The following is a 56,689-nucleotide window of genomic DNA, read 5'->3' as shown; positions in this document are numbered from 1 at the left end:
TCCTATCAGTGATGAATGAGGATAGAGGGCATATTTTTAATCTAGGGCACGGAATGATTCCTGATCTTCCTAGAGAGAATGCCATAGAGCTAGTCCAATTGGTGCGAGAAAAAACCAAACGCTAATGCAAAACATCATCTTTGGTCCAATCCACTCTAGGAGGTTTGGAATCTCTTTGGGGATTGATCTCTCTCCACTTCAAAAACAATGCAACTTTGATTGTCTATATTGTGAGCTAGGGGGTGCAAAGAGTGTAGAGCGTATGCAAGAGGTTTTGAGTGTGGAGCAGATTCTCTCTCCTCTTCTTGAAATCCTATCTACTCAGCCTAGCCTTGATGTCATCACGCTCAGTGCCAATGGAGAGCCTACACTCTATCCCCATCTCTATGAGCTTATCACTCAAATCAAGCACCACACAGAGGGCAGATATAAAACCCTTATTTTAAGTAATGGCTCTCTCTTTGGCAGAAGTGAAGTGCAAAAAGCTCTAAGAGAGTTTGATATCGTCAAGTTTTCATTTGATTGCTTCTCTCCTCAATGCTTCAAGAAACTTGATCGCCCCAATAAATCTCTAGATATAGAAGCAATCAGGCGTGGGATTCTTGAGTTTGCTTCAAGCTATCAAGGAGAATTAGTCGCAGAGGTGCTAGTGATAAAAAATCTCAATGATAGTTTAGAAGAAATGCAAAATATCGCAGGATTTTTGAGAGAAGTAGGAGTGGATAGAGTGGATTTAGGCACACTAGATCGCCCACCAGCTTATGCCATAGAAGGGGTAAGCCCTCAAAGACTTCAAGAGCTTTCTTTGGCATTTGAAGGGCAGTGTGTGAGTATCCCTATAAGGAAAGAAGCTCATATACAAAAGAGAGTAAAGCTAGATAGAGAAGATATTTTGGAGCTTCTCAAAAAGCGTCCTATCAGCACAGAGGAGTTTTCTACACTCTTTGAGGGGGTTGAGCTATGTGAGGAAATGCTAGAAAATGGGGAGATTATGATAAAAAAAGTGGCAAATATGCAATTTTTTGCTCCAAAGTCTTGACATTATCTATTTTTTCTCTTATAATCACGCTTTTATTATTCAGAGCTACTTATTCCGGATTAGCTCAGCGGTAGAGTAGGCGGCTGTTAACCGCTTGGTCGCAGGTTCGAATCCTGCATCCGGAGCCATTCATTTTATCTATCCCTTTTCTTATCATTTTTTTCTTATCACTTTTCTTTAGCTATGTTTTTTGATATTTTTACTTAATCATTGTGTGATTTTTGCTTTTTTTATATTTTTTCAATCCCTCTCAACCCCCTAAAATGCGTATCTCTACCCCCCCCCCCATAGTTACTTTTTGTTTGTTTTTGATTTGTTTTCCATTTATTTTGTGATAAAATCTTGAAAAATCTTTCGCAAACAAGGAGAAAAAATGAAACAAACAAAAGCGATAATCCTATCTAGGGGGGGGGGGAACTAAAATCCTCTCTCTCCAAAGCTAACTTCAAACCCCTCATCGCCACTTCTTTGGCTCTTGCTCTTGGCTTCAGTGTAGCAAGTGCAAACCCTTCTTTAAGCATATATAATCCACTTGGTATTGAGCAATCCATAGTTGCAATGGGAGGAGGAGGTGGGTTAAGCTGGAAAACAACAGATGGTTTTAAACAGCTAGTGGTAAATGGCATAGATAGCCCTTATTGGATTTTTTCTTTTGGAGACACAACAAATCAGGCGATGGATGGTTCTGGGGGTTATTATGCCACCAATAATGGAGTTTTGGCAAATGGTTCTGCACTTGATTCCACATTTGTTTTTACAAGCGATTCTGCAACAATGATTGGGAGTTCTGTGCAAGATAGAGGACGATTGAAGATACAGTTCCTTACTGGCAGTGTCCCCACTAATTGGAATGATGATGCTTCTAAAAAAAGAAAAGTATTAATAAATTTCAACAGCGTTACAAAATATGCAAATGGAGATAATGGAGTAAGAAATATATCCTTTGTTGGAGATTTGTCTATTGAAGCAGGAGTTGGAGAAAACAAAAATATAGTTGAGGGCAATTTTTCTGGAGATATGATTGGAGATGTTTATATTTTTGCCAATTTTTCTTTAGGCTATAATACTGCTGTCAATACAACTCTCAATTTCAAAAACAACGCATCATTGCAGGGAAATATTTATTCAGATTCAAATATAGCTAAAAATAGAGAGTTTGCTGGTGCGGGAAATAATACTTTTAACTTCCAAACTGGTGGAATCTATGGAGGACTCAATTCAGGAACTTGGTATCCTGAAGGAATGAAAACTGAAAATGTCATCAACTTTAACGCTGGTGAAACTTCTCCCGAAACTGAAGTTGTAAGTTTTATTGATGGAGATGTAGTTGCACAACCAGGGGGAGTAAATATCATCAATTTCAATCGAGATAATGATGCAAGGATAGGGAGACTAGTTAGCAATTCTGGGGAAAATGAAGATTATTATGATTATGGGAAAAATATTGTTAATTTTTCAGGAGATACTCTAACAATCAAGAGAGGAATTGCCGTAGAAGGTAGTGAAAACTCTAACTATGCTGGAAATCAAATCAATCTTAAAAAAGCAAATGCACGATTAGTTATTGACTCTGGAGGACTTATTGCAAGGCAAACAAGGAATCTAAGTAATCAAGATTATCCACAACTCAATGAAATTATATTTAAACAGGGTGGAAGTCTTATTTTAAAAGGAAGCAGTACAAATGCTAGTGATGGAAGTTTTAGTTTTGATGGGATGTTTGCTCGTGATAGAGAAACAAATAGAATCACATTTGAAGGCACTCAAAATGCTTCAATTCAGGCTGAAACAGAGATTAGGAGTGAAAGTTGTGGGAGCAATCTAATAACTTTTCAAGGAAATGGGATCAATACAATTGATAGCTTCATCAATGCAAGTGGTGGAAGCAATAGTGTTGTCATCTTGGGAGACAACTCTAAAACTTTTACCAAAAAAGATATTATCAAATCAAACAATGGAGCAAATAATTTTACCCTCTCAGGACTTAACTCTACCCTCACCCTTCAAGGCACTACAAACCAAATTTCCACTCTCACAGCTTATACTCCTAGCAAAGCAAGAACTTTGGGGGTTTCAACTCTAATTATCAATGGAATAACTCAAGCTAATAGCACAACGATTGATCAACTTGCTAATGGCGAGAATCTTATAGTGGGTTTTGTAGGAAACTATGTCTCTACTCTAAAAATCTTAAATAGCACTAGCAACAATACAACAATTGCCCTCAAATCAATTACTCTAGGAGATGGCTCTACAAACAATACCCTAGATCTTACAGCTCTTAGCAACGCTACGATTTCTGAAACTATCAATGTAGGAGCAGGACAAGGACTGAATATCAATCTTAAAAATACTACACTTGCTACAAATGGCTGGACTACAGCAAGTAGTGGAGCTTCGGTTATTAATGTAAATGGAGATACCACAGCAAACTCAACCCTCAAAGGTGGAGTAGTAGTATTGTCAGGATTAAACCTCAATGCCACTACAAGCACATCAATGGCTTTGCAAAACATCTCCACAACCATTGACACATTGACTTCAAATGCTAATGCAACAGGCATAAATGCCCTTACCCTAGACACAACAGCCAATGCAGTCAGTGCCACTATCAATAATCTCAATGCTTCAAATCTTGAGATTGCTCTTGGAGGCAGTGCGACAAACTCAGCCACACTCAATATCGGTAGTGGAAACAATTCCTTTGGAGTGCTTGATCTTACAAATGATTCCACAAACAATTTCCTCAATAATAGTGGCAACCTCACAATCTCGACACTTAGCCTAGAAGGAGATACTTCTTTGTCTATCAATGGAGGAAATACAACCATTGAAAACACGATTGGAGATAGCAATGCAATGTCAAATAGCACACTTGCTCTCACTCTCAATAATGGTTCTCTTTATGCCAAAGGGGGACTAGACAATGCCTCAGCTTCTAATACAATCAATCTCACTCTCAATAACGCTACCCTCTCTTTGGGGCAAACAAGCACAATCACTTCACTTAATGCAAGTGGAAATACTTTGGTAGATTTGGCAAGAGTGAATAACTCAGGAACTCCAATGCCTAAACTTGCTAGAAGTGTTAGTGATAACAATGTAAATGCTAGAACGACTCTGAGTGCAACTACTTTCACAGGAGAAGCTACATTTAAGCTCTATGTCAGCTCACAAGAAGCAGATAGGGTTGTGTTCAATAACGCTTCAGGAGCAGGAGAGGGAGTGGCTACTATTGCTCTTGTGGGAGGTAATGATGTTTATGATATTACCTATGATGCGAGTAGAACTGATAAGGGCAATGTAATGGTTGCTGATGTGAGCAATGCAAATGGACAAGTAAAAGTCGTGGCTGGAGAGAGTATGATTGGGGTTAATATGATTCAAGCCACAATCACAGAGGGTGAAACAGCAGGACAATACTTTGTAGGGCAAGTCAGAGATTTGGGACTCAACCAATCTTACCAAGAAGTGGCAAGTTCAGCTCTAGCTGTCAATTATGATCTCTACCTTGCCAACTTCAACTCTCTCAATAAAAGAATGGGAGAATTGCGAGAGAGTGAGCATAGTAATGGAGTATGGGCTAGAGTCTTTGGGGGAAATATGAGTAATGACTTTGGCTCTGGCAGTAAGACAGATTATGTTACAGCTCAAGCAGGATATGACTACTCACTTAGCATAGGAGAGAATGCAAGAAACTTTATGGGAATTGCCCTAGCTTATGGAACTTCAAATACAAAAGGCAATACCATTGGAGTGAATGCTATCAATGCTACAACCAATAGTATTTCACTTGATAAAGTCAATTCCAATATGATTGAAGTAGGGCTTTATAACTCCTATGTTGCTGATAGTGGTTGGTATAATGACACTATTTTTAAGTTTGATTACATTATGAGTGAATTCTCTTTTAGCACAGATCCTACTAGAATGAGTGAAACCAATAACTTTGCAATGGTGCTAAGTGATGAGTTTGGGTATCGCTATAAATTTGGTGAGAGTGAAAAAGGAAGTTGGTATATTGATCCTCAAGTAGAAGTCGCTTTTGGATACTTCAATCAAAGCGATTTCAATCGTGCAGTCTTTAATGGAAGCAATACTTTTGCAGATCTTCAAGCTAGACAAGATAGTATCCTCACTCTAAGAAGCAGAATCGGAGCAAGTCTAGGGAAGAAATTCACTACTGATAAAGGATTTGCAAGTATTTATGTAGGAGCTTCTTATGAGTATGACTATATTGAGGGAGGAAACTCTGAGGCTAGTGGAAGAGTAGGAGGGACAATCACTCAACTTGATAAAGTAGAGAGCAATGGAAGAGCAGTGCTAAATGTAGGAAGTAATATTGAGCTAACTAAGGGGGCTAGAATGTATATCGATGTGGAAAAGAGCTTTGGAGATAAGCAAAGAACCTTTATGCAGTTTAATCTTGGAGCAAGATATAGTTTCTAGGATATGAGGATAGAAAAGGGGGTGGGAGAAAAAAAGGGGTGGAAAATAAACCCTTATCAAAAGAGCTTATCATAGATAGCAGTAGGTTTGCTGATACCTCTACTCTTCAAGAGTTTTAGAGAGGGTTTCTTGGAGATAGAGGTATCACAGAGCCTACTCCTTTATTGAGATTTTGTCTTAAAAAGGCTCTGTTTTTTGTGGTTTTGACATATGGAGCAAGGATTCCTTGCTCCAAAGAAAGATTTGCTGATACTTCTTTAGCTTAAGCAAGGAAGTATCACAAAGTTTTTCCCCTAGCCTATTGCAAGAGGGTATAAAAGCCCTCTTTGAAATGGTGGAGGAGTATTACAGGGTTTAGCCACAAGAGAGAGTTTCTCTTGGATAAGATTTGATGATACCTCTATGAGAGATTAAAGAGGGTTCTCAAAGTAGAGGTATCACAGAGTTTTATGCTTTTTATGAGAAATCTCCTTTTAGTCATTATCATCTTCTCATAAAAGCTCTATTTCCAAGGAAACTTCTATCTTGTGTCAATTATATAGAGTTTCCTTATCTCTCTAAGGAGAGCAAGACTCTTTTTGGTATTTGGAAGTGAGGAGATTTCTTCCATATTTGCCAAGTGGGTGTATAATATTCTCATAATCCATTCTCCCAAGAGATTGGAATCTGGCTGGAGTGATTTATCACAAAGGTTTCCCCGTCTTATGTGCGGGGGTATTTATCTCACAATATATTCCTTATATTTTTCCTTGATATTTTTAAGTGTTTGAGTATCTACTGATGAGAAATAATCCGATCTCCTTCTTATATCAAACATTCTAGTTTGTGCCAATAATGCCACTTGGGTTTTTTGCTTAGAGTCCTCAAACTTATAAAACATAAATCCCGCCTTGTTTTTGGTTTGAGAAGAAAGTGGCACACCTAGAAATGTCCCATTGGGTAAAACATTTAGCACCAGCACAGGACGAACAAATTTACTCCCCTTGCCATAAACCTCTCTTCCCACATTGACTCCTACATTGCACCAATAGATTTTGCCAATGATAATCTTTTTATCACTCTTGCGTTGATCTACATCTTTTTTGACCTCATTCCACTCATCAAAATTCTTCTCTTGCATTTTTTGCTCCTATGGTTTAGATTTTATCAAAAAAGATGATTTTAATTTTTAAAAGATTAGGTTATCAAAACTAGACTTTTTCAAGGAGTAAGAGAAGAAAGCACTTATTTTTGAGAGGTGGTGGAGGGGTATTGCAGGGTTTGGCTACAAGAGAGAAGTTTTCTCTTGGAGGAGATTTACTAAAATTTTTGCTTGTTAAATCTCACTTTCATTGACACTGCATTTTGCGATTTTTTTCACTTCTCCCTCAAAGCTGATTTCTTGATTGTGTATCTCAAAGGTAAGACATTCTCCTGAAGGAGGGATAAGCTTGACTTGATGATTTTTGACCTCTCCTCTCTCATAGAGTGAAGCCACCACACTTGCCATCCCTGTGCCACAAGCTAGGGTAATATCTTCTACTCCTCGCTCAAAGGTTTTGACTTTGTATCCCTCTTGTGTGGGGAAAACAATATTAACATTACTATCATATTGCACTCTTAAATCCCTCATTGTGTGGATACAAAAATTCTCAAACTCCTCTTCTTCCTCAATAAATTTGACAAGATGAGGCACTCCTGTATCGAAAAAATCCCAGCCATCATTTTGGTTGAGTGCAAAGATTTTGTAAGCCCCTAAATTGCTTGAAACCCTATAAGGATAGCTCTCTGAAGTGATTGCCACCTCTATCACTCCTGCACCACTAAGAAATCGATGAGATTTTGGAGCAATGGAGTGAAGAAAGGCATACAATCCCACACAACGACTTGCATTCCCACACATTCTAGCCTTTGAGCCATCACTATTATAAAACTCCCATTCATACGCATATTGTGAGTGAGATTTGAGTAGGACTAACCCATCTGAACCGATTCCATTGTGTCTATCACAGAGCTTTAGAGCAAGTTCTTGGGGGTTGAGAGAGGAGGGGAGGGTGTGAGTGATGAGAAAATCATTGCCACTTGCTGAATATTTTTCTAGCTCAATCATTGTCCTTCTCCTAAATCTTTGATATAGAGATGAGAGTTTGATTTGGGGATAGTTTTGGTGCTTGGAAGCTCTAGGATTTGATAGCTTTTGGTGTGTGTGAGATAAACAAGTTTGATGATATCTCCCACCTTGACTTCTTTACTGCTTTTGACTGCCTTATCATTGACAAAGACTACACCACTCTCACACATATCTTGAGCTACGCTCCTGCGTTTGAGAATATTGGTACTATTGAGAAATTTATCAATCCTCATTATCTTCTCCTTTTTAGGGTTTTTGTATTGAGTTTGTAAATCTTTGAGGGCGTGTCCTCAAAAAATCCTCTGCTATCCTCGATGATAATCTCTGCCCTTTGCAATGCAAATTCAAGAGAAAACCCCTCTCCTGAAGGATTGGCACTTGAGGAATACAGAGCTTTAAAGTGGCGTAAAAACTCCAAATGCTTCTCATCTCTTACCACTCTTAGGGCTTTGGCATTGGGATAGATGAAAGTCGTTTTTTTGGCTCTTCGCACTAGGGTTTTGTGTCTTTGGGGGATTCTTACAAAGTTTTTGAGTGTATCTAGGCTATCTACCTCGATTAAAACCTCTTTTCCCTCTCTCCCCTTAGCGTGATTAATCTCTTGGGGAGTTTGGGAGAGGAATCCTGCTGTGGTATCACTCTGAGCCAAAAAAAGCATTCTAGCTTCTTAGAAAGTCTTGTAATGCTTTGGCTTGGTAAGGACTGCTTTTGGATAGCTCTCTAATAGCACTACAAGCCACTTTAGCTTCTTCAATGGTTGTAAAATATGGCACTTGAGATTTTAGCACTTGCTGTCGCAAAAGGCGTGTATCACTCTTATTGCTTCGCTCATCACTGCTATTGATAACCATTGCGATATGGTGATTGGCGATTTCATCTTGGATATTGGGGCGTCCCTCACTCACTTTTAGCACAAGCTCACACTCCACTCCTGCCTCTCTGATAGCTTGATATGTCCCACCTGTGGCACATACGCTAAAACCTAGAGAGATAAATTCTTTGGCTAGACTTGAAGCAAAGGGCTTATCTAAATCTTGCAATGAGATAAAAATCTTTCCACTTGTAGGAAGTGTGTTTTTACAAGCGATTTGACTCTTGGCAAAGCTGATACCAAAGCTTGAGCTAATCCCCATTACCTCTCCTGTGCTTTTCATCTCTGGCCCTAGCAAGACATCTGCACCATTAAGCTTATTGAATGGGAAAACTGATTCTTTGAGGGCAATGTGTTTGAGGGCTTTATGCTGATAAATCCCATCTTTGCACTCTAAGATATTGAAGCAATCATAGAATTTGAGTGCTTCGATTAAATTCCCTTGCACCATTACTCTTGTAGCGATTTTGGCTAGTGGCATACCTGTGGCTTTGCTGACAAATGGCACGGTTCGACTAGCTCTTGGATTGACTTCGATAAGATAGATTTCATCGTGGTGGATTGCGTATTGCACATTCATAAGTCCCACTACGCCAAGCTTTAGGGCAATGTCTGTTGTCATTCTTTGGATTTGAGAGATGAGAGTGGGGGAGAGGGAGAATGGGGGGAGAGAAGAAGCACTATCTCCTGAGTGAATCCCTGCTTCTTCAATGTGTTGCATAATCCCTCCAATATACACATCTTTTCCATCACTGATTGCATCGACATCTAGCTCTATGGCACGATCTAGGAATTTATCCACTAGCACAGGAGAGCTTTCACTTACTCTTACAGCCTCTTCCATATAGGCTTTGAGCTCTTCATCATTATGCACAATTCTCATTGCTCTTCCCCCTAGCACATAGCTAGGTCGCACAAGCACGGGAAAGCCGATTTTACTAGCGATACTATGAGCTTCTTCTTTGTTGAATGCGATTCCATTTTGGGGTTGTTTGAGGTTGTTGGCTTCGACAAACTCAGAAAATTTCTCTCTATCTTCAGCCACATCAATGACTTTGGCAGTCGTTCCGATAATTTTAGCTCCTATTCTTGTCAGCTCTTTGGCAAGTTTGAGAGGGGTTTGTCCTCCAAAATGCACGATGATTCCATCAGGATTTTCTCTCTCAATCACGCTTCTTACACGCTCAAAATCAATAGGCTCAAAGTAGAGCGTATCGCTTGTATCATAGTCTGTGCTTACGGTTTCAGGGTTGCAGTTATACATAATGCTCTCCATTCCCAAATCTTTGAGGGCAAAAGAAGCATGAACACAGCAATAATCAAACTCAATTCCCTGTCCGATACGATTGGGACCTCCACCGATAATCATCACTTTTTTCTTCTCGGTAGGTTTAATCGTATGGGCTTCTCCTATGGGGCTAAAGTGTCCGATAGAAGAGTAGAGATAAGGAGTGAGAGAGGGGAATTCAGCAGCACAAGTATCTACCTCGTGATAGCTCAAAGAAAGTCCTAAATCTTTTCGTGCTTGATAGACTTCATTTTGGTTGATTTCTAAGCCATCGTTTTTGTTGATAAGATAAGCAATCATTCTATCACTAAAGCCCAAAGATTTGGCTTCTTGCATAAGTGAGAAGTTATGCAAAATCTCTACACTGATTTTGCTCTCAAAAAGCACAATTTTTTGGATTTGAGATAGAAACCAGCGATCAATCTTGCTTAGTGTATAAATCTCTTCAATACCTAATCCATTTCTAAACCCTTCAGCCACATAAAGGAGGCGAGAGTCATTGGGGCGTCGGATTTCATGCTTGATTTTTTCAATATCTGAGCTGATAGGATTGAAGCCAAAAAGCCCATTCTCTAGGCTACAAAGAGCCTTCTGAATGCTCTCAGCAAAGCTCCCACCGATTGCCATAACTTCTCCGATACTTTTCATACTTGTAGTAAGTGTAGAATCAGCTGTGGGGAATTTCTCAAAGGTAAATCTTGGGATTTTGCTTACAATATAATCAATACTTGGCTCAAAACTTGCCGTCGTGCCTGTGATATCATTTGTAATCTCATCAAGTGTGAATCCCACTGCCAAAAGCGTGGCAACTTTGGCGATAGGATAACCCGTGGCTTTACTTGCAAGGGCAGAGGAGCGAGAAACACGAGGATTCATCTCAATAACAATCATTCTTCCACTCTCAGGATTTATGGCAAATTGCACATTGCTTCCCCCTGTATCTACACCGATTTCTCTAAGGATTGCAAATGAGGCATCACGCATTCTTTGATACTCTTTGTCTGTGAGAGTAAGAGCAGGAGCGATAGTGATACTATCTCCTGTATGCACACCCATAGGATCAAGATTTTCAATAGAGCAAACGATGATACAATTATCTGCACTATCACGAATGACTTCCATTTCATACTCTTTCCAGCCCAGTAAAGATTCTTCAATCAAAATTTCACTAATAGGTGAGGCATCAAGTCCATTTTTGGCTAAAGTCTTGAACTCATCGATATTGTAAGCCACGCCACTTCCCCCACCTGCAAGGGTGAAACTTGCTCGGATAATGAGAGGGAATCCAATCTCTTTGGCAGCATTGAGGGCTTCTTCTTCATTGTAGGCATAGCGTGATTTAGGCAAGTCCATACCGATTTTTAGCATTGCTTCTTTGAAAGCTTGGCGATCTTCGCCTTTTTTTATCGCTTGGGGGTTTGCTCCTAGGAATTTCACTCCCTTTAGCAATCCCTTCTCTTCCATACTCATCGCGATATTTAGGGCAGTTTGCCCTCCCATTGTAGGCAAAATTGCATCGATATTTTCTTTGGCGATGATGTCTGAGAGGATTTCCTCTGTGATTGGCTCAATATAGGTTCTATCAGCAAATTCAGGATCAGTCATAATCGTGGCAGGATTAGAATTGACTAAAACGACTTTATAGCCTAGCTCTTTGAGAGTTTTGGCAGCTTGTGTGCCTGAGTAATCAAATTCACAGGCTTGTCCGATGATAATTGGCCCTGAACCAATCAGCAAAATATTCTTTATGTCTTCTCGTTTTGGCATAGCAACTCTTTGTAGTGAAATCAAATTTTTAAATTTTACAAAATAAGTGCTTAAAATTCCTTTGATTTTGTAGATTTTTTTGACAATCTTGTGTAATATTGCATTTCTCTTTGCAGACCTATGCAATAGAAAGTTAGAGCAACGCTTCAGGGTAGGAATACAGCAGAGCACTTTGGCTTTTTATGTGCCTTAGGTATCTGCAGGGAGGCTTTGACTTCAAAATTGTAAAAATCCTTCAAAAAATGTCATTTGAAAAAACCAAAAACTTTTGATATAATCCTAGGGCTATTGTGAGGGGACGAACCCTCGTAAAACCATATAGCTTTGGCTATATGGTATCTACAAATACTTCATAAGCTCTGGGTTTATAGTTTTCAAAAAATCTTCCAAGAATTTATCGATTTTATCAGGGGTGATTGAAGCAATTAGCTTGTAATTTTTGTTGTTTTGATAAGTGATATTTGGATTATTGTTTGTATTGAGTTTGAGAAGATTTTCCCAATGATAGGCTTTGTTTCTAATAATCAGAAGCAATTCATAGCATAAATAATATTCCAATGTTTTTGGGCTTTGGAAATATCTCTATTGTTGTATGAACCACCATAGTTTCTAAAATCAAGCAAAGAGGGATTGAATAAAAGAGAGCAGATTTTAAACTCATCAGCAATCTTTACCCAAAACCCTAAAGAGAGATTTGAGATGTATTGATCTTGTTTGGGCAATGGATTTGAGCGTTTGGTGTATTTGTTTTCAATTTTTGAAATTTCAAGCAGTAATCTCTCTTCAAAAGGGGTCTTGCTCTTATCTTTTTGCATATATTGCTGTTTGAGAGTTTGTAGCCACTCATTTCCAAGAGTGAGCTTGAGGGCAAAATCAATAACATTTCTAAGCGAGAGTTCAAGTATGGCAAGTTTTGGTGTGATATGAGAGATAAGGTGGAGATTGCTTTGATGTTCTTGTGTGTTTTTGTAGGAGTTAAATCTTGAAAGAGAAATGAGATTTTGGGGATTAGAGCAGAAATGCAAAATTTTTGATTGGAAATCATCATTCATCGTTTTTCTCCAAAAAAGGCTGTAAGATTGTAGCAGACATTTAAGTTTTTACTTGTTCTTAAGGAGATGAAATGGATTTTTCTCAATTTGATTATGCTTATGCTATCAGTGGGGGGATAGGGAGTGGGAAGAGTAGTGTATGCAATATTTTAGCTACTTTGGGCTACAAAGTGCTTGATGCAGATAAAATCGCTCATCAAGTCTTAAGAGAGCAAAGCCAAAAAGTCATAGAGGTGTTTGGGGAAAGGATTGTGGGGGAGGGGGGAATCAATCGCAAAGCTTTGGGGGAGATTGTCTTTGAAGACAGAGATAAGCTAGAGCAACTTCAAAATATTCTAAATCCTTATATCTATCAAGAGCTTTTTTCTCAATGTCAGCAATTAGAGAGAGAAAAAAAGCCCTATTTTGTGGAGATTGCACTTCTTTTTGAGCAAAGAGAGAGGCTCAATTTCAGACACAAAATCCTCATTACTGCCCCCAAAGAAGTGATTTTGCAAAGGGTGCAAGAGCGAGATGGTACAAGTCAAATGCAAGTCTTGCAACGCATTGCCTCTCAACTTCCTAGTGAAGAGAAAATCCCTTATGCAAGTGAAGTGATAGAAAATGATAGTGATTTTTTGGGATTGGAGAGAAAGATAGAGAAGTGGGTGAGGGGGATTGTGAGTTAGGGTTTTTGAGGGGTTTTCCAATGATTTAAAATCACTTTGATACTAATCATAAAAAGGATTCCCTCAATCATTGCTCCCATTACAAAGGCATAGTAGTTTTCTTGAGTGATGACTTTGAGCTGGAGAGCAAGGGTGGCAGTGGCGATAAGGAATGTGAGAGGCATTGCATCACTAAAAGCGTAAAGAATCGTATTTTTGGGGCTTCCAAGATATTTTCTAAAACTCACAAAGCACCCAATAAGGCGAATCCCAAACATTCCACACACGATAATCAGCGAGTCTTTGAAGAGTTGGGGGTGTGAGAGTAGGGTTTTGAGATCCAAAGTCGTGCCGACATTGACGAAGAAAAATGGCACAAAAAATCCAAATCCAATGCTAGTGAGTTTATTGTGAAGAGAATGACGATTTCCAAAGAAAGTGGCGATAATCATTCCTGCAATAAACGCCCCCAAAGCGACTTCAAGTTGCAAAGAAAGCACAATGGAGATAAAGATAAAAAAAAGCATTGCACTAAAGCGTAAATCTTGATTGCTTGTATCTTCATGTGGGACAATGAGAGTCTTTAGTCTAGGAAACCACCAAAAAATCACCCTAAAGAAACGGAAGCAAAGAGCGATAAAAAAGAAAAAGAGCAAAAGCACCCCAAAGGTTTTGGAAAGCTCAAGACTCAAACCATAAGTGTAAAATCCATTGATTCCCACCAAAATACAAATGCTAAGTAGCTCTCCTAAAATCCCCACTCTCAAAGCAAGGTTTAGCCAAATATGCTCTTTACCATATTCTTTAATGAGTGTCATAATCATTCCTACCCCCATAATAGGGAAGGTAACAATATAGATATAAGGGAGTTTTTGGAGCAAAACTAAGAGAAGTGAGAGGGAGTAGAGGATAGAGAAATACAAAAAGATATTTTTACCCAAACCACTTTTTTTGAGGTCTTTGAAGGATTTAAGATCTACTTCAGTCCCACACAAAAACATCAAAATCAAAAACCCCACCTCTGCCACATAGTGAATCGCCTCGCTTGGGTGATAAATCCCAATATAGCTCACAAACGCTCCCAAAAGCATTTCAATCACTACACTTGGAATGCGTGTGAGTGAGCCAAGGAGTGGAGCGATTGCCACAAGAATGGCAATGAGAGCAAAGGAGGTGAGACTCATAGATTCTCTTCTATCACTTTTTGCAAGGCTTGAGGGTAGAGCTTGTATTCAAGTTGATGAATTGCATTCTCAAAAGCTTGTAAATCCCTAAATGGAGCTTTGCTAAGTTTTTCTTGCAAAATAATCTCTCCACCATCAAGCTCTTCACTGACATAATGCACGCTCACTCCCCCAAAGTTTGCTTCTTTGTCTTCAAAGCTATCTTTTATCCCATTTGTTCCTTTGTGGTAGGGGAGAAAAGAGGGGTGAATATTGATACATTTATAAGCATTGATAAATCTTGGAGTAAGTATCCTCATAAAACCACACAGAGCAATATAATCAGGCTCATAGAGAAATAGAGCTTTGAGAAGTGCTATATCGTATTCTTCTCTTGTTGGATATTCTTGATGAGGAAGAGTAATGCAGGGGAGTCCTAGCTCGTGGCATCGATTGATCCCATAGGCTTCAGGATTATTACACAATGCTCCTACAAACTCAATCTTTGCCCTCTCACCACTTTTGCCTACAACCTCTTTGCCCTCTAGGGTTGTATAAAGATTCTCAAGATTGCTTCCATTCCCACTAAAGAGGATAAAAATCCTAATAGTTCTCATACAAATAACTTTGGATATTTGGTTTTGAGAGTGTTGATGAGGGCAATCATCTGCTCTTGGTTATAGGGAGTATCCTCAGGCACTTCTTCAAGCTCTTCTAGGTAGAGATCGATGAGCTTTTTGATATCTTTCCCTCCTGCAAAGTGCAATGCCACTCCTAGCATATCAATTACCTCTAGGGCTAATTCTTGAATCTCTAAATCTTTTTCTTTCATATTTTCTCCTCCAAAATGATTTGAACCTGCTCTTTTATATCCTCATAAAAAAAGCTTTCTTTAAATCCCTCTATTTTCCCCCCTGAAGCGTTTTTGTGTCCTCCACCACCAAAACACTCACTTGCCAAAACACTCACATCACAGGCATTGTTTGCTCTCAAACTCACATTGCCTCTAGTATTGACATCAATAAAAAAGTCAAATTCAGGATTTTTGCACAAAAACTGATTCCCCACCACACTCACAGAGCCTAGAGTATAGCTCAAAAACCCTCTTTTGTCCTGATAGAAGATTTGGCATTGCTCTTTTTTGGATTCTAAGAGTTTGACAAGATAGTTTGCAAAGATATTATCCATCGTTTCTTTTTGGGGATCTCCCCCTAAGATTTGTTTTTTGAGAGAGAAGAGGGCATTATCAAGCTTGACTTCAGGATTGGGGAGATAGAGATAGTTTTGAGAATGCTCCAAAAGGGAGAATTTAAAATCCCTATTTTGCTCTTCAAACATTGCTCTATTGGGATCTTTTGCTCCTGCGATTGCTCCCATTAGCACTTTGCCAAACTCAAAATTCTCTCCATCCATTATCCACATATCCACAGAATTTACCATCGTGCTAAAATCTCTTAGCCACTGCTCTTTTGAGGGGTTGAGCAGAGGATAAAGCCCTAGGAGAGTTTCAAAAGTGATTTTACACGCACTGCGAGTGTGATCTAGGTAATACCAATGAAATTTTTGAGAGCTTTCAAGCCCACTGATATGATGATCTAAAAGCTTTAGCTCTATATCATAGCCCTCAATTTTTAGCTCACTTACTCTCTCTTGCAAAAGGGTTGATTCTTCAAATGTGAGATTTAAATCTGTGATGAGAAAAAGTGTCTTTTCTTTGCTTTTTTTAGCCACACTCATCATCTCTTCAATTCTTACCATAATCTCTTTGCCATAGTTGGCATTGAAAAAAAGGATATTTTCAAAAAAATGTTTAGCGATATATTGAGCCCCATAGCCATCTAAATCGATATGGGAAAGGTGTAATACTCTCATTGTTGTCCTTTAAAATCTATCTCAATAGGTTTATCAATAATCTCAAAATTGACATTTGGATCAAGCTCGGTGTGGCTTAGCACCACGACATCGACTTTGTATTGCTCTAGTTTCTCATAGAGTGGGCGTCTAAGCTTGTTATCCACTAGCAAAATCACAGGGGAGATCCCCATTTGCACGACTTTTAGCATACTTTCTTCAATACTTTCTTTGAGTTTTTGGGTTTCACTGATTGTGAGAAGCAAGGTTGAGTTTGAGCCTTGATCTTTAATCTTAGTGATAAGGGCGTGTTCGGTTTCATTGTTGAAGATGAGAAGCTTGATAGTGCCATCATCGGATTTGAAAAGATTGGTGATTGTCCTTGCAAGGCGTGTTCGCACTTGCTCGACAATGATTGGGATATTGTTTTGCACAGCTTGAGCAATATCTGTAACGCACTCAAGGATAGTGAGCATATCTCGGATTGGAATCTTTTCTTTAAGCAACTCTTGAAGCACTTGACGGATAACTCCTGTGGGGAGTTTGTTGGCTTCTTCAATGATTGCAGGATAAATATCGCTGAGGCGATTAAGAAGTTTTTTGACTTCATCTTTGGTGATAAATTCAGGAGCATATTGTTTGATGAGTTCTGAGATATGAGTAGAAACAACCGTGGAGGGATCAATCACGGTGTAGCCTTGAATGATTGCTTCTTCTTTGTCTTTTGCCTCTATCCACAATGCGTCCATTCCAAAGGCAGGTTCTTTGGTAGGGATTCCATTGATGGGCGTGCCTACATAGCCTGTATCCATTGCTAGGAAGTGATCAGGCATTACATCTCCCTCGCCAATCTTTACTCCTTTGAGGAAAAACTCATAGTGAGTAGGGGAGAGCTGAAGATTGTCTTTGATGCGAATCTTTGGCACCAAAAATCCAAAATCTGAAGCAATTTTTTTTCTAATCCCTCTAATTCTCTCTAGCAAATCACCATTTTGCTTGACATCGGCAAGTTTGATGAGTTGATAGCCCAAAAACAGCTCTAGCACCTCTAGCTTTAGCACATCATTGATAATCGCCTCTTCCTCTCGCTCAATCTCTTCTTCACTCTTTTGAGGTTTGGGAGGGGCAGTGTGAGAAGAGATATCAATGGGTTTTTGAGGAGTGGGTGTGGAAGCAGAGGTGGGATCTTTTTTCTTTTTGAAAAAGTTATCTACAAAGGAGAAGATACTTTTTTTCTCTCCCTCTCCCATAAGGTAGGCAATAGTGTAAAACACCAAAGAGATGAAAATAAGTGAGCCATGAGGGAATCCAGGGATAAGAGAGCCTACAAACAAAATTGTTGCCAAAATCGTAACGATTTTTTGACTATTGACAAGTTGAGTTACTAAATCTTTGGCAAAGTTATCTTCCTCTCCTTTGGTGCTTCGTGTGATGATAATCCCTGTGGCTGTGGAGATGATAAGGGCAGGGATTTGTCCTACAAGCCCATCTCCAATTGTCAAGATTGTAAAAGTAGAGGCACTATCAGAAATACTCATATCATACTGAAAGATTCCGATAAGAAATCCTCCTACAATATTGACAATGGTGATGATGATTCCTGCAATCGCATCGCCTTTGACAAATTTACTTGCTCCATCCATCGCTCCATAAAAATCAGCTTCTTGAGCGAGCGCATCTCTACGCCTTTTGGCTTCGTGCTCATCAATCAATCCTGCATTCATATCTGCATCAATTGCCATTTGCTTACCAGGGAGTGAGTCAAGTTGAAATCTTGCTTTGACTTCTGTTACACGCGTTGAACCATTGGTAACTACCATTAGATTGACAATGACAAGGATACAAAACACAATGATTCCAATCACATAATTCCCCCCTACCACAAACTCCCCAAAGGCTGTGATAATATCACTCACTGCCATAGGGCCTTTATTGCCCTCTGTGAGAATCATTCGAGTAGTTGCGACATTGAGTGCTAGGCGATAGAGGGTTACAAGCAAAAGCAAAGTAGGGAAAGCTGAGAAATCAGTAGGCTTTTTGATATAAAGTCCAATAAGGATAATCAAAATTGAGAGAGCCATAGAAATGCTTAGCATAAAATCCAAAATAAAGCTAGGAAGTGGGATAATGATGATGGCTAAGATTGCAATGATAAAAAAGACAACGCTTAAGTCTTTTGAGCCAAAAATTTGTCCCAAAATAAGTTGAGCTTTTTGAAGTAATTGATTTTTGGAAAACAAAACATTCCTTTGTTTGCTTATTTTTTGGTTTTAAGTGTGGAATTTTACATTCTTTTGTAAGGTTTTTGAAGTTTTATTGTAAAATCCACGCTTCAAACTTTTTGTTTGATAATACTATACCAATCTAGGAGGTCATTATGGCTCAAGATATGGCGAAAAAACAAGAAATTATTTCTAAGTTTGCCAGAGATTCAAAGGATACAGGTTCATCTGAAGTGCAAGTCGCACTTTTGAGTGATAGGATTGCTACTCTTACAGAGCATCTCAAAGCTAACCCAAAAGATCATTCAAGTCGATTGGGACTTTTAAAGCTTGTAGGACAAAGAAGAGGATTGCTTAAGTATCTTAAGAAAACTCAATATGAGCGATATTCTAAACTTATCGCTACTCTTGGCATCAAGGATAGATAATCCTTGCTTTGAGGGGCTTCCCCTCACTTTTTGCTTCCTTTAAAATTGCCAAAGACTAGATTAGGAACTAGTCAAAAATCCCCAAACTTTTATCTGCCAATGTTTTGATATCTTTTGGTTTAGCGATAAAGTCTGTATAGCCAAATCGCACACTATTTAGCATTGCTTGACCGATAATGCGTGTGGTTAAAATATGATTGGGTAGCACATAACGCAATAGCTGTAAGATTGGGGAAGTAAAGCGATAAAATAAACGATAGCTTTTAGTTTTGGAAGTAATGCCATCAAGAGGTTGGATAACAGCAGGGCGAAAAGCAACAAACTGCCTAAAACCTATCTGATTTAAGGCGTTTTCTGCTTCACCTAGTGTTTTTGCCCATCCTTTGCCAAAAGCATTTGCTCCTTGTCCTGAAGTAAATACAAAAGTCATATTGGGATTATTGGGTTGTAATTTTTTGGCAATCAATAAAGGTAATTCATACATTGTATAGTGATATTGCTCAGCACTGCCATTACTGCTACTCATACCCACTGCATAAAAACATCCATCAAAACCTTGTAGGCTAGAAAAATCTGCTTGGCTAAAATCTTTGACAATGATTTCACAAACCTTAGAATGAGGGGTTGCAAGAGGTGAGCGTAATATAGCGACAATCTCTGTAATATCTTTTGCTTTGAGGCATTCCTGCAATATGCCTTGTCCTACCATACCTGATGCACCAAATAATATGATTTTCATAGTTGCTAATCCTTTGTGTCAATTTTGCTTATGTGTAAAACTTTAAAACTGCGTATTTCTAGGTGATATGTCAATTTTATCAATATCAGCAAAATTGCCCCTAAGATATTCTCTCACGCCCACTCTTCCAATCATTGCCGAGTTGTCAGAGCAAAACTCCAAAGGAGCTAGGAGCAATTTGCTTCCAAAACTTGCAGTAAGTTTGTCTATCTCATTGCGTAAGAAAAGATTTGCACTCCCACCCCCTACGATTGCAAAGTGAGACACACTCTCTCCTCTCTCTTTTTTCTCCAAAAAATAGCGTTTGCATTTTTGAAGTATATGAGAGCAGGCACTTTTTTGGAATGCATAGGCTAGAGCGTTTTTATCTAGTGAATCACCTCTTTTTTCTATCTCAAGTCGCACAGCGTTTTTAAGTCCTGAGAAGCTGAAAGCTAGAGTTTTGTTTTGCAGAGGGATAGGGAGGGAGTAGAGTTCTTTGTGGCACTTTGAGGCTAAATCTTGGATAATTGGTCCTCCTGGATAGCCCTCTCCTAGCATTTTTGCTACCTTATCAAAACTCTCTCCAAAGCTATCATCTAGGCTTTGGGCGATGATTTTGATCTCTTGCTCTGTGGCTTCCAAAATCAAAGTATGTCCCCCTGAAACTAGCAAAACACTTAGAGGAAAAATCTCTTTTTCTTGATTGATAAAAAGGGAGTAGATATGCCCTTTGAGATGATTGATTGAAAGCAGGGGGAGAGAGAGTGAGAGCGAGAGGGTTTTTGCCATCATTAACCCCTCAATGAGAGTTACGCTAAGTCCTGGTTCGCTAGTTACTGCGATGGCTTTGAGGGTTGAGAAGTCTCCACCTAAAAATTCTTTGAGATTGCTTAAAATCTTTGGGAGTCTTTGGGCGTGAAGCCTTGAGGCAATCTCAGGCACAATCCCCCCATAATTGCTATGAAATTCATCTTGAGAGATTTTTTGATGAAAGAGAAGTTTGCAATCTTTGATTTGAGTGAGAGCCAAAGAGCTATCATCACAACTGCTTTCAATACTAAGTATCATTGTAAAATCCTTGTTTGTTTTGTAAAATCATATAAAAAATTTGGGAGAAAAATATGAAAAGAATGAGGGCAGAGTGGGAGAAGCAAAGAGCAGTTTTGTTTGCTTTTCCTCATAAAGATAGCGATTGGGTGGAGTATTTGAGTGAGGCTAGAGAGAATTTTATTGCCATTATTAAAGAAGTGTTGAGATTTGAGGAAGTGGTATTGGTGTATCATCCAAATGATTTAGAGGGCAGGGCAATCATTGAGAAGACTTTTTCTCAAGCCATAGAAGAGGGGAGAGTGAGAGTGTATGCAATCCATTGCAATGACACTTGGGCTAGGGATTTTGGAGCAATCAACTTGCTTGAGGGGGATAAAAATGTGTTGCTAGATTTTGGGTTTAATGGGTGGGGGCTGAAGTTTGCAAGTAATTGGGATAATCAAATCAACTCTGCCCTAAAGAAAAATGGAGAGTTTAGCGATGAGCTAAGGGCGATGGATATGATTTTGGAGGGTGGAAGCATTGAGAGTGATGGAAGGGGAGTGATTTTGACAAACACTCAATGCTTACTAGAAAAAAATCGCAATCCATACTTAAGCCAAAAAGAGATTGAAGAGAAGCTAAAAGGGCATTTGGGAGCAAAAAAGATTCTATGGCTCAATCACGGCTATCTAGCAGGAGATGACACTGATAGCCATATAGACACTCTTGCTAGATTTATCTCTCCCACTCAGATTGCTTATGTTTCTTGTGAAGATGAGAGTGATGAGCATTACTTGGAGCTAAAGGCAATGGAAGAAGAGCTTAGAGAATTAAGGGATTTGGAGGGCAATCCCTATGAGTTAGTCAAACTCCCCTTTGTGAGGGCGATTTATGATGAAGGGGAGCGGTTACCTGCAACTTATGCAAACTTCTTGTTTGTCAATAATGCTTTGCTTGTGCCAACTTATGGAGATAGCAATGATTCTTTGGCTTTGCAAATCTTACAAAACGCTCTCCCACATCTTGAAGTGGTGGGAGTGGATTGTCAGACTTTGATAAGACAGCACGGCAGTTTGCATTGTGTGAGTATGCAACTTTATTAGATTTTGGGTAGGGATTTTGAGGTTTTTAGCTTAAAATTAGACTTTTATTTTTCATTAGGAGTGCAAGAAATGGGCTTTTTGGATCGTTTTTTTGGCGTGAGTCAAAGTGGGAGTAGCTTCAAAACTGAAGCATTTGCAGGTTTTACCACCTTTATGGCAATGCTTTATATTATCCCTACAAGTGCTTCAATTCTCTCAGATTCTGGGATGCCAAAGGAAGCATTGATTACTGCTGTAACTCTTGTTACTATCATTGCTACGCTTTTGAGTGGAGTGTGGGCAAGAGTGCCTGTGGCAATGAGTGTGGGAATGGGATTGAATGCTTATTTCTCTTATGGAATGGTTAAGGGAATGGGGCTAAGCTGGGAGCAAGCTTTGGGGGTAGTATTTCTCTCAGGTGTGGTGTTTTTGCTTGTTTCTCTAACCAAACTTCGCTCTTGGCTCATCAATAGCATTCCCTTAGGGCTTAGATTTGCTCTAGCAGGGGGATTGGGTGCGTTTATTTGTGCGATTGGTTTGCGTTCTCTTGGAGTTATCACAATCTCTCCTATTGGATTGCCTGAACTTGGGGGACTAAATAAGCCTGAAGTATGGATTGGGCTTATTGGAGTAGTGGTGATTTTGGCTTTGAGTGCAAGGAAGATTCACGCCTCTTTCATCATCGGAATCATCTTTTGCTCCATTTTGGCTTGGGTTTTTGGAGTTTCAAAAGTGCCAAATGAATTTTTCTCAACCCCTGCCTCAATCGCTCCTATTGCCTTAAAAATGGATATAGCAGGGGTGCTAAGCCTTGCTCTTGTGCCTACGATTATCTCTTTACTTGTGTTAGATTTGTTTGATTCTTTGGGGACTTTGGCAGGAGTGGGGGCAAAGATTGGATTATTTCAAAACAAAGAGGGTAAGGGAGATAAAACTTTGGAGAAAACCCTAGAGGTTGATGCAGCAGCCACTGTGATTGGAGCAAGTCTAGGGGTATCTACCACTACTAGCTTTTTGGAGAGTGCAAGTGGAGTGAGTGAAGGGGGGAGAACAGGGCTAACTTCAGTATTTTGTGCCCTCTTTTTTGCTTTTACTCTCTTTTTGCTTCCACTTTTTCTCTCTATCCCCACTTTTGCAATCTATCCTACTTTGGTTGTAGTGGGAGCAATGATGTTTTTAGAAGTCAAGCATATTGAGTTTAATGACTTGCCTATTGGACTTTCAGCCTTTTTTACTATCGTGCTAATGCCTTTGACTTACTCTATCGCTAATGGTTTGGCAGGAGGGTTTTTGGTCTATATCCTCACTTGTCTTGCACTCAAACAATATCATCGTATCAATCTTGGTGTGATTTTGCTAGGGATTTTGAGTGTATTGCCAATTGTTGTGCATGGTGTATTTTTGAAAGGATAGAGAATGGAAGGGAAATTGATGGCTTTGGCCATAGAAACTTACAAAATCACCCTATATGTCTCTTTGCCAATGCTTTTGGTGGGATTGGCTGTGGGGTTGTTTGTCAGTATTTTTCAAGCCACAACACAAATCAATGAGATGACATTGACTTTTGTGCCTAAGATTTTGGCAGTGATTGCAGTTTTGATTTTTCTCTCACCTTGGATGATGAATCAAATTTTGGATTTCACAAAAAAAGTTTTTGATCTTATACCGAGTTTCCCATTTTGAAAAAAATCATCGATTTCTCAAAACATACAAGCTTAAGGATTGGGGGGAGCTGTGAGGTGGAAGTTTTGAGTGAGGCTAGGGGATTAGAGGAGGGGGAGAGAATCATAGGGGCAGGGAATAATCTACTAGTTTCCCCAAATGCAAAAAATATTTGTATCTTAGGCAAAGAGTTTGATTATATTTTGGATTTGGGAGAGTTAGTTGAGATTGGGGGAGCTGTGAGTAGTGGGAGAATTTATAGCTATTTTAAGAGAAATAATCTTTTTGGATTGGAGTTTTTGAGGGGGTTGCCGGGGAGTTTGGGGGGGTTAGTGAAGATGAATGCAGGAATGAAAAGCTATGAGATGAAGCAGACTTTGAGAAGTGTATGTGTCGATGGAGAGTGGATAGAGGCTCAAAATCTCAATCTCTCTTATCGCCATAGCGAGATTGATGGGGTGGTGTATGGTGCAAGGTTTGAGAAAAGGGGTGGATTTAGAGATGAGCTAGTGAGTGTGTTTGAAGAAATGAGAAGCACTCATCCGCATTTGCCAAGCTGTGGGAGTTGCTTTAAAAATCCAAGTGGGGATTATGCAGGAAGATTGCTAGAGAGTGTGGGGCTGAAGGGCTTTAGAGTGGGGGGAGTGGGGTTGAGTGAGAAACACGCAAATTTTTTAGTCAATCTTGGAGGGGGGAAGTTTGAGGAAGCCAAAGAGCTGATTGCCCTAGCTCAAAGCAGGGTTAAAGAGAGTTTTGGAATCACTCTTGAGTGTGAAGTGGTAATTTTGGAGTAAAAATACAAGTTTTTTGATTATAGTTGCACTTTTGAAACTAGAAAAGGATAATAATGGATTATACAATTAGCAAAAAGATTTTGAGTGTTGTTGGACGCACAAACGCAACTTATAACCTCATAGGAGAGGGCGATAGAGTGCTTTTGGGACTTAGTGGTGGGAAAGATTCTATTCTTCTAGCCTGTTTGCTTGAGAGAATGAAACGCCACGCTCCATTTGAGTTTGATTATCTTGCAGTAACTGTGCATTATGGAATGGGGGAGGATTACTCTTGGCTTGAAGAGCTTTGCCATAAGCAAGGAATCAATCATCAAGTGTATTACACCACCATTATGGATACGATTGTAGAGAAAAGAAGAGAGGGGAGCTCATATTGTAGTTTTTGCTCTCGTATGCGTCGTGGGGCTTTATATACCAAAGCCCTAGAGCTTGGCTACAACAAAGTAGCTATCGCTCATCATCTTGATGATGCGGCTGAGAGCTTTTTTATGAATCTCACTTATAATGGGGCATTAAGAAGTATGGCACCTATTTATAAGGCTGAAAATGGACTTTATGTGATACGCCCACTCATTCACGTGCGTGAGCGACAGACAAGGGACTTTGTGCTTTCTCAAAATATCCCCACTTCCCCTGCGTGTAATTGCCCTGCACGACGCCCCGGATCAGATAAGCCACCTATTGCTAGAGAGGCGACAAAGAATTTCCTAGCTGAATTAGAGAGAAGCAATCCTGAATTTTTCACTTCTTTGAAAAATGCTTTTAGCAATATCCACGCCAATAGCTTCTCGGATTTGAGATTTTTAGATAAATAATGGTGGTTTTAATCCCTGAGGAAATCACTCATCAGCCCACCTATACCTCTTCAAATCTCACCTTGATTTACTTCTCTCAAAGGGGGAGTAGCAAAAGGCTCTCAAGCTATTTTCAAAAAGATTGCTTGATTTTTGTTCAAGAGGGGCAAAAAGTGATTAACACCTCACTTCAGAGCTATACAATCAGCAAAAATGAGGCGTTTTTTGTGCCTATGGGGAGCTATGGGTTTAGCAATATTGCCTCTAATGGAGAGTATGCTTCTTTGCTTTTTTTCTTTGAAAAAGCTTTCTTACACTCCTTTGCCAAAGAGTATTGCCAAAAAGAGGGGAGGGGTGCTGTGGGGTTTTGTCATTTTGAATCTAGCCCAAGATTGGAGCAGTTGATGCAAAGCCTTGTGCTAAATCAAGAGCTTTTCAAAGATAGCTCTTTTTTGGATATCAAGGCTAGAGAGCTTTTGTATCTACTTTTGCAAAGCAATCAGGAATTTTCTCACACACTCTCCTCACTCCTAGCCAGAAAAGCTCCACTGATACAAAGGCTTGATTCTCAACCTTTTTTGCAAGTCAAAGATATGGCAAAAGAAGTGAGGCTTGAAAGCTCAATCTTTAGCAAAAAATTCAAAGAAGAAACAGGAATCACTCCAAAGGAATGGCTAGATAAAAAAAGGTTAGGGAAAGCAAAGATGATGCTAGAGCTTGAAGATAAAAATATCGCTGAAATTGCTTATGAGTTAGATTTTGGCTCTCCTTCGTGGTTTATCAAAAGATTTAAAGATTATTATGGAATGACTCCTAAGCAATATCAAAAATTATCAAAAAACTAGTATTTTTTATCAAGTTTCTTTCACTTTTGAAACCCTAAAATCCCTATAATTTCGCAACTTTAATCATAAGGAGTAAAAATGTTTAAGAAAATTTCTATTATTTCTGCGTGTGCTTCATTGGCACTTGCTTGGAATGTGCAAGAGTTTGAGGGCTTTGCAAGTCCTGAGAGTGTATATGCGATGAAAGATTATGTCTTTGTAAGCAACTTAGGAAAAGAGGTTAAGCCACTAGAAAAGGATAACGATGGTTTCATCATCAAGATGAGCAAAGAGGGCAAGGTGCTAGATAAGATCACAAATCTCAATGCCCCCAAGGGAATGGGTGTGGTAGAGGGAGTGCTGTATGTGAGCGATATTGATACGATTAAGGGCTTTGATTTGGTAAGCAAAAAACAAGTTTTTAGCCTTAAAATCAATGGTGCAGTATTTCTCAACGATATTGCAACTCAAGGGAAAAATGGATTTTTTGTGAGTGATACAGGCACAGGGAAGATTTATACAATCAATCTATCCAAAAAGAGCTATGAGGAGTTTATCACTTTGGAGAGTGCAAAATATGGTGGTGGGCCAAATGGATTGCTAGTGAAGGATGGGGATTTGTGGGTGGTTACTTATGATCCAAGTCAAAAGATTCAAGGGGAAGTGCTAAAAATCTCTCTTCAAGACAAGAAGATTACTGAATTTTCTAAAGCTAGGGGCTTTATGGATGGGGTTGCAGTAGATGAGAGGGGCAATCTCTTTGTGAGTGCGTGGGGAAATAATCTTAGGGGAGTAGTCTATCAAATCTCTCCTGATGAGAGCTATTCTGAACTTCCTATCCGCAAGATAAAGGGGTGTGCTGATATTTTCTATCAAGATGGTGTGCTTTGGATACCTGCAATGATTGAAAATAAAGTTTTAAAAGTTACAAAGTAGGTTTGTGTCTATTTCTTTATTTCCCCAAAGAAAAAGGCTTACCCCTCCTCACTCCCCTCAGCCCAAAAAGAAAGTCTTGCTCCTTTCTTTTTGCCAATAGGGGAGAGCCTCGCTTAATCTTGAGCTATTCATTTTGGAGAACAAGGCACTTCTGCCTTGTTTTTTCTCCAAAATTTTATCAACGCTCAAGGCGAGAGGGTGGGTGGATAAGATTTGAAGGGGGATTGTGGTTTGATTGGGGTGTTTTGACTTCTTTTATTGTTTATATCTTCTTTCTTGACTAGAATAGCTCTTGGCTTGTATAATTTGCCCTTATCATCTTAAGGAGTGAAAATGGATATTTTTCAAAGAGATTTAGCAGGAGTTGGAGTTGATGCAAGAGAGGAGGAGTTTGCCAAAGATATGCTTCCACGCATCAAAGAGGCTCAGAAAATCATTGCCAAACTCAATAATGGCTATCACGATGAAGAGGAGACAAGAAAGATTTTGGAGGAGTTGATGCACAAAGAGCTTGATCCCTCATTGTGGGTTTTACCTCCATTTTATACAGACTATGGAAGAAATATCACGCTAGGGAAAAATGTCTTCATCAATCAAGGTTGCACTTTTATGGATAGGGGTGGGATATTTATCGGAGATGATGTGTATATCGCCCCAAAGGTTAATATCATCACAATCAATCACGACATTAACCCCTACAAACGCACAATCACTTATTGCAAACCTGTGTATATCGAGGATAGGGTATGGATAGGTTGTGGAGCAACGATTTTATCAGGTGTGAGAGTAGGGGAGAATTCAATCATAGGGGCAGGGGCAGTGGTAACCAAAGATGTACCAAAAAATTCAATCGTAGGGGGAAATCCTGCAAGGATTATCAAAGAGATTAGAGTAGAGGGGCAGGAAGAGGGTTAATACGCCCTCCCACACCCTATTTCAATCTCTTTGGCTATCATTTTTCCATTGTCATAGAAGACATCGACTTCTACAACATCATTGACTCTGAGTTGAGAAAAAGTTTTGGGAGTATCCCAGCCACTTCCACAGCCCTCCTGCTCGATTTCAGTGTAGGGCATTACTTTGATGATTTGGTTATTGACTTTGATTGTTTTGTTGGCATCATCAATCTCTTCAATAATCCCGCGAACATCAGAAGCACAAGCGACACTAAGCCCCAAAGCCACCCCTATAAATACGCCTAATCTTTTCATCTCAACTCCTAAAAAAGCTAGATTATACCCTTAATATGCACGATTTTTCACACATTGGATTTCAATCTTGCTTGCTGTAAGCATATTGTTGCTTGGGAAGACGTCCATTTCTACAATATCTCCTACCTTTAGCTCAGAAAATTTACGACTCACATCCCAAGCAAGATAGCAAGAATCTTCTTCAATCACGGTGTTTGGCAAGACTTTGACTATCTGTCCATTGACTTTGATTGTCTTGTCTGCATCGCTAATAGATTCGATAACCCCTTCAAAATCACTATCTGCAAACGCTAGACTTCCTATCGCAAGAATGCTTAATAATATCTTTTTCATCTTCTCTCCTTAATACGCACGATTAGCACATTGGATTTCAATCTCTTTGGCTACAAGCACATTGTTTTCAGCCCCCATAAAATCCACTTCTACCACTTGTCCCACTTTGAGATCGGCAAACTTTTTGGGAGTATCCCAACCACTTCCACACGCTTCTTCTTCGATTTTGGTATAAGGCAAAATCTTGATAGTAGTTTGATTGACAACGATTGTTTTATCATTGTTATTGACTGCCTCAATGATTCCATAATTGTCTGCAAATCCCAAACTCAACCCTGCCAAAAGTGCTAAAGCAATCTTTCTCATATCTTCTCCTTAGTAAGCTCTATTTTTCATACATTGAATATCAATGCTCTCAGCAACCAAACCTTGCCCTCCATTCATCAAATCCACTTCTACCAAATCTCCTTTTTTGAGATCGGCAAATTTCTTATCACTATCCCAGCCCATTCCACAAGACTCTTGCTCAATCTTTGTATAAGGCATTACAGCAATTGTGCTTCCATTCACCGTGATTGTCTTCTTGGCGTTGTTGATAGATTGAATCACTCCTTTGATATCAGAAGCATATAGACTTGCTCCTACTAGCATTGCTCCTATAAGTAACTTTTTCATTCCTTTGTCCTTTTGTTTGATTTCAAACTCTTTTTGAGTTTTGATAGGGAGATTTTAGAGAGCGAATGTAAAATTTATATAAAATGAGAGAAAGAATATAAAAAAATTGAGAAAAATCCTCAAGCCCTGCAAAGAAGAGGGTTAGAAAATAATCGTCTTGTTGGCAAAGACAAAGATTCTATCCTCTAGGGCAAGTTTCAATCCTCTTGCAAGGACAATTTTCTCCACATCTCTCCCTGCTTTTTGCATCTCTTGCCAAGAGTAGGTGTGGTTGATATGGATAATGTCTTGGGTAATGATAGGTCCTTCATCAAGGTCGTTATTGACAAAGTGTGAGGTCGCACCAATCATCTTCACCCCTCTATCATAGGCTTGTTTGTAAGGATTTGCACCGATGAAGGCAGGGAGGAAAGAGTGGTGGATATTGATGATTTGGTTTTGAAAATGGCTTACAAAAGAGGGGGGGAGGATACGCATATATTTTGCCAATACCAAATAATCCACCTCAAATCTTTGAATAATCTCTAGCATTTTTTGCTCGTGTTCTTCTCTTGAGTTGGTGAGGGTATCTACACAAAAGTAGGGGATTTCAAACTTCTCGCTCAAATCTCTCAAATCCTCATAGTTTGAAATCACGGCTTTAATCTCGGCGTTTAGCTCCCCACTTTGGTGTCGTAAGAGCAGATCCCCTAGGCAGTGGTTTTCTTTGGTGCAAAGAATGATGATAGATTTTTTCTCCTCATTTTTGAGAGAGATTTGAGCTTGGGGGTGCAATGAGGCTTTGAGTTCATTTAGCAAAAGAGAGTCTTCAATCTCTCCACTAAATTTCGTCCTCATAAAGAAGTGATTATGCTCTAAATCCACGTGTTCGTCGTTTTTTTCGATATTGAGATGATGAGAGTAGAGGATAGAGGCCACTTTGGCGACTAGTCCTTGAGTGTCAGGGGAGCTGATGAGGAGAGTTTTTTTCATTGGATTTGCCCTCTAAGTAGGTTTGAAAATACTGAAAGAGAGGCATTGCTAAGTTTGTCGATGAGTTGCTCAGTTTTGCTTTTTTCCAAAAAGATTGGCTCTTTGACTTGAGCGATTTCTGCAAGTTCAGCGATAGCTTCAGAGCGTGAGCCGATTTTGTCAATCAGCTTTAGCTCTAGGGCTTCTTTGGCGGTAAAGATTTTGCCCTCTGCAAAGGCTTTGGGGTTGGTATCACTTAGGCTTCGTGTGTCTAGCACATCATTGACAAAGAGGTTGTATTGTTTTTTGAGGAAGTTTTGGAGATATTCTCTCTCTTTGGGTGTCCATTCACGCATCATTGTGCCGATAGTTTTGTATTCTCCCTCTTGTAGGGTTTGCTCTTTGATACCGATTTTATCTAGCAAGGGCTTGATATTGTAGCCATTGATGATGATTCCAATAGAGCCAATGAGTGAGCCACGATTGGCAATGATTTTATCGCTATACATTCCTGCATAATAGCTCCCACTTGCCATTGAGCCTTCCACATGAGCAATCACGGTCATCTTATCTCTCAAGTCTTTTATCATATTGGCAATTTCAATACTTGCTCCCACGCTTCCTCCAGGGGAGTCGATGATAAGCAAAACGCCTTTGATATTGGGGTTTTTCTTGATTTCTTCAATCTGCTTCTCAAAGCTCTCACTCTCAAAAATCGCTCCACGCAAGTAGAGTTTGGCAAGATTGGCTTTTTGGGGGGTTTCTTCTTGGTTTAGTCCTACAATGAGTAAGATAAAAACAAGCAAAACCAAAAGTTTGAAATACTTCATCAAAAAATCAAGAGGTGCAGTGATAAATCTAAGAATCTTAGAAAAGATTTCCATTTTTTCTCCTTGTTTGTGAAATTGGGGCTTAGACCCCATTTAAGCTTGGGATTTTATCTAAAAATCGTTTGCGTATTCTCTAATCCCATTGATATAAAGCTCTTGAGCTTTTTGAGAGTGGAGGATAAAGCTCAGGGCTTCTTGAGAGCTTTGAGAGATTCCCTCTATATCAAAGAGAGCTAAATCAGCGTCTTTGCCTATGGCAATCTCTCCACCATTAAATCCTAGGGCTTGATTGCTGTGTTTGGTTACTCCTAGAACTAGCTCTTTGGCAAATTCATTGGGAGAGTATTGAGGATAAGCAAAGAGGGTGTAGCGTAGCTCATCTAGGAGGGAGAGAGAGAAGTTTGAGCTAAGCCCATCAGTGGAGAGGATAGTGGGTAAGCCGATGGATTTTAGTCTATCCAAATCAAGATAAGCATTGTTTAGCAATCGATTGGAGCGTGGGGAGCTGATGATTTTTCCGCCCAAAGAGTGGATTTGCTCTAGGAGGGGAGTGTCAGCAAATAAACAATGCACAAAAAGTGCTTTATTGCCCTCAAGGAGGGAGAGAAACTCACTAGGGGTAAGGGTAGAAGTGGCATTGGGGTTGCCAAAGTGCTTGGTAAAGAAGCTTTTGAAAAAGCCACTTGAGTGATTGAGCCACTCTAGTTCGTGCTTTGATTCCAAAAAATGCACAGAGAGGAGCAAATCCCTCTCTTTAGCCAACTCTGCTACTTTTTGGGCTAGGAGCTTGTGGGTGGAGTAGGGGGAGTGGATAGAGAGGGCAGGATAAAAACGCTCACTTGAGTGATTATCACTCTCTTGCAATCTTGCTAAGAGATTGGAGTAGAGGGCGTCGATGAGGGCAGGGTTTGAACCTATGGCTTCATTGAAGAGTTGCACTCTTAGAGGAGAGGAGGAGAGTGGGGCGATATCAAAACCATAGCTACTGATAGCTCCTACACTTGCTATCCCACTCTTAAGGGTGTTGTCTATCTCTCTTTGAATACTGTTTTGTAAATCCTCAAACAATCCCTCACGCTTCTCTATCACGCTATCTAGCCACTCTCCAAAATCCCCATAGACTAGAGTGGTTTTGTTGTTGCTAAACTCAAAATGGATATGGGGATTGCTTAGAGCAGGAAGCAAAACACTCTCAGGATAAAATGAAGCTTTGGCTTGAGGGTATTTGGCTTTGAGGGTTTCAAAGGTTGCAAAATCTAGGATTTTTCCACCTTCAAACACCACCCCACCATTATCAATGATACTAAACTTCTCATCACAGCAAAAAAGCTTACTTGCACCTAGGATTTTCATTTGTTACTCACCCTCACATCAAGTTGATTATAAGGGATTTCAATCCCTGCATTATCCAAAGCTTTTTTGCACTCTTCAATCAGTTGGCTTCGCACTGCAAAGATATTGATATTGTTCTCAATCCAAATACGGATAGAGAAGTTGATACTGCTAGAGCTAAGCTCGGTTACTCCTACAAATGGGGTGGGATCTTTAGAAATCTCATCAATATTTAAAATCACATTATTAAGGATAGCTTTCACTTCTTCAATATCGCTTTTGTATCCCACACCCACAACCCACTCAATCCTTCTTTTCTCTGCATCGGTGCAGTTGGTAATCACGCCTTTGGTTACAGCTTCATTAGGAAAGATTGCAAGTTTATTATCAGGGAGTCTCAAAGTGGTATGAAAGAGATTGATTGCTTCTACTCTTCCTGAAATTGAGCCAAGTTCTAGTAAATCTCCCTTTTTGAAAGGGCGTAAGATGATAAGCACGATACCACTAGCAAGGCTAGAGAGAGAATCTTTGAGGGCTAGGGCGATTGTCAATCCTGCTGTGCCAAGCACGGCGATGATTGAAGTAGTTTGCACCCCAAGAGTGCCAAGAGCTGTGATGCTTGAGAGGATAATCACGCAGACAAAAGCGACTTGAGAGATGAAATTTCCCAAAATCTCATCTTTTTTGCCGATGAGTTTTTTTATCTTGATTCTTGAAAAATAGGCAAGATAGATACCCCCTAGAAGCAAGGCAAGGCTTTTGAGTAATACCCAAAAGTGATTTTGATATTCTTCCCAAAACTGAGTGATGTATTCCATTTAGATTGCCTTGTAAAAGTCTTTTTTGCTAGAGAAGAGAGAGTGGATTTTGCCATAGAGGAGCTTGTCAGTATAGAGTGGGTGATCTAGCGTGAAGCTCTCATTTAAATCCACCAAGATCAAATCTGCATCATAGCCCTCTGTGATTTCTCCTTTGTTGAGAGAGAGGAGAGAGGCTTGGGTGTGTGAGGTTTTTTTGCAAAGTTCAGGGAGAGAGAGAAGATTGCTTTGACACAAAGTGGTGTAGAGAAGTGGGAAATAAAACCCTAAGCAATCCACCCCACCGATAGCGTCTTCAAAGGTTTGCTCTTTGTGTGAGGAGCTAAACTCTTGATGAGTGGAGCTAAGGGTGTCAATGAGAGGAAGATGAGAGAGAAGTTTTTCTTGGGTGTCTTGGGTGCAAAGAGGCGGATTGAGTTTGCCCCAAGTGTTATAGTGCAAAATAGCGTTTTCATTGAGGAGAAGGTGGTGGATTCCTACTTCTGAGATGAGAAAGGGGTTGGCATAGCTCATAGAGAGAGCGTGAGGGTCGTTGAGAGAGTGGAGCAAGGTGGGGATTTGCTTAAAAGAAGCGATTTGAGAGATTCTAGCAAACTCAATGCTTTGGAGATGTGGGGGCATTGAGCTTAGTCCCATTTTGTAGCTTAGCTCACTCTCAATGCTTGATTTAGAAGACATATCTTTGTCATAGGCATAGCACATACAGGGGATATTGAGGAGTTTAGCATAGTTGTAGATACACTCTAGTGTGCTACTTGAGAGGTTTGAGGGGAAGTTGAGTGCTTTTCCCCCACTTTTGTGGAGTTTGGAGATGTTTTGGATTTTGCCCTCAAAATAGGGGCTGATGTTGTGCAAGAAGTGTGTAGGGCTTTGGAGGTTGAAGAGTGAGAGGGATTGGTAGTGAGAGGGATCATTGCTTAGAGTGAGTGCAAGTGTGCCTACTCCACCACTTAGGGCTTTTCTCTCTAGTTTTTTTAGCTCGTTTTGGTTGTAGTTTTTGGGCTTGACATTGAGATCGATGAGTGAGGGGAGCAAGTGTAGATGAGTTGCGTCAATGACTTGGGTATGGCTATGGCTTGGAGAGAGTGGGGTAGTGGAAATGGTTTTGATTTTGCCATTTTCTAATTCTATATCCCCCTTTTTTTCTCCTCTATGATCGCATAGTGTGGCGTTTTTGATTAGGATATTCATATTTTCCTCCTTAGTTGCTTAAAAGATTGCTGATTTCTCCCACTTTCCCAAAGGCGATAGCAAGTCCGATGAGGATAAGCAAGATTCCTGAGATGATTTCGATGATTCTTAGGTATTTGGAGAAGCTTTTGAGGAACTTCAACCCTGAGCTGACAAACAAAGAGAGAAGCAAGAAAGGGATAGCAAGTCCTAAGCAATACACCAAAATTAGGGCTAGAGAGTAGCTTTGCTGAAATGTAGAGAGTGCAAGGATACTTGAAAGAATTGGCCCCACACAAGGACTCCAGCCAAGAGAGAAGCTCACCCCTAGCAAAAATGGAGAGAGAAAAGAGCTTCCTTTGAACTCAAAGCGTTTGGTAGAGTAGAGAAATTTGATTTTGAAAACTCCAAGAAAGTGAAGCCCAAAGAGGATAATCACAGCTCCTGCAATATAAGAGGCAAGAGGGAGAGAGAAAATTTTGCCTAGTGCAGTATTGACAAAGATTCCAAGCAAAATAAAAACTGAGCAAAAGCCCAAGATAAAGAGGATACAGCCTAGAAGCACTTTGGAGGAGAGGGTGTTTTGCTTCTCTTTTAGCTCTTGGATAGAAAGCCCTGAGATATAGGAGAAATACGCAGGGAGCAGGGGAAGGATACAAGGGCTTAGAAAAGTGAGGATACCTGCTAGGAAACTAGCGATAAATGGGGCATTGGTATAAAGATTGACAAGTAGGTTTTCATCGATATTCAAAGTTTTTCCTTAATCTTAGAGGATTGATGAGAATATTACTTTAGAATCTCATCAAATTAAGCTTGTTTTTAAAAAATTTGGAAATTATACTTTAAAAGCCCCCTCTCATTTGTTACATTCTGTTATATAATTTAGACAATATCTATCAAAAAATAACTTTGAGTAAAGAGTAAAAAAATGAGTTGTTTTTGGTTGGTTTTAGTCTAAGTTTAAGGAAATGCTATGTCACAAGAAAATATGAAATTTGAAGAAATGGGGTTGAGAAATGAGGTGCTAAAGGGGATTAAAGAAATGGGGTTTGTCTCTCCAAGCCCTGTGCAATCCCAAGCGATTCCTATCGCATTGCAAGGCGATGATCTCATCGCTCAAGCCCAAACAGGGACAGGGAAAACTGCTGCGTTTGCTATCCCAATCCTCAATCAGATTGAGAAAAATAGAGAAATTGAAGCTCTTGTCATCACGCCCACTAGGGAACTTGCAATGCAGATTAGTGATGAAGTGTTTAAGCTAGGAAAGTTTTTGCGAATTAAGACGGTGTGTGTGTATGGAGGACAATCTATCAGAAGACAATGTGAGCTATTGGAGAATAATCCTCAAGTATTGGTAGCAACTCCAGGGAGATTGCTTGATCATCTAAAGAATGACAGAATCCCCAATTTCTCTCCAAAAGTTGTCGTCTTAGATGAGAGTGATGAAATGCTTGATATGGGATTTTTAGATGATGTGGAAGAGATTTTCTCCTATCTCCCTAGCAATCGCCAAACTTTGCTCTTCTCAGCCACAATGCCTGAGCAAATCCAAAAACTTGCCCACAAGATTTTGGATAAGCCCAAATATGTGAAAATCACTCCTGCAAATATCACAAACACCGATATTACTCAGAAGTGTTATGTCATCAATGAAGGGCATAGAGATGAGGCAATCGTGCGACTAATGGATGTCTTCACACCTCAAAAAAGTATCATCTTCACTAGCACCAAAAAAGAGGCAGACGCCCTAGCAGAGCGACTAGTGGAAGCCAAATACAAAGCAGGGGCATTGCATGGAGATATGGATCAGAGAGCTAGAATGGATTCTATCCGAGCCTTTAAGGCTAATAAAGTCAATATCCTAGTGGCCACCGATGTGGCAGCAAGGGGACTAGATATCAGTGATGTAAGCCATGTGTTTAACTATCATATCCCACTCAACCCTGAGAGCTATGTGCATAGAATCGGACGGACAGGAAGAGCAGGGAAGAAGGGAATGGCAATCACGCTCATCACTCCACTAGAGTTCAAAGAGCTAAAGCGTATCCAAGATGAAGTCAAGCATTCATTAGAGCTTGAAGAGTTGCCTGTGTATGAAGTCAGCCACAATGAGCTAGTCCAAAAGATTCTCAAAACCAAAATCGCAGATGAGGCAATGGATATTTATAATGAGCTAATGGACAAACACGATGAGACAAACTCAGCCCTTAAACTCATCTCTTATATCCTCAAAGAGGGGACAAAGAGCAAGATTGGCCCAAATCAGCAAGAAATCAATCGACTTCAAGAGCAAGAGAAGAAGCCAAAGCAAGACTACAATTCTCGCAGAAGAGAGGGTGGAAACTCACGATTTGGCTCTCAAAGAGATTCACACTCAAGAGGGTTTAGAGGGAATTCAAGGGGAGGGAGGAGATACTAGGAGTATCTCTCCAAGACACAAGAAGGGATTTTCTTTACACCAAAACCATTAGCTTAGAAATCACCACGATTGCTACAAGTAAGATAAAGGTGAGAGGGTGCATTAGCTTTTTAAATGGAAGTGGTTTTTGCAAAACCTTGACAATGATATACCAATAAAGCACCAAAGCTACTAGAAGCACACTGAGGGCGATTTTGACACAAAGGAGAGTTTGCAAAGAGTTTGTCATATAGCCATTCTCTCCTCCAATATACGCACTTGCCATAACTCCACCACTGATAAAAAGCACCAAGAGAGAGATGAAAATCATTCTCACTTTTCTAGCACCAAAAACACTTTTGGCTTCAGGGGTGAGCTTGGGATAAACAGCCTTAAGCAACACAATCTCAACAAGGAAATATCCCACAAAGAAAATCGCACAAAACAAATGCACTAAGAGTGCAAGGGGGTAAAATTGTGCAAGATAGTAAAGCGTAATCATTTTAACTCCTTTTTGAAAAAAGTAAAATTTTACAAGAAAATAAAAATAAAGAGGCAACTTTTTGCAAGGATAATGAGAGATAGGGGGTAAAAGAGACTTATTTTTGCTTATGATTAGTGATAGGATTTAAAAATTTATAAGGAAAAAATGAGCGTGCAAATCAGTAAGATTTTTCTCTCCAATCTTCTTTTGCTCTCCACCTCACACGCTGTATTGATTGGAACAGCTTGGAGCGATCTCAAACCCATAGAGGTGGATAAAAGAGTTGATGGCACAGGAGTTGCAATCAAGGGAAGAGAAATCACGCTTACAGAAGATGCGATACTTAATCTCACTACTATCACAGATCCAATCCTTGAAGGGCAGTATTATGGAGGGGATTTGAAATTTGATGGTGCTTCAAGTCTTACTCTCAATATTGATGTTTCACAAGCAAACGCAGGGGGACTAACACCAATTTATTGGAGAAAGAAGGCAGAGGGTAAAATCATCAATTCTTTCACTTGTGGAAAATACACAGATAGTGATGGAAGCTGTGTGGTAAATCTTAATATTGATTCCACAAAAACTATCGCCAAACACATTGTCAATATGGAGGCTAGCACCCTCATTCTCTCTTCTAATGTCAATGTGACTCTCGCTCAAGATAGCAGGGTGCATTCTCTTTTTGTTGCAGGGGTGCATGGTGCTGCTCTTGCTGAGGGGACGATTGAGTTTATGGCAGGATTGAATGTGGATTTGAGAAATACTCAAGGAGAGTTTGAAGATCTAACTATCGGAGAAAAAAGAAGTTTGATTTTTGAGAACTTTGGAGCAGCAATCAATGTCAATCCTGATAGGCGTCCTTTTAGTGTCAAGTTGTATGGGGATATCTACACTGAAGGGTTGGGGACAAGGATTAATCTCGTAACGCCAGATTCTATTTTTGAGGGACATATAGATATTGGAAATGCTTCATACAACTCTTTTACAGCCCTCACTCTTCAAAATGGTGCGACTGCAAATATAGAACTCCAATATCTTACCCCCACAAATGCCAATATTCAAAGCTTTTCTCTTTCTCTTCAGGACTCTAGTGCAAAGCTTGAGGCTACTTTGGGACAAACTCAAAATGCCCAAACAAACCTTACGCTCATAAACTCAACTCTTTATGCTAATTTCAACTATACCTCCCCCAATCGTGGAGGACAAGATAAAACAAGCGTTGAGCTTAACCAAAGCACTTGGATTACCAATAAAAATGCGTATGCTGATGAAGTAACTTTTGGAAATAATGGAGTGATAGATTTGCGATATAGTGATTTCAATGGCACTTTGAGGAGTTTTGAACGCTTTGATGTCAATAATCGTATCACTCTTAACTCTAAACTTATCTCTGGGAATAGTAGTGGAGTTTTTAGGCTTTATGGAATATTCAATCGTGATTTTTGGAGCAAGGATACTAGTGGTAATACAATCGCCACAGATCAAATCATTACAGAAAAAATTCAAGGTAATCATTTCATAGAGATTTATTGGAATCCTGATAGTTTTGACCAAGATTTGTTTTCTCAAGATTTGGTGGGGGATAGGATTGTGGTGGCAAGACAACTTAGCACGGCAAATGAAGGGAATTTCATCGGTGGTATCACATCTGTGGGGCTTTATAGTTACAAAACAAATCTTCTCAAAGAAGAACTTACCGATAATACAGGAACACAAATTGGCTATGAATGGGTGATAGGCAAACTTGATGAAGCACAAGCTTCTGTTTCTCGCCCCTCATTTCTCTCAAAAACCCTCAATGCCCTCTACAATATTCCCTACAAAACCTATATCTCCCAAACCCAAACGCTCCATCAGAGAATGGGGGATTTGAGGCATTTTGATAGCGTAGCAGGGGCATATATCAAGACAAATTATTCTCTCCTTTACTCTTCTCAAACTTCTGAAGAGATTAGTGCCTTTACTCATATTGAGGATATTACTTTGGGGGGTGATTTTGGAATCTTTGGGTATGGAGGGAAGCACTTTTTTGGAGTGGCATTCAACCTCACGCCCATCCAAGATCTAGGAGAAGAGGGGGCTTATAGTGGCAATAGCCTTGCTTATGGATTTTCTCTTTATCACACCTCACTTTTAAGCAGTGGGTTTTATACAGATACGCTTTTGAAATACTTCTTTGCCTCTCATCAATATGCTCTCTACTCTCAAGACTTTGGAGGAAATAATCTTGACTTCTCTACTCGCTCTCTGCTAGGCTCATTTGAGCTAGGTTATAGAATGAGATTGCCCATCAAATCTTCAGGATATGGGTTTTTCTATCTCAAACCTCAATTTGGGCTTGACTTTGGAGCGATTTTTGGAAGTGGATTGATGAGGATAGGGCATAGCAGTGGCTATGATGTGGAGGCAAAGTATTTGATGAGTTTTCCTATCACGCCAAGTTTTTCTGTGGATTTTGGCAAGAGATTTGATAGTGAGAGTTTGCTAGGAGATGTGTTTGCAAGTGTGGGAATGGAATATGCCTTCAATGCAGGAAACACCCTAGAGCTTAACACCCCTTACAATAGTGGCACTTTCTCCCCTCAAGGTATTTTCAATCTCAAGCTAGGAGTAGGGGGAAATGTGATTCTTATGAATGGGACAAGGTTTTATTTTGATATCTCTTCTAAATTTAGTGGAAGAATCGCTCCAGTTCTTGGAATCAGTGCAGGAGCTAGAATCCCCATCGGGGCAAAACATCAGAGAAATCTCCCTTCTGTGGATACTCCTATGATCTATGGAAATGCAAGAGGGGGAATGCAATGATTCAAAAAGTCAATCCATATTTTCCCACCCATTAACTTTTTGTTAATTTTCTATAAATTTGTGGAATTTTTTGAAATCAATAGGCATATAATTTCAAAATCGTTTTTGAAACGAAGCGATGGATATAGTTTTAAGGAGGCTTAATGGCGAATAAGAAGTCTCTCTCAACACTATATGGACTTTTATTATTTTTCGTTGTTTTCATTGTGGTTGGAGGGGTTTATACCTTTTACAATGCCAATGGCTTCTCCTACTTTAGCAATGATTCAAAGGCTTGTAATAACTGCCATATAATGAATGAGGTTTATGCGGACTATATGAGTGGTCCCCATAGTAAAGAGGTCAATGGAAAACCTAGAGCAACTTGTGCAGAATGCCATTTGCCACATAGCTTTATTCCTAAATGGATTGCCAAAGCTCAAAGTGGTTTAGGGCATGCGTATGCTTTTACCTTCAAGCTTGATAGTTTGCCTACCAATCTAAGTGCGACAAAGAAAAGCAAGGAGACTATTCAGCAAACCTGTATAGATTGCCACTCTAGAGTAGCAGAAGATGCAGTCAATGCCACAACTATCCCAGAACATAGTGGCAAAGATGCTTTGAGTTGTGTGTCTTGTCATAAAGATGTGGGACACAAACGAGATTTTTAACCCAAGAAGGAGTAAAGAATGGGAAAAGGAAAAGTATTAGTCATTACTATGATTGCTGGACTACTAGCAATCGGACTTTTTTGGCTCAATTCTGATATTAGTGCCAAGAAAGCCCAAACTTTCAGTGCAGGAAGTGCAAATTTGGTAAAGCTTAGCGATGAAAATCCTGACTTTGCAGAGTGGGGGAAAAACTTCCCTGAGTATCTTGATATGTATATGAAGATGAAAGATTCTACATATACTGCGACAAACTTTGCAGGAAGCTATCCTTATAGCAAACTCAATCGCTATCCACAGCTCACAATGTTTTGGGATGGATATGCGTTCAAGTTTGACTACAATCAAAACAGAAGCCACTACTACACACAAATCGATCAAATGGAGACTTTGAGAAACAACAAAAAATTCTTAAATTCTCACGGATTGGAGAAGTTTGGAGGACAACCCGGTGCTTGTATGAACTGCCATACAGGAAATCTCCAAAATCTAGTCAAGAAGTTTGGTTGGGTAGAATTCAACACTATGAAGTATTGGACAATCATCAAGCTTATGGATGGACCAGATACCGTGCATGGTAAAAAAATGGGAAGCACTTGTGCAGATTGCCACAATCCTGATGATATGAGTTTGCGTGTGACTCGTCCTGCGGCTATCAACTCTCTTGTATCTCGTGGATATGAGAAAGACTCAAAGCACGGAGTTAAAGCAAGTCGCCAAGAGATGAGAAGTCTTGTATGTATGCAATGCCACGTTGAATACTACAATCAACCCACAGGCAAAAAAATCACAATCAAAGCTGAGAGCAACTATACAGAGGTTACAGAGCTTAAAGATGGAAACACTATCGTTGATAAAGAAGTCAATGGTATCGAGCTTCTCTATCCTTGGAAGTTTTGGAAAAAAGGTGAGCCATTTAGAATTGAGATGTTTGATGAATATTATGATAGTGTAAGAGATAGCTTCCCACAAGACTTTATCCACGCTACCACAAAAACACAAGTAATCAAGATGCAACACCCTGAAGCAGAGCTTTATTCAGGTGGAGTTCACGCAGCCAATGGTGTAGCTTGTGCTGATTGTCATATGCCTTATAAGAGAGAGGGTGCTAAGAAGGTTACAAATCACTTCATCGCTTCTCCTTTGCTAGATGTCAATAGCTCTTGTAAGTCTTGCCATACTCAAAGTGAGGAATACCTCAAAAAGCAAGTCTTTGATATTCAAACAACCACAGCTTATGACATTAGAAGTGCTGAGTATGCAGTGGCAAGTCTAATCAAAGATATTACGACTTTGAGAGCTGAACTTGCCAAATTGCCTGAGTTTGCAAAAATCAAAGACAAAGCAGAGCAAGAAAAAGCGATCACAAAAGTTGTCAAACCTGCACTTGAGCTTCACAGAAAGAGCCAAATCAGAGCAGACTTTATGAATGCTGAAAACTCTTCAGGATTCCACAATCCAAGAGAAGCAGCTAGAATCTCTCTTCAAGGTGTGAAGTTTGCAAAACAAGGACAAGAGCAAGTCGTGGCTATTGGTGCAAAATATGGTATCAAAATCACTCCAAGCAATCTTGGATTTGAAGATATGAGAAAGATTGCTCCAAGCCCTGTAAAAATCGATGGTAAGCGATACTATGAAGAGCCACTTCAAGATAACGCTCCAAAAGAATTGCTAGAGCTTGATAAAAATCTTGTTCCTTACAACTACAAAGCAATCAGTGCAGCTTCAAAAGGCAAAACTGCCCAAGAGCCTTTCTATCAAGCAAAGCACTAAAAATCTTTAGCTTCCCCTTTGGGGGAGTATCTTCACAAACTTTCTATATAATCCCCTTTATTTTTTCTAGGAGTTTTTAATGAATCGACGCGTGATTGTCGCACTTTTGTGCGTAGGACTAAGTATTATTTTGGCTCTAGGAGGAGTGGGATTGTATAAAATCCACACTCTCAAACTCCAAGCTCAAGAGCTTCTCAACTCTAGGCTTACCGCTCTTGCTTTGAAATCTAAGAGTGAAGGGGTGCAAGTGAGCTTTCAGCCTTTTGAATGCAGTGGGCTAGTGTTTGTAGAATGCAAAAGCAAAGAAGTGGCTTTCACTTCCTCTCTTCTCTCTCAAAAGAATTTGAGTTTTCAAAACATTGTGTTAAAAGCAGATGAATTTGATTTCAAGAGTTTGGCTTTTGTGCTAGATTCTGATGTGTTGCCTCCAAAGATTGAGGAGATTGAGGAGTATATCCAAGCCTTATTCCCTCATCATATCAATTTGCGCCTCAAACTCTCAGCAGAGGACAAGGAGCGATATAAAGTCGATACAAGACTTTTGCTTGAGGCAGAGAATGTCAATTATCAAGAAGAGTTTGAGTCCTTTATCGTCTCTGATGAACTCAAAACCAAAGGTTTCTTTGCTTCAATTTCCAATCTTGATTTTTTGAGTGAAAAAATGGAAGTGAAGAATATTATTTTCACCTTTACTTCCAAAGACTTAAGCCAAGCAGTCTATGAGATTGTCAAAAGCAAATATGGTGGATTGGGTAAAAAGGAATATCTAGGGTTGGCAAACATAATGATAGGGGCAAGTATGATGCAATTTGAGGGCAATAAAGAGATTCAAGAGATAATCGCAGGAGCAGGAGCATTGGTGCTAGGTGAAGCAGATGAAATGCGAATTTACATCAGAGCCAAAGGAGAAGAGAGTATTATTGTTCCTCAAGAGATAATTGAAATGGGGGGCAATGGCATTCTTGATGTTTTAGTTGAAAAATACGACTTTGAAACCAAGGTTGAAAAGAAGGCAAAGTAAGACTTTGCTCTAAAAGGGGTGGAGTAAAAAGGCTTAAAGAGCCTTTTTTATCTCTTCTTCATCTATGAGTGCAGGATCGTATTTGACACAAAGCACTTCAGAGGTATAGTGATAATCAATAATTCCTTCAAGATTTTCAAGATTGGCAGAGAGTGGGGTGTTGTAGAGATAGAGAGTTTTGAGCTTTTTGGGATTTTTGAGAATCAAAGCTAAAGAAAGTATCCAAGCCACACACACAAGTCCTGTAAGCAAAGAGAGCCAAAAAAGCCCAATATGACTATATAGCACTCCTCCTAGCAATGCCCCCATAAATGAACCTAAGAATCCAAAAGAAGTAAAAAGCCCTAGTGCCGAGCTTCTTTGAGATGAGCTAGGATATTTACTTGCCAAAGATTGCATTATGGGCTCGTGGATATCAAGTGCAATGAAAAACACCAATACTCCTACTACAAAAATCCACAATACTCTCAAATAATCTGCATAGCAAAAGAGAGCAAAGCATAGAGCAAAAGCTACAATCCCTGCAATCATCACTCTCTTGTAATATCCATATTTTTCAGCAAAAATACTTGCAGGAGCCATCGCAAAGATTCCTAGCACTCCTGCAGGGGCATAGAATTTCCATAAATCACTTGTAGAGAAATCAAAATCTGTATGCAACACCAAAGGAATGATGACAAACCCAAGATTGATAAGAGCTTTTTGCAAAAATGAACTCAGATACATCATCCATAGGTTTTTGTCTTTGAGGTAGTGGGTGTATTGCTCTTTGGCTGTGAAAGAATGGCTGATTTTTGGGGGAGTGGGGACTTTGAAGATGAGCAAAAATAGGGCAAGTAGAGAGCATAGCCCTGCAATATAAAAAAGTATCTTAAGCCCAAAATATCCCCCAATCAAAGGTCCTACAAGCATTGCTACCAAAAAGCTTACAGAGATTCCCCCTCCCATCACTGCCATTGCTTTGGTTCTACTCTCCTCAGGTGTGAGATCGGAGATAAAGGCTGTAATCACACTTGCTATCGCTCCCACACCTTGGATAAACCTCCCTGCTACAAGCCAATAAACACTCTCGCTCCAAGCACAAATCAAAGAGCCAAGTATAAAGATAACTAGCCCTATGCCAATCACATAGCGTTTATCAAACTTATCACCCAGTATTCCAAAAGGGGTTTGAAATAGAATTTGAGTAAGGGCATATCCACCCACTGCAAGTCCCACCATTAAAGGAGAAGCTCCTAGTGAGATTGCATATACTGAAATTGTAGGCATTACGATAAAAAGCCCCAAAAAACGCAATGAAGAAATGAGCGTGAGGGGCAAAGTTTGTTTGAGTAGATTCATTGTTTTCCTTATAAGTGTGGGTTTAAAAAATTGCGATTGTATCTCAAAAGTAGTAATAATAGTTTGGGCTTTAGTTTTTGGATAGAATCACGCCTTAATTCAAAAACTTTAAGAGGTAAAAAGTGCAAATCATTCTAGCTAGTGCAAATGCCAAAAAGATAAAAGAACTCAAAGCAATTTTGGGGTATGAGAAGATTGTGAGTTATGAGGAGATTTTGGGGAAGTTTGAGATTGTAGAAAATGGAAAAAGTTTTTTGCAAAATGCGTGGATTAAGGCTAGGGCGATTGAGGAGAGAGTGGGGGAGAGAGTGGGGGATTATCTAGTAGTGGCTGATGATAGTGGATTGTGTGTAGAAGCTCTAGGAGGTATGCCCTCAATCTATTCAGCACGATTTAGCTCTATCTCTGCCTCACTTGAGGAGCTAAGAGAGGGGAGATTTGAAGTGCCAAGTGAGGGGGGAAGTGATGAGGCAAATAATCTTAAGCTTTTGGAGTATTTGAGGGAGAGTGGGGTGAGTGAGAGTGGAGCGAAGTTTGTTTGTGCTATTGCTGTATGTGGGAGAGTGAGAGGGGAGAGGATAGAGAGAGAGTGCAGTGGAGAGCTAGAGGGGAAAGTCATTTTCTCTTCTCTCAATCCTCAAGCCTTTGGCTATGATCCACTCTTTGTCCCCAATGGCTATGAGATTACACTTGATAAGATTGAGGAGAAAAACACCCTCTCTCATCGCTATCACGCACTCCAAAAACTCAAAGATTCTCTCAAAGGGATTTTATGAATGCACTCTTTGGAGCAAACAAACCTGCAGGAATAAGCTCCAATCAATTTCTTACAAGGCTAAAAAGGAAATACAAACTAGGCAAATGCGGATACTCAGGCACACTTGATCCTTTTGCTTCAGGGCTTTTGCTTGTGGGTGTGGGAGCATATACAAGGCTTTTTGATTATCTAGATAAAACTTCCAAAGTCTATGAAGCCACGCTTTGGCTAGGGGCAAAAAGTGAAAGCTTGGATATTGAGAGAGTGAGTGAGGTAGAGTGTGTAGAGGAAGTGAGAGAAGAGAGGATTAGAGAAGTTTTTGCAAAATTTTTAGGAGAAGTTACCTACATTCCCCCAAAGTTTAGTGCCAAACATATTGGAGGGAAGAGGGCGTATGAACTAGCTAGAGAGGGGGTGGAGTTTGAGCTTGAAAAAAGCGTGATGAGTGTATTTGAGCTTACACTTCTCTCTTATAACCACCCCTTTTTAAGCTTCAGAGCCAAAGTCAGTGAGGGAGCTTATATCCGAAGCTTGGGGGAGCTGATAGCTAGAGAGCTAGGGTGCAATGGGGCATTGAGTGCATTGAAGAGGATAGAGGAGGGGAGTGTGAAGCTAGGAAGAGAAGAGCTAGTCAAACTTGATATTTTCTCTCATCTTCCACTGCCTCAAATCAATCTAGACAAATATCATCAAGAGATAGCAAATGGCAAAAAAATCACACTAAAATCTCAAAAGCTAGAGAGTAATACACCTTATTTGGTTGTTTTTGATGATTTTTTCTCTATAATTGAGGTTAATGAAAGTGGAGAATTAAAATATCGTTTAAATAGGATTCCAAAATGCTAATTTTATCAAGAAAAGAAGAAGAGAGTGTGGTGATAGGAGATAATATTATCATCAAAGTCATCTCAATCGATAAAGGAAATGTCAAGCTTGGTTTTGATGCTCCTCCTCAAACTTTGATTTTACGCTCTGAGCTCAAAGAAGCAGTCGTGTGTGAGAACAAGAGAGCAACAACATTGCTCAATGATGAACAACTTGAGGCAATTTCTAAACATATCAAAAAATGAAAATCTATCCCAAACTCAATATTTTTCTAAATATTCTCCCCCCACTTCCTAACAAAATGCACCCCTTACTCTCTCGCTTTGTCCTAGCCAAAGGAGAGCTATATGATGAAATGGAGATTTTAGAGGGGAGAAGTAGCTTTGAGATTATTGGAGAGTTTCCTTGCTGTATTTCTGAAAATCTTATTTTCAAAGCCAAAGAAGTGCTAAAGAGTGCCTTTCCTCAACATAGCACTTATCTTGAAAGCCTTAGAGTAGAGGTGGAAAAACGCATTCCTCAAGGTGCAGGGCTTGGAGGAGGGAGTGCCAATGCAGGAGCATTCCTCTCTGAGATAGCAAGAAGACTAGAGATTTCTAAAGAGGATTTAGAAAACCTTGCTCCAAAGGTAGGATCTGATGTGAGCTTTTTTGTCAATGAGTTTGAGAGTGCCAATGTAATGGGCTGTGGCGAGGTTGTCAAAGAATTTGAAGAAAACACGCACTATATTTATGAGATTTTTACCCCAAAGATTTTTTGTGATACAAGAGAGGTGTATCAAGCTTTTGATAGGCTTTTGGAGAGTGGGAGAATCAAAGCAGAGCCAAAAGTAGAGCTTCTCAATCTCTCTAGCATTGAGCTTTTAAGTCGTTACTCTCCTTTTGAGCTTAATGACTTATTTACCCCAGCACTTGAAATATATCCTATGCTTAAAGCAGTGAGAGAAGAGCTAGGAGAGGGGTGGTTTTTTAGTGGGAGTGGGAGTAGCTTTTTTAGAGTGAGAGGGTTGTGATGAAAATCGTTGCTAAGAATAAAAAAGCATTTTTTGACTATGAGATTTTGGAGAAATATGAGGCAGGGGTGGTGCTAAGTGGCTCTGAAGTCAAGTCGATTAGGGCAGGGAGAGTCAATCTCAAAGATAGCTTTATCAAAATCATCAAAGCTGAAGCATTTTTATTCCACGCTCATATCTCTCACTTGCAAACCACTCACGCATTTTTCAAGCCCAATGAGAGGAGAGAGCGAAAATTACTGCTCCATAGAAAAGAGATAGATAGATTGCTAGGAAAAATCTCTATGGAGGGGCTAACTCTTGTCCCATTGGTGCTTTATTTTAATAAACGCAATAAAGTAAAAATCGAAATTGCATTAGCCAAAGGAAAGAATCTCCACGACAAAAGGGAAACTCTCAAGAGAAAAATCTTGGATCGTGAAGCACAAATGGCATTGAAAAACTACAAATAGGATAGAAAATGAAAGAGATGATTGATTATGGGGTGCTAGGGTTTTTGCTCTTTTTGAGTGTGATTGTAGTAGGAATTGCACTAGAGCGAATATGGTTTTATGCGACAATGAGAGTGAGTGATTATGATGATAAAAGAGTGCTAGAGATGGATTTGCATAAGCGTTTGACACTCATTGCCACTATTGGCTCAAATGCTCCTTATGTGGGATTGCTAGGAACTGTGGCAGGGATTATGGTAACTTTCTCACAGCTTGGAGCAAATACAGATACTCAAAGCATTATGATAGGGCTTTCTTTGGCTCTCAAAGCCACAGCAATGGGGCTAATCGTGGCGATTCCCTCTATCGTGTCTTACAATCTATTGCTAAGAAAATCAGAGATAATCCTCAAAAAATGGGAGATTTATCACTACCCAGAAGCAAAGGCATAAAATGAAAAAAATGGATTCAATGAATCTTGTCCCATTTATTGACATTATGCTTGTTTTGCTTGTGATTGTGCTTACAAGTGCGACTTTTGTCAATACAAGCAAAGTCCCAATTGACATTTCCAAATCCCAAGAAGAAGGGGGAGGGAGTCAAAAGATTGACAAAAAAGAAATCATCATCTCTATTGATAAGGGTGGGAAGTTTTTTTGGGGAGATGAGAGGGTGGCGTTTTCTACACTAAGCTCAAGGGTGGCAAGTTTGGATAAAAAGACTCATATCGTGCTAAAAGGGGATAGAAAAAGCGAGTTTGATTCTTTTGTGCAAGTTATGCAACTTTTGCAAAAAAACAAGCTTGATGAAGTCTATATTTTGGTTAAAGAGCAAAAAAAATAATTTTTACACCAAAACTCAAGCAAAACAAGGCATAATTACACTTTTGTAAAATTAAGCAAAGGATTAAGAATGAAAAGAACTTATCAGCCCCACAATACACCTCGCAAGAGAACTCACGGATTCCGTGTGAGAATGAAGACAAAGAATGGTCGAAAAGTTATCAATGCTAGAAGAGCAAAAGGTAGAAAAAGACTTTCTGTATAAGTATGAATACACTCAAAAACAAAGCTGAATTTGACTTTGTTTATAAAAATGGGAGAAGACATTATGGAGAGTTTTTCAACCTCTATGTCTTGAACTTCTCTCATCCTTCATTGCAAAAAAGAGAATTTTCTTACAAAGAGAAAAAAATCCTCTCTTCTTTTTGTAATGCTAGAGAAAAGTTTTTTTTGGGATTGAGTGTCTCCAAAAAAATTGGCAATTCCCCAGAGCGTAACAAAATCAAACGAAGATTTAGAGCTTTTTGTCGTCAATATCATCATCTTTTCCCTGAAACGATTATCATCTTTATGGCAAAAGATGGAGTAAGTGCAATGCAGTATGCACAAATGGAGAAAGAGATTTTAGGCTTTTTGCCAAAAGTGGCAGGGAAAAAGAGTGCTTAGAAGAGCAGATGAGCTTATAAGGGCGATTTTTAGAGGGGTGGTGAGGTTTTATCAGCGATGGATTTCTCCTCTTTTTGCTCCAAGCTGTCGGTTTCATCCCACTTGCTCTTCTTATTCTTTGACACTTTTTGAGCTAACTCCTAGTTTTTATGCTTTGTTTTTCTCTATAATAAGGATTTTTAAATGCAATCAATTTTTCAAGGGTGGATATGATTATCCTTGTATTTGGATTGAAATCCAAAGGATTTATTCCTCACCTAGAGGGGTTAAGTATTGGATTATCCCCTATCAGCCTTTGAAATTATCATTTTTTGTTTGCAAGCCGATTAAGATTCGAGCCTATATTATTAAGGATTTGTAATGCAACCACCCAATCAAGAAAATACAACTTCCATTAGCAAAATGCTTTTGGCTATCGCTTTGACAATTTTGTGTCTAAGCATTTACTCCTATTTTTTCCCACAAGAAAAGAAAGAGAGCAAAACCGCTCAAGCACTCCCACAAGACAATCAAGTCGCACAAGCTCCTGTGCAAAATACCTCTATGCAAAGTGTTTCAAAAACTGAAGTTTTGACAATCGTAAAATCCAAAGATTTTGATATCGAGATTGATACGCTTGGAAGAATCGCTCAAGTCTATCTTAAAGACAAGAAATTCATCACACCCCCTCAAGAAAATCTTCTCTCCAAACTCTTTGGTAAGAAAAAAGATGTAACTTTGCCTGATAGATTGCCTCTTTTTGATTCACAATCTATTCGCCCACTTGAAGTAAGATTTTCAGATACTGCCCTCAATGAATTGGCATTTAAAAACGCTTATCAAACCTCAAGCAAAGAAGTAATTTTGGATAAAGAGCCTATCAAAATAGAGCTAGTGCAAACTCTAGGAAAAGAAAGTTTCAAAAAAATTCTTACAATCAATCCTGATTTGAGCTACAAAATTGAGCTGATTGCAAGCAACCCTTCAATGCAATACTTCATCACCAATGGTGCAAGACCAATGGTAGAGAATGATACTTATGTCTTTTTGGGAACAATCGTGCAAAAAGATGGAGGGACATTAGAGAAGTTTGAGAAAGATGATGTTGAAGGTGTAGAAAACTTCAAAGACTCTACATTTGTAGCAAGTGTGGATCGCTATTTTGCAAGTATTTTGTTTGATAAAGGTGGAAAAAAACTTGATGTGCTTGTAGATGGAAATATCAAAGCTCAAAGCCCTATTGCCTTTGTTTCACTTCAAGGCAATGGAAGTGTAGATGGCTATATTGGAGCAAAAAACTATCAAGAACTCAAAGCTCTCTATCCCCCACTTACAGATGTGGTAGAGTATGGACTGATTACATTTTTCGCCAAACCTCTTTTCTTGCTTTTGGAAGTGTTGCATAATCTCATCGGAAATTGGGGATGGGCGATTGTATTGCTGACAATTTTGGTGCGTGTGGCACTCTTCCCACTTAGCTACAAGGGAATGTTAGGAATGCAAAAGCTCAAAGAATTAGCTCCAGAAATGAAGCAGATTCAAGCTCAATACAAAGATGATCCACAAAAAATGCAAAAGCACATTATGGAGCTTTATAAGAAAAATGGTGCTAATCCTTTGGGAGGGTGTTTGCCCTTGCTTCTTCAAATCCCTGTGTTTTTTGCAATCTATAAAGTGTTATATTGTGCTGTGGAGCTTAAGGCTGAGCCGTGGATTTTGTGGATTCACGATCTCTCTGTGATTGATCCTTACTATATCTTGCCTTTGGTGATGGGAATTACGATGTATATCTCTCAAATGATGACGCCCACAACCTATACTGATCCAATGCAAGAAAAAGTTTTCAAGCTTTTGCCACTATTTTTCACAATCTTTTTCATCATCTTCCCATTCCCTGCAGGATTGGTGCTTTACTGGAGCGTGAATAACCTCCTCTCAATCGCACAACAAATGCTTATCAATCGCATTGTAGCTAAGCAAAAGGAGGCAAGAAAATGAAACGATTTAATGCTCCTACAATCCAAGAAGCCCTCAAAAATGCTTCAGTGTATTTTGGTTGCCCTCAAGAAGAGCTAGAATATGAAATCGCCCTAGAGCCCTCAAATGGTTTTTTGGGATTTGGCAGACGAGATGGAATCATCGTCGCTAGAAAGAGAGGAGGGCAAGGGGTAGTTGCTTCTCCCAAAGTTGAGGAGAGCAAAGAATTTGAGGATATAAGCTCTTTTGAAGAGGAATATAGCCAAAGCCCCAAAAGTCCTTATTCTCAAATTGAGGAAAATTTTTTCCAAGAGAAGCTTACCCCTTCAGAAATTGCCAAAAAGCTTACTAAAGAAGTCAATGAGCTTTTTGCACTTCTACCCTATGAGATTGAAAATATCAAAGTAAGAGTAGAGGGAGAAGTCGTCCATATTGAGTTTTTTGGAGCAGATTGTGGATTGCTAATTGGTGAGAGAGGTTATCGATATAGTTCAATCTATCATCTCCTAGCGATTTGGATCAAAAAAGAGTATGGAATGGGATTGAGACTTGAGATTGCAGATTTTCTCAAAAACAAAGAAAAAAAGATTGAGGAATATTTGGAAGAAAACTACAATCAAATCATCTCTCGCACATTTTTTCAATCTCGTGCCTTTGATCCCCTCACAGCAAGTATCGCTCTAAGGAGATTTCGTGAGGCAATTCCTGATAAATATATCATCATCAAGCAAGTTTCAGAGATTGAGAGCGTGATATCTATCAATGAGTTTAGAACTAAATAGCTCTACAATTACAGCCATTTGCACACCTTTGGGGGGTGGAGCTGTGGGGATTGTGAGGATTAGTGGAGAGCAAAGCCTTTCAATTATCCAAACCCTAAGCAAAAAAACTTCTTTCACCCCTCGTTATGCCACACTTTGCACCCTCTATGATAGAGAGGGAGAAGCACTTGATGAAGTGATAGTCATCTATTTCAAAGCCCCTCATAGCTACACTAGAGAAGATGTGTGTGAGATCCAATGCCACGGGGGGAATATGATGGTGAGGCGAATACTTGAAGAGGTGGTGCATTTGGGGGCGAGATTGGCTGAAAATGGAGAATTTACCAAAAGAGCATTTCTCAATGGTCGGCTTGATCTCTCTCAAGCCCAAGCTGTGGCAAAGCTCATTGAGGCTAAAAGTATTGAAGCTCAAAAAACTCTACTTAGACAGCTCAAAGGCGAGCTAAGTGTGTTTGTAGAAAACTCAAGAGAGAGTTTGTATGAAGTTTTGGCTTATAGTGAAGTAATGATTGATTATAGTGAGGAAGATATCCCAGAAGATACACTTCAAAACCTTCATCAAAAGATTGATGTGCTCTATGAGAGATTAGAAGAGATTTTGATGCACTCCAAAGCTAGGATTGGAATCTTTGAGGGGTTTTCACTTTGTATTGTGGGCAAACCCAATGTAGGAAAAAGTTCTTTGCTTAATGCCTTGCTTCTCTATGATAGAGCTATCATCAGCAATATTGCAGGGACGACAAGAGATACGATTGAGGAAGTGCTAAATATCGGAAGCACACAAGTAAGACTTATTGATACAGCAGGGATTAGAGAGAGTAGTGATGAGATTGAAAATATTGGGATTGCCAAAAGCAAAGAAGCGATTGAGAAAAGCGACATTGTTTTGGCTGTCTTTGATAGCTCCAGAGAGTTTGATAGTGAAGATGAGAAGATCATAGAGCTTTTAAGAGAGCAGGGTGATAAGCAGATCATCAGCATTTTCAATAAATCCGATTTGCCTCAAAAATCTTGCAATACCCTGCCTTATCCCTCTTTCTCCCTCTCAGCACAAAACAAAGAAATCAAAGAGTTAATAAACTATTTGCAAGGGATATTAGAGGGGAGTGAGAGCAGTGAGATTATCCTCTCAAGTGCCAATCAGATTCAGAGTGTGCAAAAGACTTTGAGCTATCTCACGGAAGCTAAGACAATGCTAGATAATGGGTGTTTGGAGTTGTTTTCTTATAATATCAGAGATGCGATTGAGAGTATTGGCAAGATTACCAAACCCTATGATGGAGCAGATTTGCTAGATAAAATGTTTAGTGAGTTTTGTTTGGGGAAATAGGGGGGGGGGGAAGAGGTGCAATCACCTCTTATTTTTTCTCGCCTCTTTGTGTTGTTTTATCTTTTGAAGCATTGTTTTTGATAGTCTTGCTTTCTTTCTCTAAAGTTTGTTTTGCTTCTTCTTGCTCTTGCATATTTTCTTTTAAATCTTTTTCTGTCTTTGTATTTTCTGCTTTATCGCTTTTACTCTCTTTTGTCTTATCGCTTTTTGCTTCCCCCTCACTCTCTTTGCCCTCTATCTTCTCTCCATTCTCTTTATTTTCTTTGCTCTCTTCCCCCTCTTTCTCTTCCCCTTCAATCTTTAGTGGTGCTTTGTAATCAGCTTTTTCAAGGATTGGGCTATATCCATCACTCTCTCCAAAGCTATATCTCACTCCCACATTGACTTGATAATCAGTATTGATTTTCCCCATAAAGCTTTTTTCAAAATCAAAGTAGATTCTAGTATTGTCTTTGATAGACATATTAGTTCCTACATTCATCACCACTCTTCCATCAGAGCTAATATCACTTAGCTTATTGCTTTGTTTGTCTATATAATTTGTGCTCATTGTAATCTCTCCCCCACTCACATAATCATACTCATAGAATGCTCCTACATAAAGTGAGGCATTGAAAGTATCTTTTTGAGTGAAAGCTTTAAAGTCATAGCCAAATGCACTTCCCACTCTAGTTCTCAAAGTCAATACTGCATCAGCACTAGAATTGAGGAAATCACTAGAATTAACCAAGGTTTGTTTGAAATTACTTTGATTAAAGTATCCAAATGTGGCTTCTACTTGAGGAGTGATACTCCACTCTTTACTCTCTCCAAGCTTAAAGACATATCCCACTTCATCACTAAGAGTGAGAGCGAAGTTAGAAGTATCATTGCTTGTAGAAGTATTGTTGTTGAGATTATTGATATTGAATTTGCTCATAATATAGCTAAACTTAGCAATACTATCATTATACCAACCCCTATCACTCACATAAGAGTTATACAAAGCCACTTCTACTGCATTGCTATAAATCCCATCAATCCCTCTTTTCTGTCTATTTTCGTCAAAGGCGTAGTTGTTTGAAGTAGAAGTAGAGAGTGCATAAGAGAGAGCTACTCCTAGATAGTTATTTGCTCCCTCAAACCCAAAAGCATAATCATATCCTGCTTGAATAGTGGTGTAATTGCTCTTACTTCCTAGTCCAAAGTCATTACTCAAAGCCCCATTAAAGACTCTTGCCCATACTCCTTGGCTATGATTATTCTCACGCAATTCTCCCATTCTTTTATTCAAAGAGTTAAGATTTGCCATATATAAATCATAATTGAGAGTGAAAGCTGTGGCTGTGATTTCTTGCTCGGCTACAATAACACCATTATTGATTGCTTTTGTAAGAAAATATGTTGTATATCCACTTCCACTTTGTCCATTAATATCTGTTTCAACAGGATTGAATTTAAGTGTCGCAAGATTAAAACCAAAAATTGCTTTTTCTTCAGAATTGAAAATGAGTGCATCTTCTGAAGTGTCAGATGTGGCTCTAGTGGAGAGTTTTTTGACAGTCGCAATAGATATTCCTCTTTTGAGATTTTCTAGCTCACTAAGTTGTGTGCCCTTTGAAAATACTACGCTTAGATTATGATTTTTTGACTCTTTTCCAATTGCTTCTGTGTCAATAATAATTCTATCTCCATAGATGAGTGTTTGGTTGGAGCTTTGAGCAGAATCTGGATTGACATACACAACAAAATGGAGATTTTCCCCCTTGATTGCCTCATTATCTCCATTGATTAGAAGTGTTTTGTATTCTCCTCTAGTGCTATTGCCAACAGAATCATTGCCAAATTCATCAATATTGGCAAGTGAAATTGTATTATTTGTGGAGTTAGAGTAGTTTTCTATTGCAGAAATTGTGTTGGTATTCCCACCTAAGAACAAGATGTTTCCCTCACTTCCAAAAGAAATTTTTGTCTTGGCATTGTTGGTGGTAATAATGTCATTATTGATTTTGGCATGAGATGATTGGATGGAGTTTTGTGTCGTTGAACCTAAGACAATGTTGAGTTCTCCACCATTGTTTTCAAGCCCACAATCAAGAAGAGCATAGTTGTTTTTGTCAATTTCTGTGCTTACTCCATTGAAATAAACATTTGTTATTCCTCCTGTAGTTTGAATAGATGAGAGTTTTGCTCCATTTAGATTTTTCCATTCAAGACTTGTTTGATCTCCCATAAAGGTGATTTCATTTGTGCCTTGAGAGAATATCAATCCTTGAGTGTCGCCATATTGCAGTGCTGTATTTTTGGAGTGTATATTGATACTGAGATTGGAGATAGGCGTGTTGTCTTCTATACTTGCATTAACGCCAGAGTTATTTTCATTTCCAAGATTGATTTCAAAAATTGCTTTACTATTCTCTTGTGATACTTCTTTGAGGACAAGAATCCCACTCTCATTAAAGTTAAATCTCAATACTCCATTGTTGCTAATATTTTTCTCAAAAGTAAGTGTTGAGGGCTGATTGAAAGTGAAATTGAGTATCTTGTCTTGATTGATGGATAGGGGGTTGGCGATTACCACCTCACCATTCTTTAGTATTATAGAGCTTGTATCTGAAATGGGATTGAAGTTTTTTATCGTTGTAGTTTGAGGATTGTTGAGAGTGAGTGTGCTATAAACATTTAAGCTTCTTAATCGTCCTTGTATATTTCCAAGATTGATTGTATCAATTTCAATATTTCCATTTTCCCCACTGATTGAGGCTGAAGAATTGCTTGGGATAGTGATATAGGACTTACCAACAGATTGCATTCCTTTGGATAATAAAAGCTCTACACCATCTCCCAAATCAAAAGCAAGAGCTTGATTTGCCTCTACACTTACAGCACTCTCAATACTTGTATCTCCTTGAGTGAGGATAAGCTTATTCTCCACTGCATTGCTTCCCAAAGTGATTGCTTTGAGAAAATTGCCACCATCACTTAGAGTCATCTCTGCTTTTTTGCCATTTGCACCATTGAAATCAAGAGTAGTGCTATTGCCTGTAATCGCATTTGAAACACTAGCAGTAACCCCATTTTCATTTGAAGCTCCATCAAGACTTAGTGTTCCACTCGTAGTAGAGCTTACACTTGTGAGCTGATTGTTTTCACCTTGCAAAGTAAGAGTTCCATTATTGCCAATAGTTACATTATTTACTCCATTATTACTCAAAGTGATATTTCCATTGATTGTCGAAGAGGCACTATCTTTGACATTGAAAAGTGAAGTTCCACCATTGCTTGATGAAAGCCCTTGTGAGAGTGCCAAAGTCGTGCCATTTGCCAAATCAAAAGCAAGAGCTTGACTTGCCCCTACATTTACAGCACTCTCAATACTTGTATCTCCTTGAGTGAGGATAAGCTTATTCTCCACTGCATTGCTTCCTAAAGTGATTGCTTTGAGAAAATTACCACTAGCATTTAGAGTCATCTCTGCTTTTTTATCTGTTCTTCCATTGAAGTTTAGAGTAGTGCTATTGCCTGTAATCGCATTTGAAACACTAGCACTCACTCCATTTTCATTTGAAGCTCCATCAAGACTTAGTGTTCCACTCGTAGTAGAGCTTACACTTGTGAGCTGATTGTTTTCACCTTGCAATGTGAGAGTTCCATTTTCCCCAATAGTTGCATTATTTGCTCCACTATTACTTAGGGTAATGCTTC

General features: G+C 39.3%; 58 protein-coding genes, 1 tRNA gene and 1 other RNA gene (1 of these 60 cut by a window edge). 33 read left to right on the top strand and 27 right to left on the bottom strand.

Annotated features, from left to right (window positions below; translation table 11 throughout):
* The 4 genes from hemE to CQA58_RS04525 form a co-directional block, all read left to right on the top strand.
* On the top strand, positions 1–125 hold the end of the coding sequence (gene hemE, locus CQA58_RS04540; protein WP_115569540.1) for a uroporphyrinogen decarboxylase. It extends 898 nt beyond the left edge of the window; only the last 125 of its 1,023 coding nucleotides appear in the window; the start codon falls outside the window, past its left edge; the stop codon is at positions 123–125.
* The gene (locus CQA58_RS04535; protein ID WP_115569539.1) at positions 125–1,039 is read left to right on the top strand and encodes a radical SAM protein; all 915 of its coding nucleotides are present in this window, start codon (positions 125–127) and stop codon (positions 1,037–1,039) included. Before hemE ends, CQA58_RS04535 begins: the two co-directional genes overlap by 1 nt.
* 53 nt (positions 1,040–1,092) lie before the next feature.
* Positions 1,093–1,167: transfer RNA gene (locus CQA58_RS04530), tRNA-Asn, on the top strand.
* A gap of 340 nt (positions 1,168–1,507) precedes the next feature.
* Positions 1,508–5,488: an autotransporter outer membrane beta-barrel domain-containing protein gene (locus CQA58_RS04525; protein WP_147288602.1), complete on the top strand. Its 3,981-nt coding sequence runs from the start codon at positions 1,508–1,510 to the stop codon at positions 5,486–5,488.
* Positions 5,489–6,206: 718 nt separating this feature from the next.
* On the opposite strand, the gene CQA58_RS04520 is transcribed toward CQA58_RS04525, so the two are convergent.
* The 5 genes from CQA58_RS04520 to carB all read right to left on the bottom strand — a co-directional run bounded on the left by CQA58_RS04520 (position 6,207) and on the right by carB (position 11,524).
* A complete protein-coding gene (locus tag CQA58_RS04520; protein WP_115569537.1) occupies positions 6,207–6,608 on the bottom strand; it encodes a type II toxin-antitoxin system PemK/MazF family toxin in 402 nt (133 codons plus the stop codon).
* 195 nt (positions 6,609–6,803) lie between these two features.
* Entirely contained in the window at positions 6,804–7,577 is a 774-nt protein-coding gene (gene dapF / locus CQA58_RS04515) for a diaminopimelate epimerase (protein ID WP_245942766.1), read from the bottom strand.
* Complete coding sequence (locus CQA58_RS04510; RefSeq protein WP_115569536.1) at positions 7,574–7,831, bottom strand: RNA-binding S4 domain-containing protein; 258 nt, start codon at positions 7,829–7,831, stop codon at positions 7,574–7,576. The genes dapF and CQA58_RS04510 overlap by 4 nt, the downstream gene beginning before the upstream one ends.
* A complete protein-coding gene (locus tag CQA58_RS04505; protein ID WP_115569535.1) occupies positions 7,831–8,256 on the bottom strand; it encodes a Sua5 YciO YrdC YwlC family protein in 426 nt (141 codons plus the stop codon). The genes CQA58_RS04510 and CQA58_RS04505 overlap by 1 nt, the downstream gene beginning before the upstream one ends.
* Position 8,257: 1 nt before the next feature.
* Positions 8,258–11,524 (bottom strand): carbamoyl-phosphate synthase large subunit, encoded by a 3,267-nt coding sequence (gene carB / locus CQA58_RS04500; RefSeq protein ID WP_115569576.1) that lies wholly within the window; start codon positions 11,522–11,524, stop codon positions 8,258–8,260.
* Positions 11,525–11,633: 109 nt separating this feature from the next.
* Between carB and ffs the strand changes: the two genes are divergently transcribed.
* Positions 11,634–11,731, top strand: an RNA gene (gene ffs, locus CQA58_RS04495) — signal recognition particle sRNA small type.
* 132 nt (positions 11,732–11,863) lie between these two features.
* Here the strand turns inward: ffs and CQA58_RS04490 are convergent.
* Positions 11,864–12,058 carry a hypothetical protein gene (locus tag CQA58_RS04490; RefSeq protein WP_115569534.1) on the bottom strand — a complete coding sequence of 65 codons (195 nt, stop codon included), beginning with the start codon at positions 12,056–12,058 and terminating at the stop codon, positions 11,864–11,866.
* On the bottom strand, positions 12,049–12,576 hold the full coding sequence (locus tag CQA58_RS04485) for a hypothetical protein (protein ID WP_115569533.1): 528 nt from the start codon (positions 12,574–12,576) through the stop codon (positions 12,049–12,051). The genes CQA58_RS04490 and CQA58_RS04485 overlap by 10 nt, the downstream gene beginning before the upstream one ends.
* 71 nt (positions 12,577–12,647) lie before the next feature.
* Here CQA58_RS04485 and coaE point away from each other — a divergent pair, with 71 nt between their 5' ends.
* Entirely contained in the window at positions 12,648–13,244 is a 597-nt protein-coding gene (coaE, locus tag CQA58_RS04480; protein ID WP_115569532.1) for a dephospho-CoA kinase, read from the top strand.
* Here coaE and CQA58_RS04475 read toward each other — a convergent pair.
* From CQA58_RS04475 to flhA, 5 genes are read right to left on the bottom strand one after another with little or no spacing between them, the layout of a single operon-like run.
* Positions 13,241–14,407, bottom strand: a complete 1,167-nt coding sequence (locus CQA58_RS04475) for a cation:proton antiporter (protein ID WP_115569531.1) — start codon at positions 14,405–14,407, stop codon at positions 13,241–13,243. The genes coaE and CQA58_RS04475 overlap by 4 nt on opposite strands.
* Positions 14,404–15,003 carry a phosphoribosylglycinamide formyltransferase gene (gene purN, locus CQA58_RS04470; protein WP_115569530.1) on the bottom strand — a complete coding sequence of 200 codons (600 nt, stop codon included), beginning with the start codon at positions 15,001–15,003 and terminating at the stop codon, positions 14,404–14,406. The genes CQA58_RS04475 and purN overlap by 4 nt, the downstream gene beginning before the upstream one ends.
* A complete protein-coding gene (locus CQA58_RS04465) occupies positions 15,000–15,218 on the bottom strand; it encodes a hypothetical protein (protein ID WP_115569529.1) in 219 nt (72 codons plus the stop codon). The genes purN and CQA58_RS04465 overlap by 4 nt, the downstream gene beginning before the upstream one ends.
* The gene (locus tag CQA58_RS04460) at positions 15,215–16,258 is read right to left on the bottom strand and encodes a DHH family phosphoesterase (protein ID WP_115569528.1); all 1,044 of its coding nucleotides are present in this window, start codon (positions 16,256–16,258) and stop codon (positions 15,215–15,217) included. The genes CQA58_RS04465 and CQA58_RS04460 overlap by 4 nt, the downstream gene beginning before the upstream one ends.
* Positions 16,255–18,477 carry a flagellar biosynthesis protein FlhA gene (gene flhA, locus CQA58_RS04455; RefSeq protein WP_115569527.1) on the bottom strand — a complete coding sequence of 741 codons (2,223 nt, stop codon included), beginning with the start codon at positions 18,475–18,477 and terminating at the stop codon, positions 16,255–16,257. The genes CQA58_RS04460 and flhA overlap by 4 nt, the downstream gene beginning before the upstream one ends.
* A 137-nt stretch (positions 18,478–18,614) precedes the next feature.
* Between flhA and rpsO the strand changes: the two genes are divergently transcribed.
* Positions 18,615–18,887 carry a 30S ribosomal protein S15 gene (gene rpsO, locus CQA58_RS04450; protein ID WP_115569526.1) on the top strand — a complete coding sequence of 91 codons (273 nt, stop codon included), beginning with the start codon at positions 18,615–18,617 and terminating at the stop codon, positions 18,885–18,887.
* Between the two features lie 67 nt (positions 18,888–18,954).
* Here the strand turns inward: rpsO and CQA58_RS04445 are convergent, their stop codons facing one another.
* The gene (locus CQA58_RS04445; protein ID WP_115569525.1) at positions 18,955–19,626 is read right to left on the bottom strand and encodes a Rossmann-fold NAD(P)-binding domain-containing protein; all 672 of its coding nucleotides are present in this window, start codon (positions 19,624–19,626) and stop codon (positions 18,955–18,957) included.
* Positions 19,627–19,668: 42 nt separating this feature from the next.
* Positions 19,669–20,676 (bottom strand): tRNA (adenosine(37)-N6)-threonylcarbamoyltransferase complex transferase subunit TsaD, encoded by a 1,008-nt coding sequence (gene tsaD, locus CQA58_RS04440; RefSeq protein WP_115569524.1) that lies wholly within the window; start codon positions 20,674–20,676, stop codon positions 19,669–19,671.
* 53 nt (positions 20,677–20,729) lie between these two features.
* Between tsaD and CQA58_RS04435 the strand changes: the two genes are divergently transcribed.
* From CQA58_RS04435 to CQA58_RS04395, 8 genes are all read left to right on the top strand, one after another.
* Positions 20,730–21,743: an agmatine deiminase family protein gene (locus CQA58_RS04435; protein ID WP_115569523.1), complete on the top strand. Its 1,014-nt coding sequence runs from the start codon at positions 20,730–20,732 to the stop codon at positions 21,741–21,743.
* Positions 21,744–21,812: 69 nt separating this feature from the next.
* A complete protein-coding gene (locus CQA58_RS04430) occupies positions 21,813–23,135 on the top strand; it encodes an NCS2 family permease (protein ID WP_211305712.1) in 1,323 nt (440 codons plus the stop codon).
* A gap of 3 nt (positions 23,136–23,138) precedes the next feature.
* Complete coding sequence (gene fliQ / locus CQA58_RS04425) at positions 23,139–23,405, top strand: flagellar biosynthesis protein FliQ (protein WP_115569522.1); 267 nt, start codon at positions 23,139–23,141, stop codon at positions 23,403–23,405.
* On the top strand, positions 23,399–24,178 hold the full coding sequence (locus CQA58_RS04420) for a UDP-N-acetylmuramate dehydrogenase (RefSeq protein ID WP_115569521.1): 780 nt from the start codon (positions 23,399–23,401) through the stop codon (positions 24,176–24,178). Before fliQ ends, CQA58_RS04420 begins: the two co-directional genes overlap by 7 nt.
* A gap of 53 nt (positions 24,179–24,231) precedes the next feature.
* Positions 24,232–24,993, top strand: a complete 762-nt coding sequence (locus CQA58_RS04415) for a tRNA 2-thiocytidine biosynthesis TtcA family protein (RefSeq protein WP_115569520.1) — start codon at positions 24,232–24,234, stop codon at positions 24,991–24,993.
* On the top strand, positions 24,993–25,817 hold the full coding sequence (locus CQA58_RS04410) for a helix-turn-helix domain-containing protein (RefSeq protein WP_115569519.1): 825 nt from the start codon (positions 24,993–24,995) through the stop codon (positions 25,815–25,817). The genes CQA58_RS04415 and CQA58_RS04410 overlap by 1 nt, the downstream gene beginning before the upstream one ends.
* 78 nt (positions 25,818–25,895) lie before the next feature.
* Complete coding sequence (locus tag CQA58_RS04405; protein WP_115569518.1) at positions 25,896–26,732, top strand: NHL repeat-containing protein; 837 nt, start codon at positions 25,896–25,898, stop codon at positions 26,730–26,732.
* Between the two features lie 333 nt (positions 26,733–27,065).
* Positions 27,066–27,647 carry a sugar O-acetyltransferase gene (locus tag CQA58_RS04395; protein ID WP_115569516.1) on the top strand — a complete coding sequence of 194 codons (582 nt, stop codon included), beginning with the start codon at positions 27,066–27,068 and terminating at the stop codon, positions 27,645–27,647.
* On the opposite strand, the gene CQA58_RS04390 is transcribed toward CQA58_RS04395, so the two are convergent.
* The 10 genes from CQA58_RS04390 to CQA58_RS04345 all read right to left on the bottom strand — a co-directional run bounded on the left by CQA58_RS04390 (position 27,644) and on the right by CQA58_RS04345 (position 34,743).
* The gene (locus CQA58_RS04390) at positions 27,644–27,943 is read right to left on the bottom strand and encodes a DUF5666 domain-containing protein (RefSeq protein ID WP_115569515.1); all 300 of its coding nucleotides are present in this window, start codon (positions 27,941–27,943) and stop codon (positions 27,644–27,646) included. The two genes, CQA58_RS04395 and CQA58_RS04390, sit on opposite strands and share 4 nt — an antisense overlap.
* 30 nt (positions 27,944–27,973) lie before the next feature.
* On the bottom strand, positions 27,974–28,276 hold the full coding sequence (locus CQA58_RS04385) for a DUF5666 domain-containing protein (protein ID WP_115569514.1): 303 nt from the start codon (positions 28,274–28,276) through the stop codon (positions 27,974–27,976).
* Between the two features lie 9 nt (positions 28,277–28,285).
* The gene (locus tag CQA58_RS04380; RefSeq protein WP_115569513.1) at positions 28,286–28,582 is read right to left on the bottom strand and encodes a DUF5666 domain-containing protein; all 297 of its coding nucleotides are present in this window, start codon (positions 28,580–28,582) and stop codon (positions 28,286–28,288) included.
* 9 nt (positions 28,583–28,591) lie between these two features.
* Positions 28,592–28,891 carry a DUF5666 domain-containing protein gene (locus CQA58_RS04375; RefSeq protein WP_115569512.1) on the bottom strand — a complete coding sequence of 100 codons (300 nt, stop codon included), beginning with the start codon at positions 28,889–28,891 and terminating at the stop codon, positions 28,592–28,594.
* A gap of 141 nt (positions 28,892–29,032) precedes the next feature.
* Positions 29,033–29,863, bottom strand: a complete 831-nt coding sequence (gene purU, locus CQA58_RS04370) for a formyltetrahydrofolate deformylase (protein ID WP_115569511.1) — start codon at positions 29,861–29,863, stop codon at positions 29,033–29,035.
* The gene (sppA, locus tag CQA58_RS04365) at positions 29,860–30,726 is read right to left on the bottom strand and encodes a signal peptide peptidase SppA (RefSeq protein WP_115569510.1); all 867 of its coding nucleotides are present in this window, start codon (positions 30,724–30,726) and stop codon (positions 29,860–29,862) included. The genes purU and sppA overlap by 4 nt, the downstream gene beginning before the upstream one ends.
* Before the next feature lie 57 nt (positions 30,727–30,783).
* On the bottom strand, positions 30,784–32,025 hold the full coding sequence (gene mqnF / locus CQA58_RS04360; protein ID WP_115569509.1) for an aminofutalosine deaminase family hydrolase: 1,242 nt from the start codon (positions 32,023–32,025) through the stop codon (positions 30,784–30,786).
* Entirely contained in the window at positions 32,022–32,822 is an 801-nt protein-coding gene (gene mscS / locus CQA58_RS04355; RefSeq protein WP_115569508.1) for a small-conductance mechanosensitive channel MscS, read from the bottom strand. Before mscS ends, mqnF begins: the two co-directional genes overlap by 4 nt.
* Entirely contained in the window at positions 32,823–34,013 is a 1,191-nt protein-coding gene (locus CQA58_RS04350) for an amidohydrolase family protein (RefSeq protein ID WP_115569507.1), read from the bottom strand.
* Between the two features lie 10 nt (positions 34,014–34,023).
* Complete coding sequence (locus CQA58_RS04345; RefSeq protein WP_115569506.1) at positions 34,024–34,743, bottom strand: cytochrome c biogenesis CcdA family protein; 720 nt, start codon at positions 34,741–34,743, stop codon at positions 34,024–34,026.
* Between the two features lie 222 nt (positions 34,744–34,965).
* Between CQA58_RS04345 and CQA58_RS04340 the strand changes: the two genes are divergently transcribed.
* Entirely contained in the window at positions 34,966–36,411 is a 1,446-nt protein-coding gene (locus CQA58_RS04340) for a DEAD/DEAH box helicase (protein ID WP_115569505.1), read from the top strand.
* 34 nt (positions 36,412–36,445) lie between these two features.
* On the opposite strand, the gene CQA58_RS04335 is transcribed toward CQA58_RS04340, so the two are convergent.
* Positions 36,446–36,892, bottom strand: coding sequence for a hypothetical protein (locus tag CQA58_RS04335; protein ID WP_115569504.1), 447 nt, complete (start codon positions 36,890–36,892; stop codon positions 36,446–36,448).
* 147 nt (positions 36,893–37,039) lie between these two features.
* Between CQA58_RS04335 and CQA58_RS04330 the strand changes: the two genes are divergently transcribed.
* From CQA58_RS04330 to CQA58_RS04315, 4 genes are all read left to right on the top strand, one after another.
* Positions 37,040–39,682 (top strand): autotransporter outer membrane beta-barrel domain-containing protein, encoded by a 2,643-nt coding sequence (locus CQA58_RS04330; protein WP_115569503.1) that lies wholly within the window; start codon positions 37,040–37,042, stop codon positions 39,680–39,682.
* A gap of 143 nt (positions 39,683–39,825) precedes the next feature.
* Positions 39,826–40,332: a cytochrome c nitrite reductase small subunit gene (gene nrfH / locus CQA58_RS04325; protein ID WP_115569502.1), complete on the top strand. Its 507-nt coding sequence runs from the start codon at positions 39,826–39,828 to the stop codon at positions 40,330–40,332.
* Between the two features lie 18 nt (positions 40,333–40,350).
* A complete protein-coding gene (locus CQA58_RS04320; RefSeq protein ID WP_115569501.1) occupies positions 40,351–42,102 on the top strand; it encodes an ammonia-forming cytochrome c nitrite reductase subunit c552 in 1,752 nt (583 codons plus the stop codon).
* Between the two features lie 79 nt (positions 42,103–42,181).
* On the top strand, positions 42,182–43,123 hold the full coding sequence (locus tag CQA58_RS04315; RefSeq protein ID WP_115569500.1) for a hypothetical protein: 942 nt from the start codon (positions 42,182–42,184) through the stop codon (positions 43,121–43,123).
* Between the two features lie 33 nt (positions 43,124–43,156).
* Here CQA58_RS04315 and CQA58_RS04310 read toward each other — a convergent pair whose 3' ends face one another.
* Positions 43,157–44,464 (bottom strand): MFS transporter, encoded by a 1,308-nt coding sequence (locus CQA58_RS04310; RefSeq protein WP_115569499.1) that lies wholly within the window; start codon positions 44,462–44,464, stop codon positions 43,157–43,159.
* A gap of 122 nt (positions 44,465–44,586) precedes the next feature.
* Between CQA58_RS04310 and CQA58_RS04305 the strand changes: the two genes are divergently transcribed.
* From CQA58_RS04305 to mnmE, 13 genes are all read left to right on the top strand, one after another.
* A complete protein-coding gene (locus CQA58_RS04305) occupies positions 44,587–45,240 on the top strand; it encodes a non-canonical purine NTP pyrophosphatase (protein ID WP_115569498.1) in 654 nt (217 codons plus the stop codon).
* Complete coding sequence (gene truB, locus CQA58_RS04300; protein ID WP_115569497.1) at positions 45,237–46,067, top strand: tRNA pseudouridine(55) synthase TruB; 831 nt, start codon at positions 45,237–45,239, stop codon at positions 46,065–46,067. Before CQA58_RS04305 ends, truB begins: the two co-directional genes overlap by 4 nt.
* On the top strand, positions 46,061–46,291 hold the full coding sequence (locus tag CQA58_RS04295) for a carbon storage regulator (protein WP_115569496.1): 231 nt from the start codon (positions 46,061–46,063) through the stop codon (positions 46,289–46,291). The genes truB and CQA58_RS04295 overlap by 7 nt, the downstream gene beginning before the upstream one ends.
* Complete coding sequence (locus CQA58_RS04290; RefSeq protein ID WP_115569495.1) at positions 46,288–47,058, top strand: 4-(cytidine 5'-diphospho)-2-C-methyl-D-erythritol kinase; 771 nt, start codon at positions 46,288–46,290, stop codon at positions 47,056–47,058. The genes CQA58_RS04295 and CQA58_RS04290 overlap by 4 nt, the downstream gene beginning before the upstream one ends.
* Positions 47,058–47,510, top strand: a complete 453-nt coding sequence (gene smpB / locus CQA58_RS04285; protein WP_115569494.1) for an SsrA-binding protein SmpB — start codon at positions 47,058–47,060, stop codon at positions 47,508–47,510. The genes CQA58_RS04290 and smpB overlap by 1 nt, the downstream gene beginning before the upstream one ends.
* Before the next feature lie 8 nt (positions 47,511–47,518).
* Positions 47,519–47,941 carry a TonB-system energizer ExbB gene (gene exbB / locus CQA58_RS04280; protein ID WP_115569493.1) on the top strand — a complete coding sequence of 141 codons (423 nt, stop codon included), beginning with the start codon at positions 47,519–47,521 and terminating at the stop codon, positions 47,939–47,941.
* 1 nt (position 47,942) lies between these two features.
* Entirely contained in the window at positions 47,943–48,332 is a 390-nt protein-coding gene (locus tag CQA58_RS04275) for an ExbD/TolR family protein (protein WP_115569492.1), read from the top strand.
* A gap of 69 nt (positions 48,333–48,401) precedes the next feature.
* Entirely contained in the window at positions 48,402–48,536 is a 135-nt protein-coding gene (gene rpmH / locus CQA58_RS04270; protein ID WP_027327788.1) for a 50S ribosomal protein L34, read from the top strand.
* A 2-nt stretch (positions 48,537–48,538) separates the two neighbouring features.
* Positions 48,539–48,937 (top strand): ribonuclease P protein component, encoded by a 399-nt coding sequence (gene rnpA / locus CQA58_RS04265; RefSeq protein ID WP_115569491.1) that lies wholly within the window; start codon positions 48,539–48,541, stop codon positions 48,935–48,937.
* Positions 48,930–49,298, top strand: a complete 369-nt coding sequence (gene yidD / locus CQA58_RS04260) for a membrane protein insertion efficiency factor YidD (RefSeq protein ID WP_115569490.1) — start codon at positions 48,930–48,932, stop codon at positions 49,296–49,298. The genes rnpA and yidD overlap by 8 nt, the downstream gene beginning before the upstream one ends.
* A complete protein-coding gene (gene yidC / locus CQA58_RS04255) occupies positions 49,298–50,914 on the top strand; it encodes a membrane protein insertase YidC (RefSeq protein WP_115569489.1) in 1,617 nt (538 codons plus the stop codon). The genes yidD and yidC overlap by 1 nt, the downstream gene beginning before the upstream one ends.
* Positions 50,911–51,675 (top strand): Jag N-terminal domain-containing protein, encoded by a 765-nt coding sequence (locus tag CQA58_RS04250; RefSeq protein WP_115569488.1) that lies wholly within the window; start codon positions 50,911–50,913, stop codon positions 51,673–51,675. The genes yidC and CQA58_RS04250 overlap by 4 nt, the downstream gene beginning before the upstream one ends.
* The gene (gene mnmE, locus CQA58_RS04245; RefSeq protein WP_115569487.1) at positions 51,656–53,005 is read left to right on the top strand and encodes a tRNA uridine-5-carboxymethylaminomethyl(34) synthesis GTPase MnmE; all 1,350 of its coding nucleotides are present in this window, start codon (positions 51,656–51,658) and stop codon (positions 53,003–53,005) included. Before CQA58_RS04250 ends, mnmE begins: the two co-directional genes overlap by 20 nt.
* 28 nt (positions 53,006–53,033) lie before the next feature.
* Here the strand turns inward: mnmE and CQA58_RS04240 are convergent.
* Positions 53,034–56,689 (bottom strand): autotransporter outer membrane beta-barrel domain-containing protein (locus tag CQA58_RS04240; protein WP_115569486.1); only part of this gene is annotated, 3,656 nt, incomplete at its 5' end.

The organism is Helicobacter brantae, from assembly GCF_003364205.1.
Classification (GTDB): Bacteria; Campylobacterota; Campylobacteria; order Campylobacterales; family Helicobacteraceae; genus Helicobacter_G; species Helicobacter_G brantae.
Note: the sequence above shows the minus strand (reverse complement) of the source record. Positions and strands in the feature narration are given on the sequence as shown.

Excerpts from the sequence above, each read along its gene's own strand:
- CQA58_RS04535 (WP_115569539.1), top strand. The coding sequence starts at position 125 with ATGCAAAACATCATCTTTGGTCCAATCCACTCTAGGAGGTTTGGAATC.
- CQA58_RS04520 (WP_115569537.1), bottom strand. The coding sequence starts at position 6,608 with ATGCAAGAGAAGAATTTTGATGAGTGGAATGAGGTCAAAAAAGATGTA.
- dapF (WP_245942766.1), bottom strand. The coding sequence starts at position 7,577 with ATGATTGAGCTAGAAAAATATTCAGCAAGTGGCAATGATTTTCTCATC.
- CQA58_RS04510 (WP_115569536.1), bottom strand. The coding sequence starts at position 7,831 with ATGAGGATTGATAAATTTCTCAATAGTACCAATATTCTCAAACGCAGG.
- CQA58_RS04505 (WP_115569535.1), bottom strand. The coding sequence starts at position 8,256 with ATGCTTTTTTTGGCTCAGAGTGATACCACAGCAGGATTCCTCTCCCAA.
- carB (WP_115569576.1), bottom strand. The coding sequence starts at position 11,524 with ATGCCAAAACGAGAAGACATAAAGAATATTTTGCTGATTGGTTCAGGG.
- CQA58_RS04485 (WP_115569533.1), bottom strand. The coding sequence starts at position 12,576 with ATGAATGATGATTTCCAATCAAAAATTTTGCATTTCTGCTCTAATCCC.
- coaE (WP_115569532.1), top strand. The coding sequence starts at position 12,648 with ATGGATTTTTCTCAATTTGATTATGCTTATGCTATCAGTGGGGGGATA.
- CQA58_RS04475 (WP_115569531.1), bottom strand. The coding sequence starts at position 14,407 with ATGAGTCTCACCTCCTTTGCTCTCATTGCCATTCTTGTGGCAATCGCT.
- purN (WP_115569530.1), bottom strand. The coding sequence starts at position 15,003 with ATGAGAACTATTAGGATTTTTATCCTCTTTAGTGGGAATGGAAGCAAT.
- CQA58_RS04465 (WP_115569529.1), bottom strand. The coding sequence starts at position 15,218 with ATGAAAGAAAAAGATTTAGAGATTCAAGAATTAGCCCTAGAGGTAATT.
- CQA58_RS04460 (WP_115569528.1), bottom strand. The coding sequence starts at position 16,258 with ATGAGAGTATTACACCTTTCCCATATCGATTTAGATGGCTATGGGGCT.
- rpsO (WP_115569526.1), top strand. The coding sequence starts at position 18,615 with ATGGCTCAAGATATGGCGAAAAAACAAGAAATTATTTCTAAGTTTGCC.
- CQA58_RS04445 (WP_115569525.1), bottom strand. The coding sequence starts at position 19,626 with ATGAAAATCATATTATTTGGTGCATCAGGTATGGTAGGACAAGGCATA.
- tsaD (WP_115569524.1), bottom strand. The coding sequence starts at position 20,676 with ATGATACTTAGTATTGAAAGCAGTTGTGATGATAGCTCTTTGGCTCTC.
- CQA58_RS04435 (WP_115569523.1), top strand. The coding sequence starts at position 20,730 with ATGAAAAGAATGAGGGCAGAGTGGGAGAAGCAAAGAGCAGTTTTGTTT.
- CQA58_RS04430 (WP_211305712.1), top strand. The coding sequence starts at position 21,813 with ATGGGCTTTTTGGATCGTTTTTTTGGCGTGAGTCAAAGTGGGAGTAGC.
- fliQ (WP_115569522.1), top strand. The coding sequence starts at position 23,139 with ATGGAAGGGAAATTGATGGCTTTGGCCATAGAAACTTACAAAATCACC.
- CQA58_RS04415 (WP_115569520.1), top strand. The coding sequence starts at position 24,232 with ATGGATTATACAATTAGCAAAAAGATTTTGAGTGTTGTTGGACGCACA.
- CQA58_RS04410 (WP_115569519.1), top strand. The coding sequence starts at position 24,993 with ATGGTGGTTTTAATCCCTGAGGAAATCACTCATCAGCCCACCTATACC.
- CQA58_RS04405 (WP_115569518.1), top strand. The coding sequence starts at position 25,896 with ATGTTTAAGAAAATTTCTATTATTTCTGCGTGTGCTTCATTGGCACTT.
- CQA58_RS04395 (WP_115569516.1), top strand. The coding sequence starts at position 27,066 with ATGGATATTTTTCAAAGAGATTTAGCAGGAGTTGGAGTTGATGCAAGA.
- CQA58_RS04390 (WP_115569515.1), bottom strand. The coding sequence starts at position 27,943 with ATGAAAAGATTAGGCGTATTTATAGGGGTGGCTTTGGGGCTTAGTGTC.
- CQA58_RS04385 (WP_115569514.1), bottom strand. The coding sequence starts at position 28,276 with ATGAAAAAGATATTATTAAGCATTCTTGCGATAGGAAGTCTAGCGTTT.
- CQA58_RS04380 (WP_115569513.1), bottom strand. The coding sequence starts at position 28,582 with ATGAGAAAGATTGCTTTAGCACTTTTGGCAGGGTTGAGTTTGGGATTT.
- CQA58_RS04375 (WP_115569512.1), bottom strand. The coding sequence starts at position 28,891 with ATGAAAAAGTTACTTATAGGAGCAATGCTAGTAGGAGCAAGTCTATAT.
- purU (WP_115569511.1), bottom strand. The coding sequence starts at position 29,863 with ATGAAAAAAACTCTCCTCATCAGCTCCCCTGACACTCAAGGACTAGTC.
- sppA (WP_115569510.1), bottom strand. The coding sequence starts at position 30,726 with ATGGAAATCTTTTCTAAGATTCTTAGATTTATCACTGCACCTCTTGAT.
- mqnF (WP_115569509.1), bottom strand. The coding sequence starts at position 32,025 with ATGAAAATCCTAGGTGCAAGTAAGCTTTTTTGCTGTGATGAGAAGTTT.
- mscS (WP_115569508.1), bottom strand. The coding sequence starts at position 32,822 with ATGGAATACATCACTCAGTTTTGGGAAGAATATCAAAATCACTTTTGG.
- CQA58_RS04350 (WP_115569507.1), bottom strand. The coding sequence starts at position 34,013 with ATGAATATCCTAATCAAAAACGCCACACTATGCGATCATAGAGGAGAA.
- CQA58_RS04340 (WP_115569505.1), top strand. The coding sequence starts at position 34,966 with ATGTCACAAGAAAATATGAAATTTGAAGAAATGGGGTTGAGAAATGAG.
- CQA58_RS04335 (WP_115569504.1), bottom strand. The coding sequence starts at position 36,892 with ATGATTACGCTTTACTATCTTGCACAATTTTACCCCCTTGCACTCTTA.
- CQA58_RS04330 (WP_115569503.1), top strand. The coding sequence starts at position 37,040 with ATGAGCGTGCAAATCAGTAAGATTTTTCTCTCCAATCTTCTTTTGCTC.
- nrfH (WP_115569502.1), top strand. The coding sequence starts at position 39,826 with ATGGCGAATAAGAAGTCTCTCTCAACACTATATGGACTTTTATTATTT.
- CQA58_RS04320 (WP_115569501.1), top strand. The coding sequence starts at position 40,351 with ATGGGAAAAGGAAAAGTATTAGTCATTACTATGATTGCTGGACTACTA.
- CQA58_RS04315 (WP_115569500.1), top strand. The coding sequence starts at position 42,182 with ATGAATCGACGCGTGATTGTCGCACTTTTGTGCGTAGGACTAAGTATT.
- CQA58_RS04310 (WP_115569499.1), bottom strand. The coding sequence starts at position 44,464 with ATGAATCTACTCAAACAAACTTTGCCCCTCACGCTCATTTCTTCATTG.
- truB (WP_115569497.1), top strand. The coding sequence starts at position 45,237 with ATGAATGCACTCTTTGGAGCAAACAAACCTGCAGGAATAAGCTCCAAT.
- CQA58_RS04295 (WP_115569496.1), top strand. The coding sequence starts at position 46,061 with ATGCTAATTTTATCAAGAAAAGAAGAAGAGAGTGTGGTGATAGGAGAT.
- CQA58_RS04290 (WP_115569495.1), top strand. The coding sequence starts at position 46,288 with ATGAAAATCTATCCCAAACTCAATATTTTTCTAAATATTCTCCCCCCA.
- smpB (WP_115569494.1), top strand. The coding sequence starts at position 47,058 with ATGAAAATCGTTGCTAAGAATAAAAAAGCATTTTTTGACTATGAGATT.
- exbB (WP_115569493.1), top strand. The coding sequence starts at position 47,519 with ATGAAAGAGATGATTGATTATGGGGTGCTAGGGTTTTTGCTCTTTTTG.
- CQA58_RS04275 (WP_115569492.1), top strand. The coding sequence starts at position 47,943 with ATGAAAAAAATGGATTCAATGAATCTTGTCCCATTTATTGACATTATG.
- rpmH (WP_027327788.1), top strand. The coding sequence starts at position 48,402 with ATGAAAAGAACTTATCAGCCCCACAATACACCTCGCAAGAGAACTCAC.
- rnpA (WP_115569491.1), top strand. The coding sequence starts at position 48,539 with ATGAATACACTCAAAAACAAAGCTGAATTTGACTTTGTTTATAAAAAT.
- yidC (WP_115569489.1), top strand. The coding sequence starts at position 49,298 with ATGCAACCACCCAATCAAGAAAATACAACTTCCATTAGCAAAATGCTT.
- CQA58_RS04250 (WP_115569488.1), top strand. The coding sequence starts at position 50,911 with ATGAAACGATTTAATGCTCCTACAATCCAAGAAGCCCTCAAAAATGCT.
- mnmE (WP_115569487.1), top strand. The coding sequence starts at position 51,656 with ATGAGTTTAGAACTAAATAGCTCTACAATTACAGCCATTTGCACACCT.